Origin of the sequence: Burkholderia sp. WSM2232, from assembly GCF_000472545.1 — a bacterium.
Taxonomy (GTDB): Bacteria; Pseudomonadota; Gammaproteobacteria; order Burkholderiales; family Burkholderiaceae; genus Paraburkholderia.
The window spans coordinates 284,863-342,533 of the sequence record NZ_AWZV01000004.1 but is presented as its reverse complement, the minus strand read 5'-3'; the positions used below and the strand labels follow the sequence as shown (position 1 = coordinate 342,533).

Sequence of the window (57,671 nt, the reverse complement as noted above, 5' to 3'; positions counted from 1 at the left end):
TCGTGACGCTGCTCGAAAATCAGCTAACTAGCAATTCGCAGGAAGAAGGCCGCGTTATTTCTTGTCCAGCGGGAGGGAGAGCACCAAAGCACAAGAACGGAAAGCGCCGCGCACGCCTATCAGCGCCTACTGCCTGAAGCCTTACGCTTGAACGGCGTATGTGCCTCGAGCTCGTCAATGTGCTCGTCCATCGCCGCGGTCTCCTGGTCCAGGAACTCGCTGATGGCATGTGCAAACCTGCGGTCAGCAATCCAATGCGCCGACCACGTCGGCGTCGGCATCAGCCCACGCGACATCTTGTGGACGCCCTGCGCCCCACCCTCGAAGCTGTGGATTCCGCGCGCGATGCAGTACTCGATGCCCTGCATGTAGCAGGTTTCAAAGTGGAGACCTGATACAAACTCCTTGGTGCCCCAGTAGCGGCCATACATTGTATCGCCCTGGACAACATTCAGCGCCACCGCTAGCCTCTTCGCATCCGCCTCAGCGACGACGAGCATTAGCGCATCAGGCATCGTCCGGTGGACTTGGCCGAAAAACTTGCGGTTCAGGTACGGCGGGTTCCAATGCTCTCGGTACGTGTTCTCGTAGCACTCGTAGAAGAAGTCGAGGTCGTCCTGGCCAATCTCCTGCCCGCGGAGCCACCGGAACGTAACGCCGGCGTCGTGGACCCGTCTACGGTCCTGTTTAACCTTCTTCCGCTTGTCGTGCGACATCTTCGAGAGGAACTCGTCGAAGGTCTTGTACCCAAAATTTTCCCAATGGAACTGCACCCCCTCCCGAAGCATGAAGCCAGCGTCGGTCAGGGCTTCAAGGTCGTCTTCATGTGAGAACAAGACGTGGATTGACGACACGTCCAACTGCTTAGCGAATTCGATGGCGCCTCTCGCTAGGAGCACTCTGTCGGCATGCGTCGGCGCCAGCAGGCGTGGGCCTGTAACGGGCGTGAACGGAACTGCGGACAGGAGTTTCGGGTAATACTGGATGCCATGCCGGGCGAAGGCATCAGCCCAGACCTGGTCGAACACGTATTCGCCGCGGCTATGTGATTTCAGGTAGAGCGGCACGGCACCGGCAAGCTGCGCGCCGCGCCGCATCAGCAGATAGGTTGGCTGCCACCCCGTCGACTTGGACGCACAATTCGTGTTGTGCATCGCCGACAGGTATTCGTGGGCTACGAACGGATTGCCTGCAGCGAGCGCGTTCCACTCATCTGCAGGCACCTCTGAAAGCGAATCGACAACCAGAATCTCGACCTTGCTGCTCACCCTGCCCCCGGTGGTTTTCCAAGCGCGGCTCCGTGCCGCAAGCAGCATTGTCGCGCATACTGGAAAAGTCGTCAGGCAGTTGCATTCGGGCCGTCAGACCTTGAGCCGGCTGCTATCGGTCGTTCAACTGCTCGCGTAACGCGCTGAGATGAGCAGCCAAGGCATCTACACGACCAAACTCTTCATGGACGCGGCTAAAGGGCGACAACGGGCCTGCCCCGTCTCGCGCCCCTCCGGCTGCCCGAGCATTTTCGACGGCCGTGTGAAAGGCGCACAGCTCGGCTAGGTCGACCGCATTGCCTGCCTCGCTTTCAACACGCTTACTCGACCTTAGGTAACGCTCCGTGAGCCCCACATGGTGGTGGCCCAACTGACTTTTCAGAGCGAGCACTTCGCCGATTCGCCGCCCCGTCATCAGGGACATTTGAATCGCAAGCGCCGCTTGAAATCTTTTGACCCGATTCTCTGTCAAGCCAGATGTAAGCCAGGAATCGTCTGGGTTGCCGTATTCACTCATCATTGCCATCTCCGTTGCCGTGTCGTGAATGGGACCGCCGTTCGCCGCCCATCGCTCAAACCAGCATAGAAGATAGCGAGCCAAGCTGAAAGGTTGACCTTTCCACCAGCAATGTACTCGTTCAATGCAGTGCCAATTGCGCCCGACAGGCCAAGCATAGTTTTGTAACCCAAGGCTACAGAACCGTTAAGCAGTTCCTGACAAATCCCCAAAGATGTTCAGATAGCGCGTCGAATTACAGGCGCAGCTAAGACGACGCAGCAGTCATCTAGTCCTTCCCACGGACGCGGCGAGTTATCACAGAAGTGGGCCGTTCGGGTCACGGCCTGGCGCGCTGAGGCAATCGTAGAGCCATTGCAATACGTCCGCGTCCAGAAGACCAGTCACAAACACCGAGTTCCAGTTGTTTCGGCCGCCGTGTGCTCTATCTGTCAGGTCGCGCTCGTGCTCAAGCAATGTGCGAAGCGCATCGACACTTTCGGGGACAACGGAAAGCGCCCGGACAGCCAACTCCGGCAACTGGCACAGATGCGCCCAACGGTCCGAAACGTACTTGAGAATCGCAGAGTTTGAGACAATTTCCCTGACATGAAATACGATTGCGCTGTAGTGACGATGTGCCGGGTCCGTCAAGACGCGCAGAGTGATGTGAGGGACCTTCCCAAGTTCCTCAAAGCGGGCAGCAATCAATCGCTCAGCGAGGCATTCGTCAAAATACGGGTGGAGTATTCGCTCACCCGCTCCCTCTCCAGTAACCGTTTTCCCGCGCTTAATATTGCACTTGCATGCCGGTATTAGGTTCTGCGAGAATACCGAGAATACCGCGTAGTCTTCCTTCGGCAGAAGGTGGTCCAGAGTCCCGCGGTGCATTGACCCGCACATCGGACAAACGCGTTGTTCAGCCTCTAGGCGGAGTGCCGTGATGTGCGATAGAGCAGTTGGCGGGCTCGCGTAATGCGCTCTCAGATATCCCTCAACCTCTTCACTCAAAACGACTTGATTTACGCGAAGAGCATCCCCTTCTACTGCAAGATACTGGTCGTATCCCGCCGTAATGGTTTCGAGCGCGTCGCGCAGATGCGGAAAGCTCTTCGCACGGCGAGTGTTTGCGAGCCGCTCAATCGCGGCGAAGTCATTAACCACCGGCCGAGATAGCTTATTCATCGCGCCCTCGAGAATCGAAAGCAAGTCTCAGCGAACCAAGCATTTCCAGCGATAATTCGTCTTTGTACGCGGCATATAACTGATTCCAGGTTTGATAGCGCGAAAGCAATCGCTCCTCGACCTCTGCTGCGAGCTTGGACGGCTCATCTTCGCCGAACACAAAGTATGAAATGGAGCCGACATCGGCACCGAATGTCTGTAATCTCAACGGCTCAGACCGCACAATCCCGTCTTCATCGGAGCGCAGCACTGTCACCTGCTCCCGGAACACCTCCCGGACGAAGTACGCCGAGTGTGTCGCGATGACAGCAGCAGACCCAGTTTGTGCCAGAAGGTTGTTTAGAAGCGAGACAAAGTGGCTAATAAAGTTGGGATGAAGATGTGTCTCGGGTTCGTCCAACAGTAACAGCGAGCCGTTCTCTACAAACAGGCTCGCTTGCGAAGCAAATCGAAGGAACGATATTTCCCCGCTGCTCAACGGATAGGAATCTCCTTCAACTACCCGAACGGGGTCCTTCCTCTCATCTATCGAATTAAACTGCTCCAACAACTCATCCTCGCCAGCCGCTTGCTTGAGCGAAACAATGGGCAGAGGTGATTTCGTCTTGTCCTTCCTGATAAGGCAAATCTGTTCCCAGTCGGCAATAGCTTCAATTGCCGTCAGGAAAATCCGCCATCTTGATACGTCGCCAACGTACGCTTTCGAACGGGCGACCTGTACCACCAAATCGGCAACACCTGGCCCGCGACGCCCTCCACCACCGCGATTGAGCGCAAATCGTCTGTACCAGACCTTTGCCTTTTTACGTCGGTCCGACGGAAATACAGATGCCGACTCGTTTGTCGGAGCAAAAGCCAACAATCGATTGACGAGTACTCGCTGGCGCGAATCTGCCTCGCTCAATGAGTTGCTGTCAGCTGCGAGTAAGGCTCGGACAATCTGACTGAGCGCTTGGCTCTTCCCAACTCCGTTCTTTCCGATAACTACGGATACTCGCTTTGGCAGGTCCGCTTTATGGTCAAAACGAAACACCAACTGATGTGCGTTTCTTTTGCCAGCCAATTGGAACCGCACTCGAATGCTCTGAGACATCCTGCCGAACTCTTCCGACTCCGCTCCTCTCAGTATTGGCCCCGCATTTTTGAACGCGAAATACGATTCAGCCGTGCGGACGAACGACTTCTGAAAGACCTGTGTGTTAGCCGCCGCGGCCGGGATGTTCGATGTTGAACGCAGTTCTCGGAGCGCGACAAGGTCATTTAGAGCTAACAGCAACTTCGCCGCCACTTCTTGGCCCAAATCCCTGACGAGCGCCCGGTAGTCTTGCAATGTCGGCAGCATCGTAAAGAATGGATGACTCTCACGCGCGGTCACGGTCAGCTCACTGGTAGTACCGTTCATGAGCTCAACAATCCATCGGGAATCACTTGGAGTATCTGAGACAGAGTTCACAACCCCAAAATAGCCGTCCAGACCGACTTTCCCACGAGGCTCTTCCAGCCTCAAGTGAATAGAAACACGAGTTCTGAAGCCGAAATCATCAACCTTGTCATCACTAGGGACGATGAGAGCTGTGAACGGCGGGACTTCAACGTTCGCCGCGTTTCTCGAACCAAAAATTACAGTGAATTCCCGTTCGAGCTTGCCGTTATTATTTGCCGATACCATACCGTACGTCTGGGCGAGAAAGTTCCAATGCGGACGACCATAAGGGTACTGGCCCCCGCGCTTCTACTGAGACCTACCCTGTCCAGCGGGTGTCAAACAATTCCTTCCACCAATGCCCGTTGGACCGTGCGTCCTTAACGTTTCCGCTTCTTCGTGAACTTCGCCCCTTCCGTCGTAAACTCGGCGTCGTAATCTTTAAACAACGCAATCATCGTTGTCACGCCGATTGTTGCAATGAAAAGAATGGTTGCAATCTCCATTCCGGTCAGGCCTGCTGCCACGGGAGCCGCGCCCAGCACCGAAGCCCCTCCGGTGGGGATTGCGGTCACGGCGATGGCTGCGATAGCTGCTACGGCAATGGCGCTAAGCGTCTTTACCTTTTGAGCTTTTTTCAACTTGCCTGCAAGCTCGCCAGTGACAAGGATTTCCGCAGTCTTCGCACTTAACGCTTCCTTCAACTCTTCCATTGTGGTCACAGTTACGGATGACAAGTCGGGCCTCGGATTTGTTTGTTGACTTTTCTGCAGTGAGACAACGGAAAACACCAAGAGGACCATTATTCTCAAGCGCAGGCGTATCCCATGTCATCGGCTCGCCACAAGAAAACTTTAGGTTGCGGAACGAAATCTCGTCGATACTCCCTTTGAATGCTTCACTATCTAACAGTCACACCTCCGTAGCCCAACCCGACTCGTCGGAGGCGGCTGGTAACACGCTAACCAAACATGCGATTGACTTGCGGACGCGGAACAAAATGCCGACACGCCAGTTATCCTGCGTCCCGGCGTATTGCTTGCGGCGATAAGTGTCGACTCGTGAGCGCGCTTCATCGCATCACGACATCCCCGAGATTGCTCCACAAGCGCCAGTCCATCGAATTATGCAAATGCACCCTTTCCGCCTCTTATCCGACCATCAAACGGCGTATCGCCGAGTGCGTTCCCGGCAGGTCATTCGCCAAAGAACGGTCGGTAATGTAATAGGTTCCGACAGTTCCTTCTGGCATTGTAAAATCGCAGGTTTCGAGTAGAACCGGATAGGCTCCAACCGACAACGATTTTCCATTCACCTCCACCAAGAGCGGCGCAATATTGCCTGAAAACTCGACAGCATGTCCGCACGTGAACCCGTCAAGTTCCAAACTCGAAACTAGCTTGCGTAGAAGCGTTCTTTGCGAAGCGGCATTCATACTTTGCGGCACTACGCCGTAAAGTGCGTACCGCAATAGAGCCGCTCCCAACTTCCTATCCAATTTCGCCTTATTATGCTGGTTGTGAAAGTGGTCAAGGCAGTCTGTGCAAGAAGTGTCACAGTCACAGCCATCCAGCAGCTTAAGCGTGTCTTCAACTATGTCTTTAAAATACTTCGCAGCGAGCTCTGCATATCCCGCTCCGCCCGAGAGCGTATCGTATAAGTAAATGTCGACTGCGATTTCGCTCTCTATTTTCGGAGGCAAGAGGCGATAGCCCGACCCAAACTCCATTGGGTCTAAGTCGAGTTGCTTGTGACGACTTGCGGAAAGCCTTAGCGCTTCGGAAATGCTCAGCGATGCACTCTCCAAAGTGCGCACAACGGTGCGCGAACTTAAATCTCGAATCAGCGGGGCAGCAAGCTTTATACGAACAAGCAACAGGTCAGAATTGAAGTCGTACCCCAGATACGTACGTTCAAATTCTCCCATACAGTCCGAACCCGCCTCCCAGCTCCTCGTGTGATAAGGGCGTTTGTGTTTTCCCGACTTCGGCATTACAGCGTTGAACACCTCGGCGCAGCCGCACTTCGTACAAACAGAAAAGCCAAGTGCATCGCCATCCTTCGTTTGACCTTTGTTGAGTGTAAAGAGACGCCGGTCAATCGCATGTGCATGCTGGAGGTACGGGCCCTCATCCGTGAAAACAAATGACTCCCCTCCCGCTGGTTGCGGATACTGAGCCATCGTCGCATACGTGATATCCTGGTCCCGGTCTTCTTCCCTGAGAGCAACGGCGTTCTCGGGACCAAAGACCTCCGGTTGAATCATCATTTCCTTCGCAAGGCTTCCACCACATACGGGACAGTCGTCATATGCGACCCCTTTCTGGCTGGGGTCTTGGACAAACGAACATTCATTGCACATCACCAGTTGCATTGCCTCAGCGAAGAGCGACTCTGCCCGGTCCACCACTGCAGGGTCAGTGCTAGCAAAAACCCCTGCCGAACGATACGTTTTCTTGTTCACGACCACCAGCCGCCCCGGCGCATATTCGCTTAAGGCCTGTGCTGTGGAGAGTTGAGGCCGTTGCTCGAGACGTACCTCGGTACGTTTTTCCAGTTTGACTCGCTTTTCAATGAGGAAACTACACAAGCTTGTAGGAAACGCGTATGTCGGAAGTAGTTGCTTTGCGAAGAGAAACTCAAGTAGGTCCTCATGCTCCAGTGTTTCCTCATCACTAACCTCCCCGTCGCTCGACTCGTCCACCTCGCGGTCGACTTCAACCACCAACTGGTCTTCCGGTACTGACGACGCAATCGTGTTGAGAGTATTCAAAAATTGGTTGACTGTTGTGTGTACCCACTCATCCAACCGCTGCGCCCCGACTGATAGACATGACGGCAACCAGTCCGCTATGGCGCGAATCAAAGGAAACGGTTCTGTCAACGCCCGGGACGTTAGCCATTCCTCGAAGTCGCGAAGATTGGGGACCGTGTCAGGACCGTGAAAAAATCCACGCGTGGGCCCAAGCGCTTTCATCAGTACGGCTGAGCGGGAAGCCCCTCCCAATCGGCTATGTGCGTCATGAAAATAGGTTTGTAGCAAAAAAGCGTGCACGTGTCGCTTCGCAATCTTTTCGTTATCGATTTTCAGCTCCGGAGACCGGGGCGGTCCCGCAACTATCGCGTGCGGATGCGAAAAATAGAAGCTGTCATGAGGACCATTCTGAGAAAACGTCACCACAGATGACAGCGAGGAGCCCCGCCGTCCCGCCCGTCCAGCTCGCTGTTGGTAGTTCTCGCGCTGGGGCGGCACATTTCGTAGCGCCACAGCCACAAGCGAGCCTATATCGATGCCTACTTCCATGGTGGTCGTGCAACTCAAGACATCTATAGGCAAGTCGCCATCTTCTAACAATAGGTCCTGGAAGCGAAGCTCATGAAGTTCCGTCGTTGAGTTGACGGCCTTATGGTCGCGATTTGAGAGCTGGGCCGTGTGTTCCTCAACATACAGATTGTTCAATCTGGAGCCTTCCCGCAGAGCCCGCTCGACCGGTTCTCTCCAGAAACGCTTTCTTGCCCTGAGGTAGGGGCTGTTTTCAGGGTTCACAACCCGAATCTTGTCGCTTCCACAGCAAAGGCATGCGTTGCGAAATGCCAAAGGCATCAAACCCGTGCAGTCATCACATTGAGTCCAGTCGATGGAAAGGTCGATTGTGAGCTTGACGGAATTTGGGTTTAGAAAGTATCCCCGCTCGACTTCGACGGCCAAGGCAGTACACATTCCTTTTTCGATGCCCTCTACCTGCGCTATGGTAAATCCGAGACGCGACGTGAGTGCCGTCCTAAAGGGACGTTCGAATTGCCCATCACTTCCCCAACTCAACCGAGAAAATCCAGCCGCCTTCTCCCGCAGTGTGGGCGAGTAGTCGGCATCAAATGCAAATTCCGAAAGGAGTCCCTGTATCCAGGCTACCGCCAGCGCCTTGATATCCGCCTGTTCAAATGACATGCCCAGCTTTACTAGCGCAGCAGCAAGCACCTTCATCGGTCGAGATGCTGCTTCGACGAATCCAACGGTTGTTCCTGATAGCGAGTAATAGCTGCTACACAACAGTTTCAGCAATGCGATTCGATAGCGCCATGGTGTCTCTCCGAGCGGATAGCTGTCGCGCAACGCCTCCGCCAGGTTACCTTCATAGTCGTTTTCGAACGTCGCAAGATGGGCGGCAATCCGGGGGCCATCGACATCGAACATCGAAAGGTGTTTCTCCTTCAAGGTCGCGATAAACGCTAGATATAGCACCAAACCCGTGGGCTTCGCCTCGAAACTGCCTGGCAACAGGCGGGTAGCAACGGCCACTGCCTGACGGAACAAATCCAGCTCCATGTCTCTGGGCATGTCTCTGGCTAGTCGCGCGGCTTTCTGCCGACCATCCGAGAATACCAGGACCTTTCTACCTTCGTTCGGATGACTACGGTCCCATTTTCGGCTCGCTGGTTGATGAAGCATCTGCGAACGAACAAGAGTCGCGAAGGGCGCTTCACCTTTCGTGACATGGTCCATAATTTTTGATGGTTCATTCCTCGCGCTGCGGGTCTTTTTGACACAAACCGGACAAACGTCAAACCTAACTTCGCCGTCCACCCTTGCTGATTTGTCGGGTACTCGGATAAACAGAAAGTCACCTTCATTCTTCGTGGGACGTTTATCAAGCAATCGCCCGGTGGCGATATGAAGCCATCTTTCCCGCACTTGGCTCGTCGGGTGAATTGTCGGCTCGACCAGACATTCGATTGGAACAAGCTTCCTGCTTCCGTCATGCAACGATGCCGCGTCCGGCTCGTGCCACATGAAGTCCATCTTGTCATCGACCCACCCGACGAGAAACGCGGCTCCGCAATCACGATGGGTGAAGAAATCAAAAACACGAGCACCGCTTGCGCAAGAGCATGCGAGAAGGGGCTTCGTATGGAATCGCCCTAAAACGGCGTCGTCCTTTCCCCCCGAGAGCCGCTCGGTACATGATTTGTCGACGCAAGCATACAGGCCCGGGAGGCCCCGATAAAAGAGATGCAAACGCGTCGGAACGAGAACACGTCCGTCTTTCTTCTGCTTTGCATGGGAACAAATGGCCAACAGGGCGTCGACTGCGCGTCGCGCGACTGCCGGTTCAGCATCAGGAAAGAGCTCGGAAGTCAGTTGCTCGAGCCGCGTCGCGCGTCCGCTCACCAGTTCTATAAGCAGTTCGGCAGGACCGAATCCAGTCAGCTGTTCATAAAGATAATCGGCAATATCACCGTTGGCGGGCGGCATCGGCCAATTAAATTGTGCTGCCAGTTGCGCCATATCATCCGCAGTTCCAGCGGTCGTGACGGATGCCTTCGCTAACGAATCCACGTCTAACATTGCGAGCGCTTCCGCCTCGCTCAAGGTGCCAACACGCCCCGCAGCTCTCTTTTCTTTCCTCCCGCCAATCACCGAAAAACACCGACCGGTTGAAGGCTCCAAGCCAGTCAGGTCGTTAGCGAACTCCTGAACAGCAAGACGCTCCTGCTCTCCTTCGCCCAGACTTGCACTTGTCAATATAGCCCTGACTCGGTCCCGAGCAATCCCCAATCGCGCCACAAGACGCCGGATTAAAAGTGCGACCTCAGCACCGCCAGCCCCACGATACATATGGGCTTCGTCGAGGACAAGAATAAGTTCGTTACATGGGTCAGACGCTAGCCACCTCGCCGTCTGGTCAAACAATGGGCTTTCAATTGGCCGCATCAGCATGTAGCTGAGCATCGAATAGTTTGTCACCAAGACATCGGGACATGTCCTCTGCATCTCGTCCCGAATCATGAGTTCCCGGTCGACATCCTGCGTCTTGAGGCGCTCACCCCAATGTCTTATCTTACGGTCCTTCCCAATGTTTTTGCCGCTTTTCTGCTTTTTTGTTTCGACAAGGTGACCGCTATAAAAGGCCTGTAGGTCCTTGCTAGGCCAGCGACCTAGGTCCTCGAGTTGCTTCTTTATTTCGGGGCGTCCTTCAAGCTTGTTGTAATATTCTTCAAAGAGCGGTTCGATATGCGAAGTGTCCTTTCCCGCACTACGAGGGCCTGGATAAGGGGTTCGCCCCGTGTAGCTTCCGAACCGAACTGGACGGTTACGGCCATCGCTAACTAAGGCATTTACAGTCGAATTGCCGAGCAAACGCCGAATCCGCGCGACCTGGTCGTTAACTAGCGCGTTCATTGGATATAGAAGAAGTGCTCGGCATCCGTGCAAATCGCGGCCAGCGCGCTTTTCGGCGCCTTCCTGTGCCAAGGCGCCCAAAATCGGCATGAGAAAGCTCTCTGTCTTACCCGAGCCAGTCCCTGTTGCTATTACCAAATCTGATGGCTCGCCACCGAAGAATTTCTCTAAAGCTACCGCCTGGTGATGATACGGTATTGCATACAGCCCTGTGTTCCCCTGCAGTTCTGCAATATCCGTCAAGACCCGCGAAACTACCGGAGGAAGCTTCAAGTCTTTGTACGGATTTCCGAGAGCATAGACCGGGGTCGCCTCTACAAACGCATCTTGAGCGATGACTTCGTGTTGCTCCAGCAGAGCCTTGCGCTCCGCGATGAGACTGGGATTTTTTACGTGGTACTGCGCCTCGATGTATGTGGCAAGACTTGCCTTCAGACCATTAACCGTCGAATGTGCGCTATATTGATTCGGCTCGTTGGTGTTACTCATGGCCCCCCCCGGAGGAATGTCTCTTGACTAATCCAATTTCCAATAAACTCAGTACCTGCTCTACAATCGGGCGCAACTTTGCATGGAAGTAAAATCGCTTTGGGTAGCGACGTGTACTTTCTTCATCCTGCTCGAAGCGGCCTAGTGATAGAATTTTTCTTTCTGGCCACGGCAGGGGTCGAGTCAGGTGTAGCACAAATGAGTTTCCGATTTCTTGATATCCGAACTGTTCAGCTTTAACGTTTGGTGGTCGTAGAGACGATTGCAGACGCAGCGCGTCGTCATTGTCTATCTCGACTTCAGCGAAAATTGATGCCTCCCCGTCAATGGCGCACCTAACGTCCGAAAGTCTGAAGAGATACACCCAACGGTTCGGCATCAAAACCCGGCGCCTGCTCAGATAAACCCCGTCAGTAAAGAATTTGCTGCTCAGATTTCGCCACGTTCCGTTGAAGTGAATCTGTGCATCATCAATGCCCTCGACTCTCTGCATCGTACGGCTGCGCGCGTCCCTGAATTCAGTCGCCCATTTCCGAACATTCCCGTATGGTAGGTTCAACCAGTCTGTGAGACGCTGTCGGATTACCGATAGTTGCACAGCCCCGTTCGTCTCAGCAATGGACAGTAGACGCGCTCGGCCAACAGTAAAAAGGGGACGTTGAATAGCCAACGGAAGTAAGGAGACTGGGCTGCTGGACAACAGCAAACTCACACTGTCATCAATAGCAATGCACCGGGGCGGTGTTGGCAACCATTGACCGCCTTCGCCTTTGTAGACATCCCCTAGGTCAGCGAGATGCGCTAGCTCGGCTCGAACGAAGTCTTTAGGTTCCGAGCCATCCGTGCCGCTGCGGTCGGCGGGAGTAAGCCACAGTCCCGCGATACGCTGAGACACCAATCGCGTGATTGTCGCACTCGCAATTGACTGATGAGTCGATTGGTCGTCAATGGCGAGCGGCTCCGAAATAATCGCACGGATGTGTTCCGACGTTAGCGCTGACATCAACGCTTTCTCTTCTCCCGAGAATCGAAGCTCCCGTCGAATGTGCTCGAGCGCGTAACGGCGATTTAAAGACTCAACTTTCACTTCTCCACTTCCCAGCTTCTTTCGTCTAGCGCCGTGACAACTGACGGAGAATCGATGTGTTCAATTGAAAATGACCTGATGGCCTTCTCCACCAGAGGGCGACTACATCCTTGCGCTTTTGCCCACGGCAGTATCCAACCCAGCAGCGCCAACTCAAAATCACGGTCAAAATCTGGGTCTGATAAGCCGAACAGGATATTCGAAAAACGATTGAAAGCACGCCGCCAAAGTGCATTGCCCCCAATTCCGAGCGCGTCAACAAGCGATGTGACATCGCGAGTCGACTCGCTACCAACTGATGCTATGTTGTGAATCTCTCCGGGGGTAAAAAACACACGCCCTCTTTTTTGCCGTTCCGCTCCACTGGTCAACTTCCATTGAAGACCGTCCACATTCGCTATCGGACCTAGCTCCAGTAGCGGAGGACCACCGGGAATTACCGCTGGCCCCTCTGCCCAAGTGGCAACCATAATAGGCCCGTGCTCTTCCGTGGAATCAGCCGCAAACAGTCTACTAACGACGTTGTCTTTTATCGGGCCGCCGTATATCTCGAACGCCGACCGGTTTGCCCCTCGCACTAGGAGACATGTTCCCTTTGAGGCCACTGGGCGGAGCGTGGACATCGCTGAAAGCGCTGCCGACTCGTCATACAGCCCCATACTGACGTGCCATCCCAGAAGACCCTCTCCGCCAAGAGAGCTCGCAATCGTAGCCGCAACGATGTTTGCTACCGAGCCTCTATATTGAGGCATCAGGCCAGCGCCTATGGCTGCTGCCGACAACCGCGCCAATCCAGCCGCAAACGACGGTAGCAAGCCGATGGCACACAGATTGTCCTGAATCAACTTGAATGCCTCAGCGAGACCCCGTAGTTCTGTCACACCGCTGGTTGCAGCCTCAGGGACAAGCCAGCGCATATTCGGGTCAAGCGCTTGTTCGGTTCTTAACGTACCGGGGTGTTGCTGGACGACGCTCGCGATATCTTCGTGGGCTCTTGGCGCAGCCAACGACTTCTCGACCCGTTGTTCGACTTGGACAAACTTTAGGCCAATATCTTTCTGTCGACTTTCGACTTCGCCTACGGACTTGTCAAGTTTGGCGATTTGGGTCTTTTCGCGTGCCAGTGATTTTCGAATGTCTTCAAGCTGCGCCGCGAACTGCGCTTGCGCGCTTTCGAAACGGTCGATTGCGTCATCGAAAATTTCGTTACCGGCTGCCCCACCTTTGGAAGAGAGTTTTTCGACCGCCTCTGCCACCCGCGACGTGACCCTGGTCGCTTCCTCCGAATTCTTCGCGACTTGCCTGGTTTCGCTTCTTGCTGCCTCAATGTCAAGTTGCTGGCGCGAAATGGACCGTCTAATCTCAGCTAACTCGGATGTCACCTTCGATATATCGTCCGGCAAGCTGAAAATCTTTTTCTGACGGTCAAATTCCGCTCTAACAGGCGCGGAGGCAATAACCTCTAAAACCCCTTCGCTCATTCTCATACCACTGAACGTCACCAGCGTGTGGAGGTCCTCCCTGCAGCACGGCGGGAAGTCATTGACAAGAACGAAGGTCCTCAGAAATAAGACACAGGTTCCGGCATCTGCGTCAGCGAAGTCAAACGGCGGTTTCGGAAATCTCTCTCCGACTACTTTCTGTGCCCAAACTGCCCATGCGGCACCGAACACAAACCAATCCAATTCAACAGCTCGGGCTTTCGGTTCTGTCGAGTGCGAAATGGCAGTTATGAGCTTCTTCGCTTTCGCTTGGATATGGCTCGGAGTGTTCTTTTTCTTCTGGAACCCGTCAACATCCGGCAATCTTGCGTATATTTTCTGCCTTTGCGCGAGAGGCACCTCGTCCAAGAAAGCCGAAATCCGGCTAACACCTTGTTCGGCTATTCGCCGCTTCGCTTCTTCTGAGAAAGTAAACGACATGTTATTCAATCCAAGTCATTGACTGACGTTTTTCGACTACGCGCTATGTCTTTCACAAGTACGCGATGAACCGCTTCGTTTTGGCGCGATGGTGAATGTCTTGATACGGCCTGCACAAGCTCCTCGTCCGATACCGGTAGTCGCAACTCGTTAGTCGACGTGTCATGCTTCATTTGGAAAATGTACGCATGCAGACGGTGCCGGAGACCCTTTGACAGCTTCGGTTGCTGCCCCCGCTTCTGCCCGTCTCTGGGCAACCAGACCCGGCCAAATGGACCGAAGTCTATCCAGACTTCTTGCGACTTTTCGCGAAGAATCGATGATAGTTTCTCTATTGACGAACAACGTGGTAGCCCAGACTTGGAGTCCCTGCTGACAAAACGCTTGCCCGGCGGGAAGTGCAGGACTTCTTTCCACTCGCTTGCCTCGCGTACCAAAACACGACCGCGAACTCCATTGGGTATTTCTATTGCGTTGAGCACAAGTGTGGAGTCTCGTATATCTTGAAACCACACCGATGCCTTCTCATCGAGCATGTCGACTTTCGTATTCTGCCCATCAGAGAACACACCGTTAAATACGACTGATGTCGGACACAGCGCAGCGGGTCGTCGCCCTTCGACGATTAACTTCGCGCTCCGGTCCTCCTTGTAAGTCAGTTGAAGCGCGCCCTTCCAATCTGAACTCACTTGAAAGAACGGCTCATCCAAATTCGATACTCCGGCGGCTCGTCGTTCACCACCGTAGTCAACATAGAGTGCAGGTGAGCCGGTTGCGTCGGCCGCTGGGGGGCGACGCACGAAGCATAGAATCGAGTGTCCGGCAGTCGCCATGGCATAACCACCGGTGATGCTTCGAGCACTAGCTGGCCAAATCAAATCAATTTGATATTTGGGAACGGATATCGGCAGTGCCGTCTGCTGGGTCACCCAATGTTCAATGAATGAATTCGGAAATTGCGGCATGTACAAGACTGCCGCCAGCCATTCCTCATTCGGCTGCAAGAACTCGGGGTCAAACTCCTCGGGCACCTGCATCGATAGGGAGGAATGCCAGACAAAGACGTAGGCATGCCCCCAGGATAATGATAGGCAACGGGGAAGCGGACGGTCATTTAAGATTTCTGAGGCCTCGAACGCAGTGGCGTGAGTTGTGCTCAGAGCGCGACATGTACGCTCCAGCGTCAGACCAAGCTTGTCAGCCTCGGGACTTATAGAAAGAACGGAATAGTCATCACTTGCTGGTTCAGCAGATAACCGTCCGACCCCGCCACGGGTCGCTCCGCAGTTAAGCAAACCCTCGCGCCCACCTACGTCGATTCTGACGTGACCAGTGTCACAGTCGCCGAGCGGGATGCCAAGCTCCAGCTCCCAAGCAAACGGTCGTCCAGACGACGACAGACGGAGGCTCAGGGTAATTTCACCTGGTCGTGCAGGTCCAGCGCGGAGAAGACCCCCAGTTGGCGAGCCTCCATAAAGACCGTCGACTGCACGGGAACACCCTCCGCCTGTTCCCACGGCATGCGCAAAATACGCAGCCCTCCAGCCGCCGGCACGCCTGTAATCGACGGATGACGCGCACTCGGGACAGGAGTAAAGCCCGAAACGAGTGGCGTGCGCCGCATCGACGTGCCTCCCGCTTATTCGGTCCAAAGCCTCTCTCACGGCTAATGCCCCCGGAAAATCTGCCAAGCCTCTAGTGGGCCAAATCAGATGTCTATACTGCGATAGTGCCTTTCTCGATGCCTGGTTGCATTCCGACGTTATACTTGATTAAACGCGGTATCAGGTCTTTATGCCAATCTTGGTATTCCGGTCGTCGCTCTGCACGGCCAATCAGCCATCGATTGACCGCAAGCACACCGATTTCGGGAACACTGAGAAGGCCGTTCAACTTTGCTCGGCCGCTTCCCGTTTGAAGGATTGTAAGCGCATTGCTTGCATATTGGGAGATAAAAACTTCGCGCTGAATCCCGTGTTTCAAAACATCCCCTTTGAATCCCAGTGCCGTCATTGCTGAACGAATCGCACGGATACGCCAGTTTGGTCCGTCCCCAAATTTGTGCTGGTCGGCGTTGTAGTGCCCGTTATCTCTTAGGTAGTCACGCAGGTCCACGAACAGTTTGTCGGGAATGTGGAAATGCCCCCAACCGCCGCTGTAGCCGAGGCTCTGGAAGTATTCGACACCGTCAATTTTCAGTCTGTTATAGACGGACGACCTGCCCATCGATGACGAGGTTGTGACTGCAAGCAACTGTGGGTGCTTCTTCTGCTTCGAAATGATACCTTTGGCATCACCATATTCCCGTCGAAACTCGTCATAAACATCCATGCTCCGCACAATACAGGCGACAAGCTTCCCGCCTAGCAACAAGTTATATGGCGGCACTGCGCCCAAGACGTACGCATCCATTACATTCACTAACCGCTGTGCTCGGTCGTTGGCTGTCCACTCAATAAAATTGTCTCTGACAGCAAGGTTGAAGACAGGGTCGCCGATAGCGAAAATACCTATCAGCTTTCCGTTGTGGTCATCCCAGACCAGAAATCGCAGCCGCCGACCAAATCCGCTCGAGACAGGAACAGACCAAGTGAGCGAGGCGACACGGAAAAGGTCCGCCTGCCACGTACCACTGAATACCCGCTCAATCCGGGGGGCTATATTGCCGACGTCTATGTCGCTTCCCGACGCGAAAAAATCTTGGACCCGAGGTATGGCTCCGGCGATGAACTCCGCCTGCGAGCGAACAATCTCCCGACGCTGCGCTCGATGCAACTGACGGATGACGTCTTTGGTCGTTCCTGGGGCGGAGAGCTCTCCCGCCTCGTTTCGGGTGTAACCTAGGGACGCGAGATGACGACGAAGCCTGCGCTTCAACAGGGCCTCTCGAGTGTTGATTCGGATAATCGAACCTTTCGATTCTGCGGCCATTCCATTCTTCTCAGATGAATTGCAAACAAATTTCCCCAGCATTATATTCGTTCGGTGCACGCGCTCCGGCCCGAGAAGCACCGCTTGGCATTGGTGCCTGAAACGTGCGCGACTCGTGCGCATAATGAGGTCTCTCGTGCGGTCCGCTGCCTTGTCGCCCTCCATTCCTGTTTGCTTATAGGTGTGCTGTGAAGCCACGCCAGTTGAACGCAAAGCTGTTGGAGAGCAGATGTCGCCGTTCGCGCGAGCTATCAGTGAACCGTCAGATGCGTCCGACTCGACGGTGCTGGGATATCGCTTATAGCAAAGTCGGGAAGCGAAGGACGGTTTTTTGACAAAAAAGGAGTAATACCTGCATCTCGTTTATCTCTTTATTTTTCGGACTGTTGCCGGCGCCAGTCTATGCAATCGAAAACTTCGACCGGTCTTTGGCACCTGCCAACCACGCCGGAGCCCGCCCACGCCCGCTCCAAGTTGCGCCAGTCTTAGGGTCACAATAGAGCGCCGGCTGCGGGCCTCTGACATAGTTTCCAGCCTTCGCGGTCTTCTTGACAGCAGAAGCCGCCACTGCGGCGTTGTCCGCAGTTAGGTACTTACTGCGGTCCTTCACGTTGGCAATCCAGCCTGGCGCGCGACCATGGCCCGACCATGTGGCGCCCGTCTTCGGGTCACGATACTTTGCGACCGAGGCCGACGACTTGGCAGCAGCCCCGATGTCCGGCTTGGGCCCACGTTTCTTGCCAGCATGCGCATCAATGTCAGCAGTCGTGAGGCCGTGTTCTGCCATCAAGTTCCTAATCTTCTCGATAACAGCGCTCGACTTCTTCGCGGCAAGCGCTTCAGCTTGCGCCCGCAGTTTCTCGATTTTTGCTTGCAAGGATTCCAATGTCGGCATTCGCAGCTCCGCAGTTGAGATGCCGCACTATGACATGCCGTCACTCCGGCGCCAACTCGAACATCCCGGTGTTCGTCATAGTATGTCGCTGATTGCGCCTTGCGGCCGAATAATGCATCGAAACATCCTTGTTGTACGTTTGCGCCAATGCTATCGACCCTGTAGAGGTCCCAGCGACCACGTCTCGAACACCATGTATGTACCGTAGCGCCCGAGCAGTTCCTCTCGCTCGCCTTCCTTCCACAGGCGAGACGCCATTTGCTAACTAGATATCGGCATAATTGCGGTTCGACATTCACTTTGCGCTCGGAGTCGTTGCATGTTCGGTGCGCGGCATGCCGCTCAATAGCAAAGCGTTCCCAAGAATAAGTTCACCGCCGCTCGACCAGACTATGCGACCACCGCCGACCCTTCTCACGGATGAACCATCCCCGCATGACGAACTGGGTGGCGCTCACGCAAAAATCGCCGACACGATTGTCACCCTGGTTCGGACCTCCCCGGGAGGTCAAACGGTTCGCCTTGATGGCACCTGGGGTTCTGGGAAGTCGTCCGTCGTCAAGATGATTGCTCAGCGCTTGGAACCGTTCGAGCCAAACACTACTGCGAATGGATTGCCCGCCTCGTTAGACGTTTCGGTCTTTCAGTACGATGCTTGGGTTCATTCCGGAGACCCCCTGCGCCGCGCATTCCTCGCTGCGCTTGTCGGCAAGTTGCAGGGCAGAGGTTGGCTAGAGAAAACCGGCGGAGCGGGGAGCCGCGAATTTTGGACCACCCGGTTGGCCGAATTGAGTCGTCGGCTGAAAGTGACAACGAAGAAGACGAAGCCAGTATTCTCGCCATCGGCTAAGACCATCCTTGCCGGTCTTGCCGCCATTGGCATTGCAGCTCCGATGTTGGCGGACTTTGAGAGGAAGTTGCTCGACGGTGCCGGCTTGATGAAAACTGCCGTTTTCGGATTAGTGACCGCGGCCGTTGCCTTCAGGCTCCTTCGGTCGCTCACCGATGAAACGGTCGGGTTCATCATTCGGCGCACCTCCGATGAGGAGACTATCGAGACCCGCGAAGAGCCGGACCCCACTTCGGTCGAGTTCCAAGAAGCGTTTGGTCAGTTGATGGAAGCCGTTCTTTCGGACGAATCTCGCCGCCTACTTGTAGTCGTCGACAACCTCGACCGCATCAACGAGTCAGAAACGCAGGCTGTTTGGGCACTACTACGCTCCTTCCTTGATAATCCAGACTTCACGGAGCGTCAATGGTTTCGTCGCTTGTGGGTCATCGTTCCTGTTGCGGACAAAAAGCGGGTGCTCGCCTCTTCGGTATCAAATCTGATGAACAGACCGGTAGATAACGACTCTCATCTGTCGTTTTTCGAAAAGGTGTTTCAACTCCAGTTTTCTGTGCCACCGCCGATGCTGCATTCGTGGAAAAATTACCTTAACTCGAAACTTGTGAAAACGTTCGGTGAAGACCTCACGGGGGATTACGACGAGATTCTGCGCCTTTACGAAGAGCTTCGTCCTCAAGGGACACTTACCCCGAGAGGCATCATATCGTTCGTCAACGAACTGGTGATTCTGAAGCTTGAATGGGCCGACGATGTCTCTCTGTCATGCTTGGCGGCCTATCTATTGTCAAGAGACTCGCTATCGGACTTGAACTGCAGTCCTCCAGCCGGCGTAACCAACGTCCTTCGAGAGCCGGGCCTAGGCGACACATTCGCGATGCTGTATCACCGTGCGACCAGCCGCGGCGAAGCGTCATACCTGTCCGTTCGGCCAAGACTTGAGCAAGCACTTGATAACGCTGACGCAGACGAGCTCATGCGCCTGTACAGCGAGAGCCCTGCGTTTGAGCACGTGCTTGACCGCTATATTCGGCAAGACCTTTCGGGGCTCGATTCTCAGCAGGAGCGGCTCTTGCAGGCTGTCCGGGCATTGGCGCCGCTTGCCGGTCCAGACTCGACAATCAAGCTTCCCGCTGGCCGCATCGCGCATCTAAGGCACGTGGTGTTCACCACGTTCGTTGCCGGGAAGACCTTGCGCCTCTTGAACCTGAACCTCGCTTCAGGGCTCACCGCACTGTTTGCACTTGTGCAAGATAGGACCGCACTCGCCTCGGCAGTCATTGAGATGCTTCGCAATATAAACCGAGCAAATCAGTCTGCTGACACAGGATTGAGCAAGCAGATTGCGGCGGAGTGGGATGCTTGGACGTCAATATTGGTAGCAGTTCTCTCATTGACAGACTTGCGTGGGGTCGCCGAGGCTGATGGCTTCGAACCTATCGCGCTGCCAATCGAACCGAAGGCATGGGCGCAGCTTTGTCTACAACTCGCTGATAGTGACGACGAATGGATTCTTCGTTGCTGCACGTCGAACGGCGGCACGGAGTTGCAACTTGCCTGGCTATCGAATGAAATTTCGTCGCACCCGCCGATGCCCCTGGAAAGCGCGCTTCTGATGCATCGAATGAAGATGGGCGACGAACAGTATTTCGGTACCGCTGCCGATGCCTTTGTTCGTCGCTGTTCGGACAAGAGTTTGAGCGCATTTAATGCAGATGACGTGGAGTATCTGGTCCAAACTGGTTCTGCGCTACTCCGCATCGGCAGAGCGAGGATGCGGTCTCCCCTGCGGCAGTTAATGTCGAAGAACGTACTGTTGCATGTGTACGCCAAAGCGGGCAGCATAGCTCGCAACGACATGGTGCTTGCCACGCTGTATTACTTTATCGCGTACGCCTCGGATGCCCAGCCCGTTGTTACTGCTGCGGGCCGTACTGACATGGGAGATGCAGCCACGGGTCTGGACCGATTCAACAAGTCTGCTCAAGGAGGGCTTGGTTTGAATTCTGAGCAAGGCGTGCTATATGCAGACGTCCTTGTGGACCTTGGTCTCTATGACGTTCTTAAGCTCCTTGGCGAGCGGTACGGGCACAGAGGGATTGTGGCGTCAGTCGTAGCAGGACTCGCGGACAGCGAAAAGTTCATCGGATACCTCAACGAACAGGTAAGTCCTCGAGAGGCGGTAGAGGCGTTTGCTGAGATGTATATTTTCGACGCACTGCGCGGTCAGTTTGTCAGCAGACTTCTTAATCGCTTGGAGCACGCGCGCGCAACGAGCCCCGAAGTTGTGCATCCATAGGCCGAGGGGAAACTTTCACGTCGATACTGTTACGTCGCCTCTGCTGTTTGGTCGTTCCTCAACGACAAGATGGGACGGTCTCCTGCCCAGATGGCCACAGCGCTGCATTGCCTGTCGCACTGAGGCACGAAAAGGGGTGCCGGGACACGACAGATAGAGCGCAGAACCTCGTGCCGACATCAGTACATCCCGGCTTCCTGCCAAATAGGCACAAACTCTCGTGAGGCGCGCTTGCCGCATGCCCGGCGCTTTTCGCAATAGCGCTCGGCCGTTGCTCGCAATACGTAGCGCTTGCGTCGCAGGATACGTACTGGTCGCAGTTCCTGTGTACGAAGTCACTTACTCATGTGGCGTCGGCTAACATTCAGCCTATGCGCCAACTCGCCAACAGACATCCAATTTCCTTGCGTTAGTTATCCTTGTTATATGAGGCGCACAGCGCCCGCGTTATAGACGGCTCGTAAGGGGGTCGACTAGGCAAAGTGCTGAATCGTTCGCAGGACCACGTCTCTCGCCAGCACGCACGCGTGCTCAATATCAACAAGCGGCATGAAAGGCGAATAGCTGGACGCCCACCTAGTCAGCTCTCTGAGCGTCAGCCTCTCTTCGTTGTTTAACTCGAGCATAGTCGCGGTCACGTTTGCGACGGACGAGCTCGGGTGCTCGGCCGTCTCCAAGAACCCCGATGCCTCGGACACTTCACAGCAGCAAAGGTAAACGCTTTCAAAAGCACACAGCATCCGTGGAAGGGACGACAGTTCTTGGTTGAATGCAGCACTGAGAAATTCCGCAGCGCTTGCTATCCGCGGCTGTCTCTGTTCGACGTCTGTTAGACGCTCGGTGGTCACGTCTCGCAGGAGAGACAAATCGACGCCTGCCGCAATCAAACGTGTTGGAAGTGACATCGCATCTACCTTTCCGCCGAAACAGGCATGTGTTTTTGCAGCCACATGAGATGTGGCGTGTCGCTGAGTGTGACCGCGTGACCGGGGTGGCCAGACTTCTCAAAATTGATGAGAAGTCTTGAGAACTTCTTGCTATCGCCTGCCGAGCATGAAGTTATCGGAGTCTCTTGCATACCCACCTTGGCAGCGCGTCGAAAAGCGGTGCTCTTGTGGCCCAAGCCGCGCGTTCGATGACGCGCGCCGCGCGCCTCGCAGTAGACTTGGGGACACCAACCTCTCATTAAACGTGTCCGTGAGCCGGCAACGGCGATTGATGGAATCGAGCGCAGCGCCGACTGCGCTGTTGCATCACCGACCTAGTGTCCATATCCCACAGCAGGTCCTTCGTATTGCGCACACTGTGTTCGGTCAGCCCTTTTGGTACATCCTGAAGAGTTTTGCTTTTAGGTTAGCAAGCACCGAAGGTTCGCTTATTCCAAGTAGCGGGTCCGTGCGCACAAGCCGGTCACGGCACCAGGTGGGCCAGTGGAGATAATCATCGTCCAATGCCAGCCAGTCCGTTGGCTTTCGACGCAGAACGTCCGCCCAAATTTGCATGCCCCGCGGTGCAGCCGCGAATTCCTCGGCGACCATCGCGCTGTGATAAGTCGCCCCTACAACTCTTGCTTGCAACCCTGGCGTCAGTTTGCGCGACACGCGACGGACGCTTCCCCGGTAGCGGCGCACCCAACTTGTGGATAAAACTATGCGCAGGTCAGCGTACGGAAGTAGTACCTCTTCGAGCAGGCCACAGTGTTCGAAAAGGACATGACCGGGTGCGTCCATGAGCGTCGGACCACGTCTGTGCAACAGGTGTACCGACTCAGGATGTAGAACGCCGTCAAAATCGAGCATCAACACGCGCCCACCGGTGCGTCGTGGAGGTGGCACGTAAACGCTAGGCTCCGGAACTCCTGTCAGCATGTTTCCTTCTACGCGGTCTGGACCGCAATGATGAGCTGTGATTTGGTGGCTCGGCGGGACCGTTTCCTTCAACAGCGTCAAGGCCATGACGTGGTCTCGAACAGGCGCCGCGCAGTAGTGACCACATCGTCGCCAATCACATACGGGATTGGCGGCAGGTCCGCGCTGGACGGTGCGTCTCGAACGCTGGCGTATGCCAACCCGCCCACGCATCGAACGTCAACTCGATAGGTAACCACTGCGCTAGGGCGCGTGCCTCCATAGTCGGATGTCTCATGAATGAAAACCGTGAATTGCGCCGACACCGGGTAGGGGCCACGTGGTGTCGGATAGGCGAGCGCCCGTAAAGCGCGCTGCCACCTCGAGCCATGCGGTTCGATTGAGCTACCGTCGCACACCACGGACAAGGAATCGCCGCTGCAGTCACCTAGGTACACAGACACATCTGTCTGCAGGAAGGGGATGTCTGGCGACACTTCGGGAGCTTCGCTCATCGCCCGCCCTCTCGTGTGTAGGTTCCCGTCACGGCGTGTCCTTCTTAGTGCGCTCATACATAACTCTTTTGGTGCCCACCTGAATCCGCCGGTTAATACGTCGTCGACCGGTTGTCACCACTGCCACCATCGGTATCTGCGTAGAACGCCCGGCGTTGTAATCTCTGGCAACGGTTCCGGGACCGACAGCAATGCCGAGCTTGCGGAAAGCTTCGGCAGCTATCGATTCAAACGTTGCTGCCGGAGCGGGACGACCTGTAAATCGGTTGATGCGAGTTTTGGCGTATATGCCGCGGCCTACTCGCACTAGGCGCCCGCTCGCGACCAACTTGGCTAGGACGCGAGTCAACTGCGACTGGCTCCCCAGTCCCGACAGCTCGGAACGGAGAACGACAACGCTTCTACGCCTGCGGATGGCGCGCACGACACGAGTTTCCAGTTTCATCTTGTCCTCAGCGGCCGGCGCGCGCGGCTGTTGCCAAGCAAGTCTCGCCATTGCTGCGTCGACCTGCATTCCGCAGAACGACCAGCGTCAAACGAGCGACGCTTCAACGCGGGTCTACGCGCCGCATACGGCGCATGATATCTGCGACTGCGGGTTGATAGTCGCGACTAGCTAGATGGAGCAGCACGGCAAGACCGATTTCCGCAGCAGAATGCGATGGGTCCACGCGCATGCGCGCGATTTTGACAGTTGGCTGGCCAGTCGCGACCGCTTGTCCGCGTACCCTCCCTACGGAGTCAACAGACACAGTAAAGCGTGCCGCCGCATCTTGCACACTTGCTCGCTCTCGCTCGACGAAGCAAGTGACATGCGCTACACGGTCTCGCTTTGTCGATGGTGCGAGCCTAACTTCTGCTTCCGGACCGCCATCTGATAAGAGGTGAGCGCTTTCATATCGGTATAGAGCGTGATATGCGTCCACCCAGATGTCTGGTGCACCACCGTGCTGTATGCAACGCGTGTACAGCTCTTGCGCCCACCGCAGGGTGGACCCGAACCGACCCACGCACACGCCAATAGCGATGTCCTCGCCCTGCCGAAACGTTGCGTGGTCTACTGCATAAACGGACATTCCTGCTCCTCCTGCATCGCGACCAATCGGCCACAGCTTCCCTCAGTACCGCCAGCGTGCTTATTCCGGTGACGTCATGGTTTTGGGTTTCCGTCGGCGTTCGCCTCCGAGTTCGGTGACGAAGCGCGGTCTCCGGCTAACGTCTTCGAAATCCATTTGTCAGTGACGTCCCCCCAGCTTTCCACCCCATTCTTGGCAGACCACTTCGGCCCCAGAACCTGCACGGCCAATGAAAACCAGCCGGGTCCCCTCAAGGACCGTCCAAGACTTTCCTTGGTCGTTTTTTGAAGAAGTTGACGTGAGCTGCAGTCCGGCGCCGGAGCACCAAGCCGTCGTGGAGCGCCGATGTAACGCAGTTTAGCCAGGCACAGATGAGATGTAAACACAGTAGATGGTAAAACAGTAGATTTCTACTCTGTAGATTAGTAGTCTGTAATCGGCGATGCTTCGTCCAACATGGACAAGCTCGAAAAAGCACAAAAAGCTGCTCGCAAACGCCTCTCGGACAACCTAAAGTCGTTCCGGGCCGAGCACCGCATTTCTCAGGAAGAACTCAGCGAACGAGCGGGATTTCATCGCACCTATGTGAGTCAACTCGAGCGACAAACAATCAATCCAACGCTCGATACCGTGGTGGCGATAGCTGTTGCTCTCGAGGTCGAGTTGACTGACTTGCTTTCCGAGCGCGATGGGCCGCCGATGACCCTAAAATTGGGGCGGCGACCCTCTAGAAAGTCGACCTAAAACGCCTTGAGCTTTTCCCCGCGACGAAGACCTCGGCGTGCTGCCACCAACCGAAAAGCCGCAACCGGTGAAAAGAGATGGAAATTCCAGAGTCAACCGTCGACCACATTGAGGATGCAATTCGGCAACTGTCCATCGGCACGTCGGAACAATTGACGGTTCCGAGCGCAAGTCGGTTCATGTCGCTGTTCGCGGAAGCCGCGCTGCTGCAGTTTGTCGTCTCGTGGGCGCGCAGGTTCGCCGCCACGAGCTCAGCGGCATTCGCCGACCTCGAAATTGACAAGGACAATTTCAACGACCAACTTGCGAAGCTGCTAGGGAAGCCGTATGGCGTAGCAGCATGGGTTCTGTCCAAGAAGCTGACCGACTCCAACGGTGCACACCTTCTCCGTTCGTCTGGCCACGTGTACAGCCGCTACCTCGATGCGATGGACGAGTTCGATTTCCGGGGAACCAACGCGTTGCGGGAAGCGCAGGTCAATCTGCTCTGCATCCAAGGCTCAAACCGCGAGTACATAAGGCCCTTGTACGAAGGGCAGAATGCGACTCCGAAGCTGCGACAGTTTGGCGAAATTCGGGTGGTGGTACAGGACGCCCTAGCGCAACTCGCTTCTCACTGGACCGCAAAACAACTTCTGGAAGTTTCCGAGCCCGTAACGCAGCTCGTGCGCGAGCTTGTCGAAAACTCTGACTGGTGGGCGCGGACCGACGAAAAAGGCAATGTGTACGCTAAAGGTGTTCGGGCCGTGATGTTTCGGTTACTGGACATCGACGACAACGACACCCAGAAATTCGCCGGGCGCAACACGCACCTCCAGACTTACCTTATGCAAAGTCTGACGGAAGGAAATGCGCGTAGGCCGGGGCTCGACAGTGACCGCGGAAACGACTTGAAGGTGCTTTCCTTTGCGGAATTGAGCATCGTTGATTCGGGCCCCGGTCTTGCGCGACGGTGGCTCGCAAGCGGAGCAGCTCAACGGCGTGCAGTGGAGTCGGTGACTGAACTATCTCTAGAGGAAGAAGAGGCGGCAGTCGTTGCCTGTTTCATGAAATGGGCCACATCGTCTGGAAACGCCAATCGCGGAATTGGGCTGTTCGATGTGGCGAGGCTGTTGCGGCGGAAGAACGGGTTCCTTCGCCTACGCACAGGCCGGTTGGCATTTCTATTTGGAACCCGTTCCGCAATCACCGACATTGCCGACCGGCTAGCGCGGGAAAACCGCGACGCGTCGGCGCAATATGTACATCTGCGGGACGGGACACACGTCTTCCTGGAGGGCGGGAAGATGCTGTTTTTCCTCCGTCCATGGTCCAGCGACGCGCTTGGCGAGGTCGAAGGCACCTCGTTTTCAATGCTTCTCCCTCTGTAACTGTCTCGACTTATGCTCTTCCTTCAATTTTCAGGCAGCGCGGTCGGCGGAGAGTTTCGGCGCACCTTGCTTATCTTCCTTGGTCACGACACCCCAAGCTGGACAGAACTCAGCTCCCGGTTTGCCGACTGGACCAAATCGAACGTCGTTCCGCCGCGAATCTTCCTGGTGGCAAATGCTGCCCATGCGACGCATCTCGTGAAAGAGGCTGGCGAAGCATCTGCCGACCAGCTCGATGTATTCGAGAAGCAGAGCCGGCTTGTCATCGCGGGCGTCGACTGTAGCGGTAAAGTGACAGAGCAGGATATGGCCGGGGGAGCCTCCGGACGTGACCTTACGCAACTATTCGAAGTGGCAGCAATCGCGTTTGTTTCGCAGGCCTGCGAACGCGGCGATGTCGTAGTTGCAGCCCCCCCGGGCTTCTATTTCGCCAAGCAGTCGGACCGGCATTCCACTCATTTCATGCGCGCTGAGTCGCTACTGAGCGGAACTCAGGAAATCGCTTTGCTGGCTTTAGCGTTGTTGCCAAAGTTTCATGCGTTCTGCGAAACTCAAAGCACCGGCCCCACCGTTCGAATCTTCCTCGATTCGATGGCCGTGTGGCCAATCGCCCAGATGCTCGTGCAAGCGCACCGCGTCAACAATGCCACATCGCGCCGATACGAAATTCAAAGTTTCCGGGGGTATGACGGCCTCGCAACGTGGGACTCAGTGCCGGGCGCGGCATTTGTAATCATTTCGGCATCAACCTCCGGCGGATTGGAGGCAAAGGTCCGGAAGATGCTTGGGCCAAAGAACGTGGTCGTCACAACCATTCTTGCTCTTGAGGCCGCGCACGGAACCGACGAGCGCGTTCACCCGGATGGCCATGTCCTCTTCAGGTTGCCGCGAAAGCTTAAAGGCGAACCGGCACTCGAAGGCCTCCGAGACGAATTTCTGCCTGATGTGAAGGTTTTGCCGCCCGGCGCAGAGAGCGTCCGAGTTATTGGAGAACGGTTTCTCAGTCACAACAATCGCCCGAAGCTGGTACGGCTAGCAGCCAAAGAACTGAGTTCAAGCGAGAAGTCGACTTTGGCCGAACTCACGAGGGAGAACCTCGCGGTCGTCGCGCGCAGACGGGCAATCGATAACGGATGGTGGTCGCTGTCCCTTGATGTCGAGCGAATGATAACGAAGTACGCTCGCTCCGCCGATGGAAAACTGTCCTTGGTTGAGTCTTGGGTCCGCAACTTCGCGGCGCCCGGGCCGGTTGCGGTCGTCTATCCGAAAGATGCTCGTGTCCACGACACCTCCAACAGCGACCTAGCGCATCTGGTCCGCGACATGGTGGGTCACATGGCTCCTGACGCACCCGTGCGAGTTATGGACCACACCGCACTGGAAGTGCTCGACAAGGAGCAGCGAGCCTTCCTTAAGGCCGCTGGCGTTATCGTCGTGACGCCGATACTTTCGAATGGCTTCATCTTCAAGCAAATAAGCGCAAGTCTGCGAATCGCCCAACCTGAAGGCCCTCGCCTCTACATCGCATTGGCCGTGCTACCCGAGACACCCCGCCGGCTTGGCGAAATATCGATGGACCTGGGCACGAACGCGGTCGAGAGCCCGTATCGATTCAAGCGTGCGTTCGCATTCCCTGTGGGTCGAATGGACCAGACCATGCGATGGGACCAGGAGTCTCAAATTCTCTCCAATGTCGTCGAAGCTTGCGACGAGAAGCAGTTTGCTGTCCCCGAACTTCTCACGCGCCGACTTGATGGCTTAAGAACGCAGGAGGGCTTAAAGGGTGAACTCACGTTTTTGCCGACCTTCAACGGTAAGCCACAACCTCTCTCAGCCGGCTTTAGGCTATGGGAGACTCAAGAGCCGATTTCGGGAGCCAAACATGGAAGCGGCGTTCTGCTGACGGTGGCCGTGTTTCTGGAAGCATGTCGGAACGCGCGTTCCGGCGACGTAGAAACGGCGCTTCGCAGCGGCGTGTTTCAACACACGCTGATTGAGCCGGCGAGCTTCACCCGGTTCAACGACGGCTCGATTCAGGCTGCCATGTTGCGAGCGGCGTACCCGGCGGAGCTGAACTATGCTGTCGACCGGGACGCCAGCAAGGACATGGGCAGGCTCATCGAAAAATTCATCGACCTCTATAACGAGCCGGCGGGTAGCGCTGTCGCCGAGTTCTTGCTCGCGCTAGCGTTGGGACGCCTGAGCCTACATCGTGACGAATTGGGCTCAGTCAGGAACGCCGCTAAGGCGCTTCCGGAGTGGTTGGGCATTCTGTCTGAGCACCTGCCCAACTAACCGCTAACGCCCGCGAATATCCTATTGGACGTGCAGCAAGCGTGCGACGGCGCTGTACGCGTGTACGCGAAGCCGCGTTAGTGCTTGAACGGACCGCCCGATGCGACGCCAATCGCTGTCACGCACACAGCCACTGCAACACGACGTCTTGCCGCCAACGCAGTAAATCTCGGTCCAGCAATTGAGCGCGCGGGGGCAGCAGCCAGGGGCGGTGTTTTGCTCGCAGGATGATTGCCTGGACTGACAGGCCGAGAATTTCGGCAAGTTCAAAAGCGTCCAGATACGTGGAAATCTGGGAGTGAATGGCTTTCATGCGCTTTGTAGCACAATCGTTTTAGTCACCAGCGAACTGCCAAGACCCAAGAGCTTCCGGCCCGCAGAACCTGCATAGGTGATTGCTGCGTCGTTCGGGTCGGCCGACCAACGTTACCTGACCGTTATCAGGCAGTGCAGACTGCCCGCATTGGCTTCTGCTACATTAGAAGCGCCAAAACACCACACCGAGTTGCAAGGCATACGCTAGGGGATAGCCGTGCACATCGTAGCGCTTCGGGTCTACAACTTTCGAGGAATCCGCGAACTGTGTTGGTTTCCCAGTCAGGGGGTCAACTGTCTGGTTGGCCCGGGAGATAGCTGCAAAACGACGATTCTCGATGCGACGGAGACATGGGGTCGTCGCAGCACAGCGTGAAGCTAACAGCTCGTCCAGGGGTCAAGGTTCGCCTCTTACACTTGCCAGGACTGCGGGATGAGCGCCTCCCCGGCACGGAATTCAGGGAGGATATGCACGTACGCCATGTCGCTGAAGGTTTCTCGTGGCACGTGCTCGAAGACAATCATCTGGAACTCAGTCTTGTAGTCCCGATTCATCCGCGCGATGAAATTGTTGAGCAGATTGAAGGCAATCGATACCTTCTCGGTGTCGCTGTTTTTCAGCTTCACATTGTCGTCGGCCTTGTTGTCCGGATAGTAAGGGCGGCTGGGCTGGTCGATAATGAGGAAGCTCGGAATGAACATCGACTTATGATTGATAGCGACCTCGTGCAACGCGAGGAAATGTAGCAGATGCAGGAACATGTGGTTCGAGCTGCTGCCAACGTTCTCAATCAGCTTCGACCGAGGCTTCCGTAGACGTAAGCGCTTTTCCTTGTAGGCAAAGTCAGTTTGATAGGATGCGTAGTTCGCGAGCGCGTCTCCAGTTTCTTTGAGAAGGCCAAGCGCAATCTCGTTAATCATAGAGACGACGGCCTCGCGAGTCTCTTCCACGTCCCGCACCTCGATGGCGTCCATCTGCCCGCGCAAGTCAGCTTCGTCGGAGGTCGTAGTCTGCAGAGAAGCGGGAGCACGCGCTCCCTCATACGCCTTGAATCGCCCCATCGCCTCGCCCACGAACATCCATTTCTCGCGCTGAGAAGCGAAGGACTTGGGTTCTTGCGGAAGCCCGGATAGGTCCCGCTGCAGCGCATCGCGTTCACCCTCCAGCGATTTGACCATCGCGCCAATCTGGCCGTCCACTGGTTGCTTGCCGGTGATTGATTTTTTGACAGCCGACAGGTCCGATTTGAGGCTGCTGATGAGGTCATCGAAAATCTCCGACTTGACCAAGCTCGGTGCCTGCTTCATCAACTGCTCGATTGGTCGGAGACTGTCTTCAGAGTTCTTGAAGGTGTCTTTGTAGGACCGATATTCAGAAGAGAACTGCCTGAGTTTTCGAAGGCGGCGCTCCACAACGAACAGCTTGGCACTGGTCTCGACGTACCTGTTCAGGGCGTGCCCGGTCTCCGGCGACGCGGCGTCGCTGATAGCACGCCGGACGTGGTCCATGGACAGGCTCGCAGGGTCACTATCTATGAGCCCGTATTCGGCTGCCTTGACGGCAATATCGCGCACTTCCTCATCAAAGGTCTCTCTCCCTTGGCCAAGATGTGCCTCCTTGCGCTGGAGCCTTGCAATCTCCTTCCTCAGAGCTTCTTTTTTCTCCCGTGCAGCGATGTTAGAAAGGTCATCTATGCCGAGAGCCATGTCAAAGATGCGCGGCAAAGCTTCCTGGTATCGCTCCTCAGACTGCTTGTCGAAGAACACTTTGCTGTTGGTAATGATGTCTTCGGAGATAGTGTTGAACAGGAAGAAGTATCGGAATGAGACCTTCGAACCAGACTTCAGCGCGCGCCCACCGTAAGCGACCGTAACCTTATCGGTGATATGAAACTCTGCTTCGAGTATCGTTCTGATGTCGTCTTCTTTCGTATTCGACTCGGGCATGTCCGGCACCACCCCGGTACTCGAAAAATAGTACTCGCTTGAGACCTCGTTGTCCCTTGGGCTCCTACGTGCAATCGTGTAAGTTTTGTCGTTCACGTAGAATGTGAGCCCATACCAGCCGACGTTCTCGTTGATGATGCTGTCCGGGAGCTTGTGGGAACTTGCCAGAAAGCAATAATCGATGATATCGAGCAACGCGCTTTTGCCGGTATGACTTTCGCCGGTAATCACGTTCAGGCGGTTGCGCTTGAACTGGAGCCCGCGACGCTCGCCTGTGCGTGACCAAAGTGTGATGGAATCAAAGCCGAAATTCAAAGCTGCACCCTGAAGTTTAAATACAGCTCCTCGACCGGACCAGTGAGAAGCGAAGCGATGTGACCTGAGGCTTTTGCGATTTTTTGCGCCCGCTTACCAAACGCAGGGTCTACCTCTAGCGGCTTTAACAACATCAAACCGCCATCGAAGAGAACAAACTCCACTTCGGCGAGAAGCTGTATCGCGTTTATTGTCATAGCGAGACTGTCGTCATACCGTGTCGCGAAATTGGCAAACAAATCGGGGCGCTGTGCAACCAGCGCCGCGGCCTCTCGTCGCCCAACTCGTGAATCGCCCAGATAACGTACAGTCGCATCGTGCATGACCAGAGGCATCACGAGGAGCGCTTTGGGGAGCGTCAAGCTCTTTGAGTGTTCAAGGACGCTCATCAACGCGATTGAACATATCCCAACGTTGTTATATCCAGACCATCTACTGCTCATTGGCACTCCAGTCTTTATGCCAGCCAATCTGACCGGCGTCCGACAGGTAATAGAGTTCGCCGTTGCTAAGCGTCGTTGATAACTCGGTATCGCCCAACTTGAATTTGTCACGCCGAAGCGTAATCAGCAAGTACATCGCAGCGTCGATAATCTGATGTGGAGTACTGCAACCCCGAAACGCCACCCGGAACTCGTTTCGCCAGCGCACGAACACCTCCTCGTGGAAGGCGTCAATTTCCTCGCTGACGAGGTCGCCTTCCTGCAGCCATTGCTGCAGATATCGCGAAATTCGCAACTTATAGGTGGTGTAATCGATAGCGAGCTCTTCGTCAGATTCGGAGATGTCGCCAATCTCTAATAAACGCCTGATAAATCTCTGAGCAAATATATCGTCCGGAAGCTCCGGCGTGTATCGTGGAAAAACCAACTTCTTCGTGCGCCCATCATCGAATATTCGGCGATACCGCTTCATGAAATCATCGAAGCCGATAAGTATCGATTCACCTCGCTTTACGGCAATGAAGTTATCCGTTCGGATGCTTGAGTCCAGACGAGCGAATACTGTCTCAATCTTATCCTCATCGATAATCTTCTCGAGAAGTGAACGCTTTACGCGACCGATAATGTCGTCAAGCTCAAGCTCTACGTAAATGCGACGGAAGAACTCTTCCAAAACCTTGACCCGAAGTTTGCGCACCGCTGCTATGTATTCCTTGATGCTCTCGTCAGTGGTCTTTTCTTGGAGATATTTCAGGCGATTAGAGAGTGTGTTGAAATCAACTTCGCCGGCTTTGAATCGGTCTAGAGTCTGCAGAAACTCATTCCGCCTGGATTCAGATTTATTTGAGACAAGATGAAACTCGGTCTTTTCTATAAACTGAAGTTGCTGAGGCGGAAGCTTTCGCCCTTCTGCCTCGTCGCTAATAACCTGTGACCAGTTATAGAACGTCTTCCACAGGTCCGAATCAAGCTCAGTTAGTGCAACGGGCTCGCCCTTCGAATTGTTCCGGACCGTATGCTTGAGCTGGACCAAAATATTAAAGTCAGCGTTAAGCGTCGTATGAACGTCATCCTTGACTTCGAGTCCGACGGTTTGACCTGACTTCAAATTCAAGAGGCGGTCTAGGAAATAATAATATTGGTACTCAAAGCCGATACTCTTATCGTCCGCGCTGGTCTTGTCGGTAAAACTTTTTTCGTTTGCCACGTGCCACGCCCAGTTCTTCTGCTGACTACGCACACTCTTGACACCAAGGTCGGCAGTGAACTGAATCTTGGTGGCATCCCCGGAATCGAAAGCAGACAGACTTACGAAAGCTTTCTGAAGACAAATGATACTGCGTCTGAACGAAGATTTGTTAGTTGCGCCGCTCGTGTGGCGCGGGTGCCGCAACGGCTCGGGCGGTCAAGAATTTCTTGATTTCGAACAGGTGTCGGCGGCCTTCCGACCGTGGCGTGATAACGACCGCTTCTGGTATGGTGACGCCCAGGATTCTGGCAATGTTGGAAACATAGGGCCGTGTTCGTCCAGGAAGCGCTTGGCGGGCCTGGGCGACTGGTTGTAGTCCACAGGTGTCGACGAGATACGCGAGGGAACGGCGGTCCCTCTCGTTCGCCACGATGACGTCAAGGCTGCCAGGTATGGTTGCTTCCATGGTCGGCTCCGTTTTGGCGGTTGCGCACAAAGAGGAATCTAGCCGAGAAAGTGAGAAAAACAACTTATTTTTCAGATACTTGGCTCTGTTTTTTCGCGCCCCTCCCCCGGACCCCCTCCCGGTTTCGGGCATGCTTGCCCTCAACTAAAGACAGCTCGGTTCCCCGCTGAACCTTCGAAAAGCTTCAAAATAATGCAGGTAAACCCGACGTGTGCACGAAATGGCTCGCGACTGGATGCGACATATGTGTTCGACTGGGCTTGGGCCGACGCGTACAAGCGCAACGGCTTGCCCTATTACCCGAAGCTGCTGTGCGCGGTGCCGTTCACGCCGGTGCAGGGCAACCGTCTGCTCGCCACCGACCCGCACGCGTTGCGGCACCTCGCGGCCACCTTGATGGCGTTCGCCGAGCAGGCGGACGTGTCGTCGCTGCATGTGCTTTTTCCCACCGAACTCGAAGCCGGCGCTCTCACCGAGATGGGCATGATGCAGCGCGAAGGCGTGCAGTTTCACTGGTTGAACGACGGCTATCGCGACTTCGACGACTTTCTCTCGACCCTCGAGCAGAAGAAGCGCAAGAACATTCGCGCGGAGCGCCGCAAGGTGCGCGACGCCGGCATCACGATGCGCCGCATCCGCGGCGAAGACATTCAGGACGCGGACTGGCGCTTCTTCAGCAAATGCTATCGGCAGACTTACCGCGAGCACTTTTCGACTCCGTATCTGAACCTGGATTTTTTCCGCATGATCGGCGCGTCGATGCCGGAAAACCTGTTGCTCGTGATTGCGGAGCATGAAGGCAAGCCCATCGCGAGCTCGCTCGTCGTCTATCAACGCGACGCGAAGACCGGCGGCACGCTGTATGGCCGCTACTGGGGCGCGCTCGAACACGTGCCCTGCCTGCACTTCGAGACCGCGTACTATCAGCCGCTCGAATTCTGTATCGAAGAAAAACTGGGGGCGTTCGAAGGCGGCGCGCAAGGCGAACACAAGATGGCGCGCGGCTTCCTGCCGACGGTCACACGCTCGGCGCACTGGCTCGCGCATCCTGCTTTCGCCGACGCGGTCGGCCACTTTCTCGACAACGAGAAGAACAGCATCCACGCGTATGTGGACGAGCTGCGCGAACACAACCCGTTCAAAAGCTGACGCGCGCTCATGGCATGGTTTCTCTATCTGCTCGAATGCTCGGACGGCAGCGTCTACACGGGCATTGCCACCGACGTCGCGGCGCGTTTCGAAAAGCACGCGAGCGGCGCTGGGGCGCGCTATACGCGTTCGCGCAAGCCGGTGTGCGTGCTGGCGTCGTTCGAACTGGCGAACCGTTCGAGCGCCTCGCGCGCCGAATATTGGGTGAAGCGGCTGAGCGCGGACCAGAAGCGCGCGCTGGCTGCGGGCGCACGGACGCTTGAATCGGTGATGCCGTTGCCCGAGCCGCAATTGGCCATCGATGTCGAAGACGTGGCGGGGAAGACAGCGGTGTGAGCGCGTGAATGGAAGCACCCTTGCGGGGAGAGTGTATTACCCGCGCGCTTCGCGCATGCGCTCGGTGAGCAGGCGCTGCATCAGCGCCAGTTCGCCCACTGCGTCCGCCTCGAGCGGCGTCAGACATTCGCGTGCCGGAAGCTCGTGCCGCAGCGGCACAATCGTGCGGTTCAGCGCGGCCTCGATGTCCGCGCTCACCGCCTCCACCCACCCGCGTAGCTCGGCGTGCGTATGGTGCATATCGTCCACATCGTACGCCTCGCGCCGGTTCCCGCTCAGGCGAAGCTGCGTCGCCGTTCCCGCCATCTTGCGCAGCACGCTCAGCACCGTGAGCGCGACCGTGTCGACCATCGAGTCTTCGAGCTTTTCGAGGCGAATCCGCGCGATGGCTTCTTCGGCATTGTTGCTGCCCAGACCCGCGGCCCGGCGCAGGCGCTCCATCTCCTTCTCGCCTTGACCCGGCGACTCGAGCGCGGCAAGCAGATAGGCCAGATTAGCACGCACCGCGTCGCTGAGATACGCGCGGTAATCGGTCTTCTCGCGCGTGGGCCACAGGTAGAACGTGGCGAAGAGTGCGAGCACGCAACCCAACACGTTGTTGCCAAGGCGCGTGAGCGCATACGCGATGCCGCTCGCGCCCGGCGCCGCGAAGTCGGCCACCAGCACGAAGGTCGGCGTGAGGAACAGCACGAAGAGGCTGTAGCTCACCGGACGCAGCGCCATTGTCGCCATCACGAGCGGAAAGACCGCGAGTGAAATGCCAAGCGGCGAATGAATCGCATAGCCGATTCCCGCCGCCAGCACGCCGCCGACAATGCTGCCCGCCGCGCGTTCGATGCTGCGCGGCCACGTGGCCGCAATCGAAGGCTGCAAGATCAGCAGGGTCGCCATGGTCGCCCAATAGCCGAATGGCAGGCCGAGCGCGCGGATCACGAGAAAGCCGGCGGTCGTCGTCACACCCACGCGCGCCGCGTGGCGCAAACCCACGGACTTAAGCGACAGATTCGCCTTGAGCGTCGTCCAGGCTCGCGCAAGCATGAGCGCAGCGCGCTGCGCGAAACCCGGCGGCACTTCTTGCACAGGCGTGAAGTCGACCAGCTCGAAGTCGGATTTCAGCTTCACCGGTTCCTGCAACGCACTTTCGAGTCGCCGCGCGAGCCGGCGCACACGCAACTGCAGTTGCGAAACGCGCGTCCAGCGCGCTTCGTTCGCATCGCCGCCGATGTTGCGCAACCGCTCGCCCATGCCCGCGAGCAAACGCGCAGCGCGCGTGACCTGGCGAGCGTGCTGCCCGTCGCCCGGCATTTTTTCGCACGCGCCCGAGACGGCGATCAGATACGCGAACAATGCCTCGCCCTCGGTCAAGAGGCCAAGCAGTGCGTAGTAAGTCTCGCGCCCACCGGCTCGCGCAGCCGGCACGCCGGCCAGCGCCTCACGCGCGCGCTCCAGCGCCGCCCGTGCGTCGGCGCGAAACTGCGCGGCGTGCGTCGCCCACTCGCGCGGCGTGCTGCGCTGTTGCAGCAGACGCGCGCTGTCGAATGCGATGTCCGCGAGCCGTGAATACACCGTGCGCAACGACGCGCGGCTTGCGCCGAAAGGATGGATGCGCCAGACGGTCAGGCTCAGCGCGACCGCGAACAGGCAGCCGGTCAGATAGACACCGAGGAACGCGAGCCCTTCGCGAACGTCGCGCATGGGGCGGTCCACCATCACGACGCAGGCGGTGGCGGCGAGAATCGTCACTTGCGAGGTGGCCGCGCCCCAGATGCGGCCGAAGCCGCCGAGGCTCGTGAACGCAAAGAGCGCGAGCGCGGCCGCCGCCGTGCCGCTCGCCGACGCCAAAGCGGTGAGCCCGCCGCACAGCGTGGAAAGCAGCGTGAAGCCCATCATCGACGCAAAGCGGGCGCGGTTCGAGCCGGCCGCATCGGCGAGACAGGTCCAGAAGGCGCCGATAGCTGCCCACGCAAACACCGGATCGTGCAACAGGTTGCCGAGCGCGAGCATTGCCGTCGATGCGCACGCTGCGCGCAAGCCTTCGGAGAGACTCGCCTCGCTGGTCGAAAACGACACCATCCACACCGGCCGCTTGCGATAGATCGCCGTTGCGATCGCATACAGCCGATTCGACCAGCGTGGCATAGAAGACGGCGTGTTGGGCTTGCGGTTCGACATCCGGACGGTGTGCTCCTGAAGCGGGCGTGTGGCTGACAATGCCGTAGGCGAAGGCGGCGGACTGCACGCCATGCCGGGACAGGCCGCGCTATGCATGCCCATTGGGCCACGCGGCCCCGGGCCGGGCAATCCGCCGCAGGCCACAAATCATAAGGGTTTACACCGAGTTATAAAAATGGCTTTGCTTCATCCGCGCGATGCACTTCGGCTATGCCGCCGCAACAGCAACAGCAACAGCCAGCGGGGTCGGCCGCGAACTTTCACGCATCCCGATGCACATGCAACAAAAAACCGCGCGGCCCTGGCGGGCTCGCGCGGTTTCTGGCGTGATGCGTGGTGATCGGCGAACCGCGGGTTCTGCCGAGCGGTGCATCAGGCAGATTACTTCTTGTAGTTTGCCACGCCGTCGCTGATTTCCTTGTGCGCGGCTTCCATGTCGGCCCAGCCTTCGACCTTCACCCACTTGCCCTTTTCCAGCGCCTTGTATTGCTCGAAGAAGTGCTTGATCTGGTCCTTCAGGTACGCCGGCACGTCGTCAATCGACTTCAGGCTCGCGGTCATCGGGCAGATCTTGTCGTGCGGAACGGCGATCAGCTTCGCGTCCACGCCCGATTCGTCGGTCATTTGCAGCATGCCGAGCGCACGTGCGCGCACCACTGAGCCCGCCAGCAGCGGGAACGGCGTGATCACCAGCACGTCGACGGGGTCGCCGTCGCCCGACAGCGTTTGCGGAATGAAGCCGTAGTTGGCCGGATAGCGCATGCCGGTGCTGATGAAACGGTCGACGACGAGCAGGCCCAGGTCCTTGTCGGCTTCATACTTCACCGGGTCGCTTTGCGCCGGGATTTCGATGATGACGTTGAAATCTTGCGGAAGGTCTTTCCCTGCGGGGACGTTATTGAAGCTCATGAGCGCTCTCTGGTCAGATGGAATTCGGAGCACGGCAAGCGGCGCGGGAGCCCGAGGCGATGCGTGTTGAATCTCGCCTCGAATGCGAGCGCTGCGGCCGGACAGTCAGGAATGCGCCATTATAGCCAATCGGCAGATGGCACCCCTTGCCGGATCGGCGCGATAATCGTCTGGTGCGTCGCGCCCGGGTCACTCGCTGTTGTTTCCGCCCGTATCGGGGCCTGTGTTTCTGCCTGTGTCTGTGCTTGTGTCTCGGCTTGTGTCTCACGCTGTGTGCCCCGAGCATGCTTCGGTTTTGTGAACACCGTGTAACGGCGCCCGTTTTGCGTATCCGCTCGAGCGTGCGCCTGCTGCGCCACCTCTCAAGGAGTCTGCATGGAAGAAGCCCGGCATTTCATTGGCGGCGAGTGGGCCGCTGCTTCCGGCGGCGAGACGATCGCCGTGCTCGATCCCTCGGACGGCCAGCCGTTCACGCAGCTTGCGCGCGGAACCGCGGCGGATGTCGACGCCGCCGTGCAAGCGGCCCGCCGCGCGTTCGAAGGCGCTTGGGGCGCGGCCAGCGCGGCCGAACGCGGACGCGCGCTGTATCGTCTGTCGATGCTCGTCGCCGCGCGCCAGGAGGAACTGGCGCAGCTCGAAGCGCGCGACACCGGCAAGCCGCTCAAGCAGGCGCGCGCCGATTCGGCGGCGCTCGTGCGCTACTTCGAGTTCTACGCGGGCGCGGCAGACAAACTGCACGGCCAGACGCTGCCCTATCAGGCGGGCTACACGGTCATGACGATCCGCGAGCCGCATGGCGTGACCGGCCACATCGTGCCGTGGAACTATCCGATGCAGATTTTCGGGCGCAGCGTGGGTGCGGCGCTGGCGGCCGGCAATGCGTGCGTCGTCAAACCCGCCGAGGACGCCTGCCTTTCCGTGCTGCGCGTCGCCGAACTGGCGGCCGAGGCCGGCCTGCCCGCCGGCGCGCTGAACGTGGTCACCGGCTACGGACACGACGCCGGAGCGGCGCTCGCGCGTCATCCGGGCATCGATCACATTTCGTTCACCGGCTCGCCGGAGACTGGCAAGCTCGTCACGCAAATGGCCGCCGAAAACCATGTGCCGGTCACGCTGGAGCTGGGCGGCAAGTCCCCGCAGATCGTCTTCGCGGACGCGGACCTCGACGCCGCGCTGCCCGTACTCGTTTCGGCCATCGTGCAGAACGCGGGGCAAACCTGCTCGGCAGGCAGCCGGGTACTGATCGAGCGCGCCATTTACGAGCCCCTGCTCGACCGGCTGAGCGGCGCGTTCAACGCGTTGCGCGTGGGGCCTTCGCAAGCAGACCTGGATTGCGGGCCGCTCATCAACGCAAAGCAACAGCGACGCGTGTGGGACTTTCTCTCCGACGCCCAGCACGACGGCATTGCAATGGCCGCGCACGGCGAAGTGATTCCCGAAGCGCCGGAAAGCGGCTTCTATCAGGCGCCCACCTTGCTGCGCGACGTGCCCGCGAGCCACCGTCTCGCGCGCGACGAAGTGTTCGGCCCAGTGCTCGCCGCCATGTCCTTCGGCGACGAAGACGAGGCGCTCGCGCTTGCCAACGGCACCCAATATGGTCTCGTGGCCGGCATCTGGACGCGTGACGGCGCGCGGCAAATACGACTTGCGCGGCGTCTGCGCTCGGGCCAGGTGTTCATCAACAACTACGGCGCGGGCGGCGGTGTGGAGTTGCCGTTTGGCGGCGTGAAGCATTCGGGCCACGGACGCGAGAAGGGCTTCGAAGCGCTGTACGGCTTCACCGTGCTGAAAACCATTGCGATCCGGCACGGCTAGTTCTTCGGGCGCGAATGCTGGCCTGGCGGGTCGCAACGTCACAACCTCACAACATACACAGTGGAGACATCATGCGGTTGACAGGTAAAACGGCCATTGTCACAGGCGCCGGCTCGGGTTTCGGCGAGGGGATCGCGAAGACTTACGCGCGCGAAGGCGCAAACGTCGTGGTCAACGATCTGAACGGTCCGGCGGCCGAGCGCGTCGCGAGCGAAATTGCGCTGGCGGGCGGCAAAGCGATTGCGGTCGCGGGCAACGTCGCGCAACGCGAGGACTGGCAAAAGCTGCGCGAAGCGGCGCTCGAAGACTTCGGCAGCGTGCAGATCGTCGTCAACAACGCGGGGACCACGCATCGCAACAAACCTGTGCTCGAAGTCACCGAAGCGGAATTCGACCGCGTGTACGCGGTGAACGTGAAGAGCATCTACTGGAGCGTGCAGGAGTTCGTGCCGTATTTTCGTGAGCAAGGCGGCGGCAGCTTCATCAATATTGCGTCGACAGCGGGCGTGCGGCCGCGGCCTGGCCTCGTCTGGTACAACGGCAGCAAGGGCGCGGTGATCATCGCAAGCAAGTCGCTCGCCGTGGAGCTTGGGCCGGACCGCATCCGGGTGAACTGCGTGAATCCGGTGATCGGCGAAACGGCCCTGCTCTCGGAGTTCATGGGCGTCGAGGACACGCCTGAAAACCGCAAGCGTTTTCTCGCCGGCATTCCGCTGGGGCGGTTCTCGACGCCGCAGGATATTGCCAACGCCGCGCTCTATCTGGCTTCGGACGAAGCGGAGTTTATTACCGGCGTGTGCCTGGAAGTGGACGGCGGACGCTGCGTGTAGCAGACGTACCCGAGCAAGCGCCGTTCACGCGCGGCGCTTGCCGGGCTCAGTGTTTTCCCCCGGTATCTAAATGACATGCGAGCCGCGCCGCGCGGCTAGAATCGATCGACGCGGCACTTCAATTCGACAAGAAGAGAGGAGACACCATGGCTAGTCCCGCAGATCCGCTCCACCATCCCGGCGCGGGCGCGCCGCCTTCCACTTTTGAAGAGGCGACCTACCGCAAGGTCAACTGGCGGCTCGCGCCGCTGCTCATGCTCTGTTACGTGGTCGCCTATCTGGATCGCGTGAACGTGGGCTTCGCGAAGCTGCAAATGACCAGCGATCTGGGTCTGAGCGACGCGGTGTACGGCTTCGGCGCCGGCATTTTCTTCGTCGGTTACTTTTTCTTCGAAATCCCAAGCAATGTGATCCTGCACAAGGTCGGCGCGCGCGTGTGGATCGCGCGGATCATGGTGTCTTGGGGCGTGATCTCCATGCTGACCATGTTCGTCACCACGCCCACCATGTTCTACGTGATGCGCTTTCTGCTCGGCGTTGCCGAAGCCGGCTTCTTTCCGGGCATCATCCTGTATCTCACGTACTGGTATCCGGCGCATCGCCGCGGGCGCATGACGACGTGGTTCATGACCGCGATTGCGCTTTCGGGCGTAATCGGCGGGCCGGTGTCGGGCTATATCCTCAAGACGTTCAATGGCATGAACGGCTGGCATGGCTGGCAGTGGCTGTTTCTGCTGGAAGGGCTGCCTTCGGTGCTGGTGGGCATACTCGTGTTCTTCGCGCTCGACGATCGTATCGCCAAAGCGAAGTGGCTCACCAAAGAAGAACAGCAACTGCTGGAGCGTCACGTCAGCGCCGAGGAAGCGACCAAACACGACATGCCGATCCGCCAGGTGCTGACGAGCGGCCGCGTGTTGATGCTCAGTTTCACCTACTTCTCGTTCGTAATGGGCCTCTACGGCGTGAGCTTCTGGCTGCCGACCATCATCAAGGCGACCGGCGTGACCGATGCATTGGTGATCGGCCTGCTCTCCGCGATTCCCTTCGCGGCTGCGGTGGTGGCGATGGTGCTGGTCGCGCGCAGTGCCGACCGTAGCCGCGAGCGGCGGTGGCATATTGCATTGCCCGCCTTTGCGGGGGCGATCGGGCTCGTGCTGTCCGTGGTATGGGCGCAGAACACATTGCTTGCGATGGCTTCTCTCACGCTCGCGACCATGGGCATTCTCACTACGCTGCCGCTGTTCTGGAGCTTGCCGACCGCGATTCTTGCAGGAACGGGCGCGGCCGCCGGCATCGCGATGATCAATTCGATCGGGAATCTAGCCGGATTCCTGAGTCCGTATGCCGTGGGATGGTTGAAGCAGGCGACCGCGGCGAATGATTCGGGAATGTATATGCTGGCAGCGTTCATGGTGCTGGGTGGATTGCTCGCGATCAGCGTGCCGGCGAAGATGGTTAATCGGTGAGGTCAGGCGAAAATGAAATGAGGCGGGTTGCTGATGCTGAAGCCCTGGCGGCACTTTGCCCCCAGGGCTTTTTGTTTCTCCGGACTGCGCCGTCACGTACGCTGCTGCGCTGCAGATCGCGCAGCAAGCTGTCGTCAAAACTGCGGTATGTGTTGTTCCGTCAGGGAAACCGCAGCGCCGGAGCAGAGCCGAAAATGCGCCCCCGTCTCACATGACCGGCAACGCTCACTGAGCGTAACGCGCTTCGTCTAGATCGGCGATGAGCGTCCGCCCGGTTGGATGCCAGCCCAGGCGTGACTGCGTCAGGGCGCTGGAGGCCGGCATATCCAGAGCCGTAAACATCGCAAGCCAGCCAAAATGGGCTGCCGCTTCGTGTGGGGGAATCGAAACGACCGGCAAGTTCAGACCTCGACCGAGCGCCTCGGCTATTTCCCGGCTGCTGACTCCTTCTTCGCCAACCGCGTGATAACGCGCCCCCGGCTCGCGCTTCTCCACGGCGAGCCGGTACAGACGGACCACATCGGTAACGTGGCCCGCCGGCCAACGGTTGCGGCCTTCGCCGACATAGGCGGATACGCCTTTCTCGCGGGCGATGGCGATGAGCGGCGTAATGAGGCCCTGCCTGAACGCGTCGTGGACCTGCGGCAATCGCACCACCGACACGTTGACGCCCTCTGCGAGCAGGGCATTGCCCGCCAGTTCGGAGGCAATGCGCGGATTGGGATGGCTCGCGTTGAAGACATCTTCGCTCGCCGGTTCGCCATGCGCCCCGCTGCCCACACCGGTTCCTGAAGTGATGACAAGCGGACGATCCGACCCAGCGAGTGCGGAACCCAGCGCTGCGATCGCGCGCTTGTCCTTTTCGCAATTTTCGACGAAGCGGGAGAAATCATGGTCGAAGGCCGTGTGAATGACCCCCTCCGCCTTCATCGCGCCGTCGCGCAAACTCTCGGGGTCTTCCAGCGTGCCGCGATGCACCTGCGCGCCCGCCGCGATAAGTGCTTGCGCTCCCGCGTCGGAACGGGTCATGCCGATCACCTCGTGACCGGCGTTGATGAGTTCGGGAACGAGAGCCGAGCCGATGAAGCCGGTCGCCCCGGTCAGAAAAATACGCATAGTGAGCTCCTTGGTTGTCACCCCGCTCACTATCCGGGCTTCGCGTATCCCGTTAAAGTAGTGATCTCATCATAGTAAAGCGACTAACAGGGTCATCATGCCAGTGAACACAGCGAGGTCACTCGGAGATTTCCTCAAAAGCCGCCGCATCCGCCTCGATCCAGCCAGCTTCGGATTTTCCGGACGCAGACGAACCCCAGGGCTGCGCCGCGAAGAGGTCGCTCAGCGCGCGAATATCAGCCCGACCTGGTACACGTGGCTCGAACAGGGGCGCGGTGGCGCGCCCTCGGCGCAAGTGCTGGACCGGGTCGCCAGCGCCTTGCTGCTCACAGATGCAGAGCGCGAGCATCTCTTCATGCTTGGTCTCGGGCGGCCGCCCGAGGTCCGCTATAAGTCCGTGAAAAGCGTGAGCCCCCGGTTGCAGCGGCTGCTCGATCTGCTCGACGCGAGCCCGGCGCTGATCAGAACCGCCACCTGGGACATCGTTGCCTGGAATCGCGCTGCTGCTGTCGTGCTGACCGACTACGGCGCGCTGCCACTCAGTCAGCGCAACATCCTGTACTTTCTGTTTCGCGATCCGGCGGCCCGTGCGAAGCAGCACGACTGGGAAAGCGTCGCCCGCTTCGTCGTGGGCGGGTTCAGAGCGGACGTGGCTCGCGCGGGCCTTGCATCCGAAGTGGGCGAACTCGTGGACGAACTGTGCCGCGTAAGCCCCGAGTTCGAAGCGCTGTGGCGAGACAACGAGGTGGTTGGGCACGGCGACGGAGACAACGTCAAGCGCCTGCGGCATCCCGAGCTGGGGGCTATCGAGCTCGAATACTCGGCATTTTCCGTCGATGGCCGACCGGACCTGAGCATGATCGTCTACAACCCGCTCGACGACGAAATAGCCGAGCGGATCAGAACGCTCGCCGCGCCTCGTGAGCCTCGCGAATGACGCCGGCCCGGCGAACTTCGGAACATGCACACGTCATGATGAGGTGTGCGCGAGTAGCGACTCGAAGAATGCAGTTCGCCAGTCTGCCGCTCGTTCTACTCGTCAGCGCATCGTCAAAACAAAATGGCCGCAACACTCGCTGCGGCCATCCGTCATCACATCCGAAATCGCGTGCGCTTCAGCAAACGCGCATCAGGCAAAAACCAGCCTCACACGATGTTCATCGCCAACGCACTCTCGCGATAATGCAGGCTCGCCTTCTCGGTATCGCCTAACTGCTCGTGCAGACGAGCCAACGCGCGATGCGAGCGGATCTTCAACGTCTCGTTGTCGGCCAGCTTCAACGCGCGTTCGAGGAACGACTGCGCCTTGCCCCACAACTGCTGGTGCAGGCAAAGCCGCCCCAACGCAAACAACAGGTCTGCATCGTCCGGACGATCCTTCTGCCATGCCTCGGCCTTCTGGATCAGCGGCAACGCGTCGCCGCCCGCGGTGTCCGGATAACGGCGCAGCAAACGCGCGTCCCAGTTCTGCGCGAGCGCGTCCTCGACAATCTTGCGCGCCTCGTGGGGACGATTGAGCGCGACCAGCAGTTCCGCAGCCAGATCGGCGAGACGCGGCGAATGGCGCTCCGTGGGCGTCAACGAGTTCCATAGTTCGAGCAGCGCATCGGCGTTATGCCGACGATCGCGCAACAGGTTCTCCGCAGCCAGTTGACGCAAACGCACAGCGACAGCCGGATGAATCGCCTCACGCTTTTCCAGCGTCTTGACGAGCTTGAGCACTTCGCCCCAGTTCTTCAATTGCTGTTGCGCGCGCAACATGATTTGTTGCGCGTGAATACGCCGGCCGCCCTGCGATTGCATTTCCTTGAGCGCGGTCAGCGCGCCGTCCGCGTCGCGGCCGTCGGCGCGCATGTCGGCGGTGGCCATCAGGCGTGCGTCCTGCCAGTCGGCTTCGTCGATCTGAGCGAGCCATTCGTCGCGCCGCCCATATTCATGCATGCGATGCGCCGCCGTTGCAGCGATCAACCCAGCCGCGCCCTTGTTGTCGCCGTTCGCAAGCGCATCTTTGGCGGCCTTTTCCGCACGGGAAAAGCGCCCGGCGTACAGGTTGCCGATCGCATCACGCAGCGCCGCATGCGCCTTGGCCACCCGCGCACGGGCGCGGTACGCAGCCACGCGCTGCGGCATCCTCCAGATATTGCGCACGATGCGCAAGAGCGCGTAGAGCAGAATGAACAGCACCACCAGCCCGACCACGAACAGATTCAACGACATGTCGACGCGGTACGGCGGATACACCAGCAGCACCTGTCCCATGTCGAAGCGCCCCACCACCGCGAGCACCACCGCGATGGCAAAGAGCAACGCGAGCCATAGAAGTCCCCGGATCGCCATGATTAACCTCGGCTCCGGTATTGATTGACCGCTTGCAGACTGGTGTTCAGATTCGGCAACTCCACTGCGGCTGAACCGGCTTCGACCTGCTTGACGAGATCGACCACGTTCTGCGTTTTCTTCGACGATGCATCGAAATAACGCGTCAGCGCGTTCTGCGCTGCCTGCAGGTCGGATTTAAGCGTGGTCTCGTTGCGCGACAGCAGCGCGAGCCGCGCGGACAACAGACGCAGCTTCACGTTCTCACGCACGAAATAGCCCTGGTCGGGCGCGACCATCATCGCGTCGGCGTGGTCGATGCGGCGCACCTGCACGAGGCTCGTCAACTGCTGGCCAATGCCGCTCGTCACTTCGCGCCACCACACTTTCCAGCGCGGCTCGCCGGTGGCCGCCGCGACCTTCGCCGTGTCGGCCCAGGTGGCCGCACGCGGCGTGGCATGCGCAATGGGCGCTTCGCCCGAAAGCGGCAGGCTGTCCACCTGATCGACCGCGTTGTCGAGCTTGATGGCGAGGCCGGTGAGGTCGGTGGAAGGCGCCGCCTTCAGCTTGTCGATGTCCTGCGCGATGGCCTTGCGCACCGCGACCGCCTGCGTGCTGTCGGACGCCGCGAGCCGCGTGTCGGCGCTTTGCAGCGCGAAGAGCGCAAGCTGTGTGTTGCCGGTCAATTGCAATTGCTGGCTCGCGGCCGAAAGCATCTGCCCGACCTCGGCGAGTGTCCAGTCGTCGCGATTGCGCGCGAGATCGGCATATTGCTGTTGCAGCGCCTGCTGCGCGGCCTGTGCATCGGCGAGCTTGCCCTCCAGTTGCGCGACCTGCGAGTCGGACTGACGCACCGTGGCGAGTGCCTGCTCGGTCTTGATGCGCAACTCGTTGGTTTGCGTGTCGTTCGCCTGCTGGCGCTGCGCAATCTGCTGTTCGGTGCGCTCGAGTTTGCGATTGAGCGCATAGCCGCCCACACCCGCGGCGCAAGCCAGAACCACGACGACAAACCACAGCAGCGGTCCGCTCGCGCTGCGGCGCTTCTGCGCTTCGTAGGGCGTGAAGGGTTGGTTCGGCGGCAAGCTGGCGGTCGCGGCCGGCTGGGGTGAAGCGTTCGTGGATGCGTTCGTTTCAGTCATGCGTGATTGAGCCGGTGAATGAGCCGGATTGGACGATACCGGTTGAACTACGGTCGGCAGGGCGGCGAGCAGGGCTTGGGCGATGCGCTCGTCGCCCGCGCCGGACACCGTAATGCTATCAAAACCCAATGCCCGCGCGGTCTGCGCGATACGGGGATGCGGCGTGACGAGCAGCGCGCGCTTGAGCTGCGCGATTTCGTCGGCGGTGAGATGTTCCTGCGCGAGTTCGTGCAGATTGCGCACACCCTCGGAACTGGTGAGCAGCCATGCATGCGCCTCGCCCGCCAGCAGTTGATGAACGCGCGCCCAGGCCGCGATAGACGGTTCGGGCACGAGGCGCCGGTAAGCGGCGACCGTCTCGACCTGCGCCCCCGCTTCGCGCAGACGATCCGCAAGCCACTCGCGACCGCCGTCGCCGCGCACGATCAGCACACGCTTGCCTTCCAGGCCCGTCTCGCCGAGCGCGGCCTCGATCGCGGCGTACAGGCCCTCGGAATCGAAGCGGCCGTTCTCGTCATCCACGCCCGCTGCCGGGCTGATGACCTGGTGCCCCGGCGCACTCACGCCATGACGCGCGAGCGCACGCACACTGCCCGGCCCGACCACGCCGAGCGGCAACGCATGCGGCCAGATCGCGCCGCTTTTCGCGAACGCGTGGTCTATCGCGTTGGGCGATACGAATACGACGAGCGCATAACGCTCCAGCGAACCGAGCGCGGCGCGCAGCGGCGCGTCGTCCGCAACCGGGGCTATGTCGATGAGCGGAAAATCGAGTGTGGCGACGCCGGCTGCGGCAAGCCGTGCGATCAACTCACTCGACTGACCGGCCGGTCGCGTAATGACGACCGTGAACGCCGCCTGACCGGCGCTCGACGATGAGGCGTTGCGTGGAGTGTCGGCCGCCATCAGTCGCCGGACACCGGGCGGTTGGCCGGGCCGTTGTCGGCGCTGTTGTCCGGGCCCTGGGCTGCGCCTTTGCCTGCGCCCTGGTTCGTGCCTTCACCCGCGCCTTGGTCCGCGCCCTTGCCTGCGCCTTGATCCGCGCCCTTCTCGAAGTCCGTACCGGCGCCCTCCTGCACGCGCGCCGCCGGCCCGCTTGCCGTACTCAGCGCGCGGACAATCTCCATCGCGCCTTGCTGTTCGAGCGCGCTCGCCACTTCGCGGCCCAACGCCACGGCGCGCTCCACGGTCGGTGCGGGCGCCGAGGCCTGCGCGCTCAGCACGCGCCGGCCATCGGGCGTGGCCACGACGCCGCGCAGGTGCAACGCGCCGTCATGCCACTCTGCATACGCAGCGAGCGGCACTTCGCAACTGCCGCCGAGCGCGCGCGACACCATGCGCTCCGCCTCGACGGCTGCCGCCGTATGCTCGTGATGCAGCGGCGCGAGCCACGCCGCGAGATCGGCCCGATCGGCGCGAATTTCAATGCCGAGCGCGCCCTGCCCTGCAGCGGGCAAGCTGTCTTGCGGATCGAGCAGCGCGCGAATCCTGTCGCCAAGACCTAGGCGCTTCAAACCTGCTGCCGCGAGAATGATCGCGGCGTAATCGCCGCGGTCGAGCTTGGCGAGGCGCGTGTCCAGATTGCCGCGCAGCGGACGCACTTCGAGATGCGGATAGCGCATGCACAGCATCGCTTCGCGGCGCAGGCTCGAGGTGCCCACCACCGCGCCCGCCGGCAGCGCGGCGAGCGACTCGTAATCGTTCGATACCAGCGCGTCGCGCGGGTCTTCGCGCTCCATGATGGTGGACAGCGCGAAGCCCGCGGGCAATTCCATCGGCACGTCCTTGAGCGAATGCACGGCCAGATCGGCGCGGCCGTCGGCGAGCGCGGCTTCCAGTTCCTTGACGAAGAGACCCTTGCCCCCCACCTTCGACAGCGTACGGTCGAGAATCTGATCGCCGCGTGTCGTCATTCCGAGGATTTTTACGTCGCAAGATGGATATAATTTGTGCAGCGCACATTGCACATGCTCCGCCTGCCACATGGCAAGGCGGCTCTCTCGCGAAGCAATCACAAGCGTGTGGGGTGGCGCGGCAAACGTCTCGGTGTTCATTAGCTTGTCGATTGAATGACGGGATCAAATAACAAGGAATGTTAGCACGCGCCCTTGCGTTCTCCCCTCGGTTCGCCCCCTGCCGCCCCTTGCGGAGCAAGGCTCGAATCGCGGTGCAGCGGGGCACCGTGCCGACGCGGTAACGACGGAGGAGACGGGCTTCGCGCCATGCGCGGCCGTCCCACGAGGTCTCGCGGCTGTCTTGCCGCAGCCTCTTCGCGCACGATCGTTCGCGCATCGCGCCGCTGCATGCGCGATGATTCAATGCGGCGCACCATGCGCCGTATGCAGAGTTCGTGCGAGCGCGGCCCTCCTCTCCGACGTATCGTCATCGGTGCATACCGCTTCATGCAGTTCACGTGGCAGTTCAGTGCAGTTTCGAGTTCCGCAGTAGCAGTTCATCACTTAACAGACCCTGGCTTCCCTGAGGAAACCCATCGTGACGTCTTCTGGATCGGCGCGCTCCGCCCGCCGCAACACTGCATCGCCCAACGCTTCCACTGCCGACGCCGGCGAGCTCCCGGCTTCCGCAACGATCACCGCCGACGCCGCCCCGGCGGCCAAGTCCAAACGCGCGATGTCGAACGCGAAGGCCGCCACAGCCGCGAAGGCCACCACGGCCGCGAAAGCCGCCAAGACCGAAAAAGCCAGCAACGCCGCTACTGCCACCAAGGCCCTGAAAGCCGGCAAGGCCGGCAAAACCTCCGTGGCCGTCAAAGCGGGTAAAGCTGACAAAGCCGATAAAGCAGGAAAAGCGCTCAAAGCGGATAAAGCGGACAAAGCCGTGAAGATGCCGAAGCCGGGCAAGTCCGGCGAGGCCGTCCCTTCCGCCAGGAAGACGAAAGGCGAGGCCGCCCGGCCCACGCCGGCCCTGCAAGCCGTATCCGCCGACACGCCGGTGGCCGCGCCGAAAACCAACGGCCGCACGCGCGACGACAAGGACCATCCGCTCTTCCAGGACATCCGCTATCTTGGACGGCTGCTTGGCGACGTGCTGCGCGAACAGGAAGGCGACGAAGTGTTCGACGTCGTCGAAACGATCCGGCAGACAGCCGTGCGCTTTCGCCGCGAGGACGACAACGCCGCCGCGCAGACGCTCGACAAAAAGCTGCGCTCGCTGAGCCCCGAACAAACGGTGAGCGTGGTGCGCGCGTTCAGCTACTTCTCGCATCTCGCCAATATCGCGGAAGACCGTCACCGCAATCGCCGTCACCGCATTCACGCGCTGGCAGGCTCGGCCGCGCAGCCGGGCAGCATTGCCTATGCGCTGGAGAGACTGGTCGAAGCGGGCGCCGCCGCGACGCCGGTGCTGCAACAGTTCTTCAACGACGCGCTGATCGTGCCCGTGCTGACGGCACACCCCACCGAAGTGCAGCGCAAGAGCATTCTCGACGCCGAGCACGACGTCGCGCGCCTGCTCGCCGAGCGCGACCAGCAGTTGACCGAGCGCGAACGTACGCACAACGAAACCATGTTGCGCGCACGCGTCACATCGCTCTGGCAAACGCGCATGCTGCGCGATTCGCGCCTGACCGTGGCCGACGAAATCGAGAACGCACTGTCGTACTACCGCGCAACTTTCCTCGAGGAAATCCCCGCGCTCTACGCCGATATCGAAGAAGCGCTGAAAGAGCACGGCCTCGAAGCACGCCTGCCGCCCTTCTTCCAGATGGGCAGCTGGATCGGCGGCGACCGCGACGGCAATCCGAACGTCACCGCCGAAACGCTCGAGCACGCCATTGCGCGCCAGGCCGAGGTGATCTTCGAGCACTATCTGGAGCAGGTGCACAAGCTGGGCGCAGAGTTGTCCGTGTCGAATCTGCTCGCGGGCGCAAGCGACGAACTGAAAGCGCTCGCCGACATTTCGCCGGACCGCTCGCCGCATCGCACGGACGAGCCGTACCGGCGCGCGCTCATCGGCATGTACACGCGGCTCGCGGCAAGCGCGCGCGTGCGCCTCGGCGAAGGCAGCGTGCCGCTGCGCAGCGCCGGCCGCGGCGCAGCGCCGATCCGCGCAACGCCCTATGACGACGCCTCGGAGTTCGTGCGTGACCTGCACGTGCTGATCGATTCGCTCGCCGCGCACCACGGTGCGCCGCTTGCCGCGCCGCGTCTCGCACCGCTCGCGCGCGCAGCCGAAGTGTTCGGCTTCCATCTGGCGAGCATCGACTTGCGCCAGAGTTCGGACATTCACGAAGCGGTGATCGCGGAACTGCTCGAGCGCGCGGGCGTGCACGACGACTACGCGGCGCTCGCCGAAAGCGGGAAGCTCGCGGTGCTGCTCGCGGAACTCGCACAGCCGCGCCCGTTGCGTCTGCCCTATGCCGAGTACTCGGATCTCGTGAAAAGCGAGCTTGGCGTGCTCGAGCAGGCTCGCGTCACGCGCGAGAAATTCGGCGCGCGCGCGGTGCGCAACTACATCATTTCGCACACGGAAACGGTCAGCGATCTGGTGGAAGTGATGCTGCTGCAAAAAGAGACCGGGCTGCTGCAAGGACAACTCGGCAATCCGGACGATCCGGCCAAGGCGGCGCTGATGGTGATTCCGCTCTTCGAGACGATCCCTGATCTGCGCAACGCGCCGCACATCATGCGCGATCTGCTTGCGCTGCCGGGCGCCGATTCGATTATCGAGCATCAGGGCAACGAGCAGGAAGTGATGCTCGGCTATTCGGACAGCAACAAGGACGGTGGCTTCCTTACGTCGAACTGGGAGCTGTATCGCGCCGAACTCGCGCTCGTCTCGCTCTTCAACGAGCGCGGCATTACGCTGCGCCTATTCCACGGACGCGGCGGCACCGTCGGCCGTGGCGGCGGCCCGACCTATCAGGCGATTCTGTCGCAGCCGCCTGGCACCGTCGACGGCCAGATCCGCCTCACCGAGCAAGGCGAGGTGATCGCAAGCAAGTTCGGCAATCCGGACATCGGCCGGCGCAATCTGGAAACGGTGGTGGCGGCGACGCTCGAAGCGTCGCTGCTGCCGCATGGCAATGCGCCCGCCGAGCTGCCCGCATTCGAAGAAACAATGCAGCAGTTGTCCGACGCGGCGATGGCCTCGTACCGCGCGCTCGTGTACGAAACACCCGGTTTCAAAGAGTATTTCTTCGAGTCGACGCCGATCTCGGAGATCGCGGAGCTCAACATTGGCAGCCGTCCGGCGTCACGCAAATTGCAGGACCCGAAGCAGCGCAAGATAGAAGACCTGCGAGCGATTCCCTGGGGCTTCTCGTGGGGCCAGTGCCGCCTGCTGCTGACCGGATGGTACGGCTTCGGCAGCGCGGTCGGCGCGTATCTCGACGGCGCGCCTGGCGACGCCGAACGCGCACGCCGCCTTGCACTGCTCAGGAAGATGCACAAGAGCTGGCCGTTCTTTTCGACGCTGCTCTCGAACATGGACATGGTGCTCGCGAAAACCGACCTTGCGGTGGCCTCGCGCTATGCGGCACTCGTCTCCGACAAGAAGCTGCGCAAGCATGTGTTCGAGCGGATCGTCGCGGAATGGGAGCGCACTTCGAAGGTGTTGTCGGAGATCAGCGGCAAGAGCGAGCGGCTCGCGGAAAATCCGCTGCTCGCGCGTTCCATCAAGAACCGTTTTCCGTATCTCGACCCGCTCAATCACCTGCAAGTGGAACTGCTCAAACGTCACCGCGCGGGCGATACCAACGCGCGCGTGCGGCGCGGGATTCATTTGACCATCAACGGGATTGCGGCGGGCTTGCGCAATACGGGCTAACGCCTGCGAAACCGGCGGCGGCGTATCTTGCGGGCGCCGCTGCGCTCTGAATCAATGAAGCCGGACGTGGACACGTTGCCACGGCCGGCTTTTGTTTTTGTCGCGTGCGGTTGCATTGCGAGCGATGCTGGCAATCGACGCAGCAATTGCATTCGCAGCGCACGTCGCTCAGCTCTGCGCTCGCCTCATATCGCTCGCCTCATATCGCTCGCCTCATGTCGCCCAACTCCTGTCGCCCAACTCATGTCGCTCAACTAGCAGCGCTCAACTCGCGTCGATCATCAACGCATCCAGCTTGAACGAGCCATCTTCCTGCACGTCGAAATACTGCCGCACTTCATCCGGCGCGCCGCGCCACAGCGATTGGATCGCGACCACGCGCGGCTCGGGCGTGCGCATGCGAGCGACCCACGAGCCGAACTCGATGTCGATACGCCAACGCTCGCGAATCGACGCCTTGAAGCCCGCGGCTTCGAACATCGCGAGCCATTCGTCGGCACGGTAATCGCGAATGTGCGAGCCGTCGCGCAACAGCTCGACGGCCTGAATATGCGTGTCGAGCAGCGGATGGTCGATGCCCGCAATGTCGATGAACAACACTCTGCCGCGCGGCTTCAGCACGCGCCGCACTTCGGCCAGCGCGGGCGCGACGTCGTGCCAGTGGTGCGCGCTCATGCGGCTGATCACCCAGTCGAAGGTGTGATCGTCGAACGGGAGGCTTTCAGCGGCGCCCTGCTGGGTGCGAATGTTGGCGAGGGCGCGCTCCTTGGCCGCCCCTTCGACAGTGGCAAGCATCGGTGCAGCGATGTCGTACGCGACCACCTCTTTTGCGTGCGGCGCCACGGCGAAGCTCGCGTGGCCCGCGCCGCAGCCCATGTCCAGCACCGTTGCGCCCGGCGTCGCGGCAACCGCTTCGGCCAGCGTGCGCAGATCGGCGCCGCTTGCATGGGTTGGACTCGTCAAATAGGCGGCGGCGGTCGAGCCAAAGGCGTCGGCGACCTGATCGTGATGCTTCATGAGTAACTCCGGTTTTCTGCGTGGGGACAAGTATCGTGTGGGTCCGCGTGTAACGCCTGGCAGCGCGGCCTGCCGTTCATGCCGCTACGCCGCTACAATAGAGCCCGCTTGGTACCAGTACAAGTTAAGCAATTATTCTGGTATCTAAACCACCCTCTTCACCACTCTCTTCACGCGCTGCAAGAATCGAATGACCCCGCGAACCAGCTCGCCCGCTTCCGCCGATCACCCGCCGCCGCTCGAGGCCACTCCGGCCCGCGCGCTCGGCGACTTTATCCGCGCGCATCGCGAACGGCTGTCGCCGCAAGCGCTCGGCCTGCCGCCGGGCCCGCGCCGCCGCACGCCCGGCCTGCGCCGCGAGGAAGTCGCTCAGCTGTGCGGGGTAAGTCCGACGTGGTACACGTGGATCGAGCAAGGGCGCCCGGTTTCCGCTTCCGCGGACGCGCTCGCGCGCATTGCCGTCGCGTTGCAGCTGTCGCGCGCCGAACGCGCGTATCTGTTCGAGCTGGCGGCGCAGCGCGATCCGGCCGAACCCGACCCGGCCGCCGCCGACGCCCCCGCCACGCTGCTCGAAACGGTGCAGCTCGTGAACACGCCGGCCTACGTGCTCGACCGTCAATGGAACGCGCTCGCGTGGAACGAGCGCGCGGCCGGGCTGTTCGTCGGCTGGCTGGACGGCACGCACGACCGCAATCTGCTGCGCTATACGTTCACGGAGCCGGCGGCGCGCGAGCTGATCGTCGACTGGGAAACGCGCGCGCGGCGGCTTGCCGCCGAGTTCCGTGCGGATTCCATCCGTCATTTGAACGACGCGCCCACGCGTGCGCTGATCGATTCCTTGAGCGCGGCGAGCGACGCGTTCGCGCGCTTCTGGGCTTCGCAGGACGTGGGCGGCCGCGAAGGCGGACGGCGCGAGTTCAACCATCCGCGCGATGGCCGGCTCGTCTACGATCAGATCACCTTCAAGCCCGCGCATCGCGAAGATCTGAAACTCGTCGTGCTGGTGCGCGAATAGGCGCCCGGGTGCGGGCTTTCCGCTGTCGACCGGCGCGAGCCCCCACCGACTGCCGGCGACTCAGCAACCGGCGCCCGCCAAGCCAGCGCGCTCGGCTGCTCCGGTTCGCACCACTCACGCGGCGTCGCGCGCGCCGAGCCTCTCAGTCGCCGGGGCGGCCTTTCGCCGGTGTTAAAATCGCGTTCTTTCTCGCTTGCGCGGCGTAGGCAGCCGTGTCGTTGCCTTCGCGCCGTCAGCCGCTTCACCGCCCGCTCCACTGCCCTTTAACCGCTGCTCAATTGCCCAACACCATGACGTCCCAACTGCACAAAAAAGGCGAAGCCTGGTCGGCTCGCTTCTCGGAGCCGATGTCGGAGCTCGTCAAACGCTATACGTCGTCGGTTTTCTTCGACAAGCGTCTGGCACTCGTCGACATTGAAGGGTCGCTCGCGCACGCCTCGATGCTGGCCGCACAGAAGATCATCGCCGCCGACGACCTCGCCGCGATCCAACGCGGCATGGCGCAGATCAAGGGCGAAATCGAGCGCGGCGAATTCGAGTGGCAACTCGATCTGGAAGACGTGCACCTGAACATCGAGGCGCGCCTGACCGCGCTGATCGGCGACGCGGGCAAGCGTCTGCACACGGGCCGCTCGCGTAACGATCAGGTCGCGACCGATATCCGCTTGTGGCTGCGCGGCGAGATCGACCGTATCGGCGGATTGCTGAAGCAATTGCGCACCGCCCTGCTCGACATGGCGGAGAAGAACGCGTCGACCATCATGCCGGGCTTCACGCATCTGCAGGTCGCGCAGCCGGTCACGTTCGGCCATCACCTGCTCGCCTACGTCGAAATGTTTTCGCGCGACGCCGAGCGCATGGCGGATTGCCGCAAGCGCGTGAACCGCCTGCCGCTCGGCGCCGCTGCGCTCGCCGGCACGAGCTATCCGATCGACCGGCATGCCGTGGCGAAGACGCTCGGCTTCGACGGCATCTGCGCCAATTCGCTGGACGCCGTTTCCGACCGCGACTTCGCGATCGAATTCACGGCCGCGTCCGCATTGGTCATGACGCACATCTCGCGCTTCTCCGAAGAACTCGTGCTGTGGATGAGCCCGCGCGTCGGCTTTATCGATCTCGCCGACCGCTTCTGCACGGGCTCGTCGATCATGCCGCAGAAGAAGAACCCGGACGTGCCCGAACTCGCGCGCGGCAAGACCGGCCGCGTAAACGGGCACCTGATGGCGCTGCTCACGCTGATGAAGGGTCAACCGCTCGCGTACAACAAGGACAATCAGGAAGACAAGGAGCCGCTGTTCGACACGGTCGATACCGTGGCCGATACGCTGCGCATCTTCGCTGAAATGGTGGCGGGCATTTCGGTGAAGCCGCAAGCCATGCGCGACGCCGCATTGCAGGGCTTTTCCACGGCGACCGATCTGGCCGACTATCTGGTCAAGCGCGGCCTGCCGTTTCGCGACGCGCACGAAGCAGTCGCGCTCGCCGTGCGCATCTGCGCGGATCGCGGTTGCGATCTCGCCGATCTCACCCTCGACGAAATGCGCGCCGAGTTGCCGAACGTCGCGCATCTGATCGGCGAAGACGTGTTCTCGTATCTGACGCTCGAAGGCTCGGTGGCAAGCCGCAATCATCCGGGCGGCACCGCGCCCGAGCAGGTACTCGCAGCGGTCAAGGCCGCACGGCAAGCGTTGAACTGACCTGCGGGCGCGCCGTCGCCACGGCGCTGAAGCATGGCAAATCACGAAGGCGAACTCGTTGACGGGTTCGCCTTTTTTGTTGGGCGCATGCCCGCTGATACAGGGGCGAACGCGGATTGAAACCGCGCGGTTTTTGACTACCATCAAGACAGGTTCCGCCCTTTTTCGTGGTTCATCATGCTTACCCGCACGCGCTCTCTTCCTGCTCTGACCCAATCCAGCGCGCGCCGCGGCTGCGCATGGTCAGCCTTGTTGCGCGGCACGGCATTGACCGTCTTGCTCGCGCTCACCGTCGCCGGCTGCACGATCACGCCGCCGCCACGCGCGACGGTGGCCACGCCGCCTGCGGCGGTCAACAGCGTCACGCTGGATCAATACCGTGAAGCCGTTGCGCGGCGCATCGTCGAGCGCAGTCCGTCTTATGTGCTGCGCGGCACGCCGCAGGCGATGCTGCGCTCGCTCGTCGTGGTGTCCTTCACCGTGGATCGCAACGGGCACGTGGTGCAGTCGTCGGTGTATCGCACGAATGGCGACGACGAAGCGGAAGGCACCGCGCTCGCCAGCCTGCGACGGGCGTCGCCGTTGCCCTTGCCGCCCGGCAAGTTGCTGAACGGCCGCGGCCAGCTCGAACTCTTCGAAGACTGGCTGTTCAACGACGACGGCAAGTTCCAGTTGCGCGAACTTGCGTCGCCGCAAGCGCTGACTATTGACTAGACGGGGCGCGTCGGCCGAACCGGCTGCGTGAGTGGGTCAGGCCGAGGGGGGCACACTGAGTGCGTCAGGCTGAGTCGGGCAAACTGAGTGGGCAACTGGGCCGGTCAACTATGATGGTTAGCTGCCGGGGTCAACCGCGCCGGCCAGGTGAGCGGGCCAACGGAGCCGTTCAACGGGCCGACTGAACCTATCAGCTGCAAGCGGCGCGGCCAAACACCCCGCTCCTCGGCCGCGCGCCTTGCTGCGCGAGCGTCACGCTCGCTATAATTTTCCGATTCCCCGCCGGAGCCTTCCGGCACCGCTCAGGCAGCCTGCTCATCCGCAGGCGTGCCCGCAGCAGCCTGTCACGGCACCGCGTCATCCGTGCGTGCCGCGCAAGCGCCCTTGTGCAATGCGTTGTATGGTTGTGCGTTGCGAGTTCTGGCTCGGCGCAACCTCGGCGCGTGGTCCGCACAAGCGCGCGAACCTCAACAAAGATGCCGATTCAGCTCGCCGCCTCGCGCGCCGCCCGACTGACCGCACTGCGGACAAGAAGGCTGCCGCCGGGCGAGCGCGGCCATCGCAGGTATTGGCGACGGCCAACCGGCGTCACAACACATATGGAGACCCTGCATGTCCACATCGCCGATTTCCGCGGCCGGGCCCAAT

Annotated in this window: 37 protein-coding genes and 2 pseudogenes (2 of these 39 only partly in view); 16 read left to right on the top strand and 23 right to left on the bottom strand. The window is 59.3% G+C overall.

All coding sequences use genetic code 11. The features are described 5' to 3' along the window. Positions 1-137: the 3' end of a hypothetical protein gene (locus F757_RS35645; protein ID WP_232221342.1), read on the top strand. The gene continues 1,279 nt to the left of window position 1, outside the view; 137 of the gene's 1,416 nt are visible here — the last part of the coding sequence; its start codon lies beyond the left edge, outside the window; the stop codon is at positions 135-137. Here the strand turns inward: F757_RS35645 and F757_RS0103765 are convergent. The 9 genes and pseudogenes from F757_RS0103765 to F757_RS32920 form a co-directional block, all read right to left on the bottom strand. After that, positions 120-1,268: a GNAT family N-acetyltransferase gene (locus F757_RS0103765; RefSeq protein ID WP_027210232.1), complete on the bottom strand. Its 1,149-nt coding sequence runs from the start codon at positions 1,266-1,268 to the stop codon at positions 120-122. The two genes, F757_RS35645 and F757_RS0103765, sit on opposite strands and share 18 nt — an antisense overlap. Before the next feature lie 814 nt (positions 1,269-2,082). Next, positions 2,083-2,949 (bottom strand): hypothetical protein, encoded by an 867-nt coding sequence (locus F757_RS0103755; RefSeq protein WP_027210230.1) that lies wholly within the window; start codon positions 2,947-2,949, stop codon positions 2,083-2,085. Next, positions 2,942-4,618, bottom strand: coding sequence for an AAA family ATPase (locus F757_RS32930; protein WP_051376657.1), 1,677 nt, complete (start codon positions 4,616-4,618; stop codon positions 2,942-2,944). Before F757_RS32930 ends, F757_RS0103755 begins: the two co-directional genes overlap by 8 nt. Positions 4,619-4,752: 134 nt before the next feature. Then, the gene (locus tag F757_RS0103745) at positions 4,753-5,085 is read right to left on the bottom strand and encodes a hypothetical protein (protein WP_035466227.1); all 333 of its coding nucleotides are present in this window, start codon (positions 5,083-5,085) and stop codon (positions 4,753-4,755) included. 437 nt (positions 5,086-5,522) lie between these two features. Then, positions 5,523-11,042: a DEAD/DEAH box helicase gene (locus F757_RS0103740; RefSeq protein WP_027210228.1), complete on the bottom strand. Its 5,520-nt coding sequence runs from the start codon at positions 11,040-11,042 to the stop codon at positions 5,523-5,525. A gap of 1,083 nt (positions 11,043-12,125) precedes the next feature. Then, positions 12,126-14,051, bottom strand: coding sequence for a hypothetical protein (locus F757_RS0103735; protein ID WP_035466170.1), 1,926 nt, complete (start codon positions 14,049-14,051; stop codon positions 12,126-12,128). Positions 14,052-14,056: 5 nt separating this feature from the next. Further along, positions 14,057-15,088 (bottom strand): hypothetical protein, encoded by a 1,032-nt coding sequence (locus F757_RS0103730; protein WP_027210226.1) that lies wholly within the window; start codon positions 15,086-15,088, stop codon positions 14,057-14,059. A gap of 679 nt (positions 15,089-15,767) precedes the next feature. Beyond that, positions 15,768-16,982, bottom strand: coding sequence for a Druantia anti-phage system protein DruA (locus F757_RS32925; protein ID WP_051376661.1), 1,215 nt, complete (start codon positions 16,980-16,982; stop codon positions 15,768-15,770). A 406-nt stretch (positions 16,983-17,388) separates the two neighbouring features. Beyond that, positions 17,389-17,877 (bottom strand): annotated as a pseudogene (locus F757_RS32920) (H-NS family nucleoid-associated regulatory protein); the annotation flags it as partial. A 335-nt stretch (positions 17,878-18,212) separates the two neighbouring features. Between F757_RS32920 and F757_RS34525 the strand changes: the two are divergent. Further along, entirely contained in the window at positions 18,213-21,023 is a 2,811-nt protein-coding gene (locus F757_RS34525; RefSeq protein ID WP_084530704.1) for a KAP family P-loop NTPase fold protein, read from the top strand. A gap of 1,313 nt (positions 21,024-22,336) precedes the next feature. Here F757_RS34525 and F757_RS36050 read toward each other — a convergent pair. After that, the gene (locus F757_RS36050; RefSeq protein ID WP_232221346.1) at positions 22,337-22,822 is read right to left on the bottom strand and encodes an HAD domain-containing protein; all 486 of its coding nucleotides are present in this window, start codon (positions 22,820-22,822) and stop codon (positions 22,337-22,339) included. Between the two features lie 591 nt (positions 22,823-23,413). Continuing rightward, positions 23,414-23,830: a DUF6088 family protein gene (locus F757_RS36440; protein WP_027210224.1), complete on the bottom strand. Its 417-nt coding sequence runs from the start codon at positions 23,828-23,830 to the stop codon at positions 23,414-23,416. A gap of 1,087 nt (positions 23,831-24,917) precedes the next feature. Between F757_RS36440 and F757_RS32905 the strand changes: the two genes are divergently transcribed. The 3 genes from F757_RS32905 (at position 24,918) to F757_RS0103685 (ending at position 28,870) form a co-directional block, all read left to right on the top strand. After that, on the top strand, positions 24,918-25,205 hold the full coding sequence (locus tag F757_RS32905; protein ID WP_035466164.1) for a helix-turn-helix domain-containing protein: 288 nt from the start codon (positions 24,918-24,920) through the stop codon (positions 25,203-25,205). Positions 25,206-25,282: 77 nt separating this feature from the next. Then, positions 25,283-26,575, top strand: a complete 1,293-nt coding sequence (locus F757_RS0103690; RefSeq protein WP_027210223.1) for a hypothetical protein — start codon at positions 25,283-25,285, stop codon at positions 26,573-26,575. Positions 26,576-26,587: 12 nt separating this feature from the next. Next, positions 26,588-28,870, top strand: a complete 2,283-nt coding sequence (locus F757_RS0103685; protein ID WP_027210222.1) for a hypothetical protein — start codon at positions 26,588-26,590, stop codon at positions 28,868-28,870. A gap of 118 nt (positions 28,871-28,988) precedes the next feature. Here F757_RS0103685 and F757_RS0103680 read toward each other — a convergent pair whose 3' ends face one another. The 5 genes from F757_RS0103680 to F757_RS35640 all read right to left on the bottom strand — a co-directional run bounded on the left by F757_RS0103680 (position 28,989) and on the right by F757_RS35640 (position 33,545). Continuing rightward, positions 28,989-29,183 carry a hypothetical protein gene (locus tag F757_RS0103680; RefSeq protein WP_027210221.1) on the bottom strand — a complete coding sequence of 65 codons (195 nt, stop codon included), beginning with the start codon at positions 29,181-29,183 and terminating at the stop codon, positions 28,989-28,991. Between the two features lie 413 nt (positions 29,184-29,596). Further along, complete coding sequence (locus F757_RS0103675; RefSeq protein WP_027210220.1) at positions 29,597-31,447, bottom strand: DUF3732 domain-containing protein; 1,851 nt, start codon at positions 31,445-31,447, stop codon at positions 29,597-29,599. Further along, positions 31,444-31,890 (bottom strand): three component ABC system middle component, encoded by a 447-nt coding sequence (locus F757_RS0103670; RefSeq protein WP_027210219.1) that lies wholly within the window; start codon positions 31,888-31,890, stop codon positions 31,444-31,446. Before F757_RS0103670 ends, F757_RS0103675 begins: the two co-directional genes overlap by 4 nt. Further along, positions 31,880-33,097 (bottom strand): ABC-three component system protein, encoded by a 1,218-nt coding sequence (locus tag F757_RS0103665; protein ID WP_027210218.1) that lies wholly within the window; start codon positions 33,095-33,097, stop codon positions 31,880-31,882. Before F757_RS0103665 ends, F757_RS0103670 begins: the two co-directional genes overlap by 11 nt. A 151-nt stretch (positions 33,098-33,248) precedes the next feature. Beyond that, complete coding sequence (locus tag F757_RS35640; protein WP_156923504.1) at positions 33,249-33,545, bottom strand: cryptic plasmid protein A; 297 nt, start codon at positions 33,543-33,545, stop codon at positions 33,249-33,251. Positions 33,546-33,788: 243 nt separating this feature from the next. Here F757_RS35640 and F757_RS32900 point away from each other — a divergent pair. Further along, positions 33,789-34,694 (top strand): annotated as a pseudogene (locus F757_RS32900) (GNAT family N-acetyltransferase); the annotation flags it as partial. Positions 34,695-34,703: 9 nt separating this feature from the next. After that, a complete protein-coding gene (locus tag F757_RS0103655; protein ID WP_027210217.1) occupies positions 34,704-35,030 on the top strand; it encodes a GIY-YIG nuclease family protein in 327 nt (108 codons plus the stop codon). A gap of 36 nt (positions 35,031-35,066) precedes the next feature. Here F757_RS0103655 and F757_RS0103650 read toward each other — a convergent pair whose 3' ends face one another. Both F757_RS0103650 and ppa read right to left on the bottom strand, forming a co-directional pair. Next, the gene (locus tag F757_RS0103650; protein ID WP_027210216.1) at positions 35,067-37,202 is read right to left on the bottom strand and encodes an FUSC family protein; all 2,136 of its coding nucleotides are present in this window, start codon (positions 37,200-37,202) and stop codon (positions 35,067-35,069) included. Between the two features lie 381 nt (positions 37,203-37,583). Beyond that, the gene (gene ppa, locus F757_RS0103645) at positions 37,584-38,111 is read right to left on the bottom strand and encodes an inorganic diphosphatase (RefSeq protein WP_027210215.1); all 528 of its coding nucleotides are present in this window, start codon (positions 38,109-38,111) and stop codon (positions 37,584-37,586) included. Between the two features lie 375 nt (positions 38,112-38,486). Here ppa and F757_RS0103640 point away from each other — a divergent pair, with 375 nt between their 5' ends. The 3 genes from F757_RS0103640 (at position 38,487) to F757_RS0103630 (ending at position 42,222) form a co-directional block, all read left to right on the top strand. Next, the gene (locus F757_RS0103640; RefSeq protein WP_027210214.1) at positions 38,487-39,926 is read left to right on the top strand and encodes an aldehyde dehydrogenase family protein; all 1,440 of its coding nucleotides are present in this window, start codon (positions 38,487-38,489) and stop codon (positions 39,924-39,926) included. A 71-nt stretch (positions 39,927-39,997) separates the two neighbouring features. Beyond that, a complete protein-coding gene (locus tag F757_RS0103635) occupies positions 39,998-40,756 on the top strand; it encodes an SDR family oxidoreductase (RefSeq protein ID WP_013338533.1) in 759 nt (252 codons plus the stop codon). A gap of 146 nt (positions 40,757-40,902) precedes the next feature. Further along, complete coding sequence (locus F757_RS0103630; protein WP_027210213.1) at positions 40,903-42,222, top strand: MFS transporter; 1,320 nt, start codon at positions 40,903-40,905, stop codon at positions 42,220-42,222. Positions 42,223-42,447: 225 nt separating this feature from the next. On the opposite strand, the gene F757_RS0103625 is transcribed toward F757_RS0103630, so the two are convergent. Further along, a complete protein-coding gene (locus tag F757_RS0103625; protein ID WP_027210212.1) occupies positions 42,448-43,338 on the bottom strand; it encodes an SDR family oxidoreductase in 891 nt (296 codons plus the stop codon). Between the two features lie 97 nt (positions 43,339-43,435). Here F757_RS0103625 and F757_RS0103620 point away from each other — a divergent pair, with 97 nt between their 5' ends. After that, a complete protein-coding gene (locus F757_RS0103620) occupies positions 43,436-44,275 on the top strand; it encodes a helix-turn-helix transcriptional regulator (RefSeq protein WP_027210211.1) in 840 nt (279 codons plus the stop codon). A 209-nt stretch (positions 44,276-44,484) separates the two neighbouring features. Here the strand turns inward: F757_RS0103620 and F757_RS0103615 are convergent, their stop codons facing one another. The 3 genes from F757_RS0103615 to hemC are packed head-to-tail and all read right to left on the bottom strand — an operon-like array spanning position 44,485 to position 48,847. Next, the gene (locus tag F757_RS0103615) at positions 44,485-45,675 is read right to left on the bottom strand and encodes a heme biosynthesis protein HemY (RefSeq protein WP_027210210.1); all 1,191 of its coding nucleotides are present in this window, start codon (positions 45,673-45,675) and stop codon (positions 44,485-44,487) included. Between the two features lie 2 nt (positions 45,676-45,677). Beyond that, a complete protein-coding gene (hemDX, locus tag F757_RS0103610; RefSeq protein WP_027210209.1) occupies positions 45,678-47,699 on the bottom strand; it encodes a fused uroporphyrinogen-III synthase HemD/membrane protein HemX in 2,022 nt (673 codons plus the stop codon). Continuing rightward, positions 47,699-48,847 (bottom strand): hydroxymethylbilane synthase, encoded by a 1,149-nt coding sequence (gene hemC / locus F757_RS0103605; protein WP_027210208.1) that lies wholly within the window; start codon positions 48,845-48,847, stop codon positions 47,699-47,701. Before hemC ends, hemDX begins: the two co-directional genes overlap by 1 nt. Before the next feature lie 439 nt (positions 48,848-49,286). On the opposite strand from hemC, the gene ppc reads away from it, so the two are divergent. Continuing rightward, positions 49,287-52,580 (top strand): phosphoenolpyruvate carboxylase, encoded by a 3,294-nt coding sequence (gene ppc, locus F757_RS0103600; protein ID WP_027210207.1) that lies wholly within the window; start codon positions 49,287-49,289, stop codon positions 52,578-52,580. A 264-nt stretch (positions 52,581-52,844) separates the two neighbouring features. Here ppc and F757_RS0103595 read toward each other — a convergent pair whose 3' ends face one another. Next, a complete protein-coding gene (locus tag F757_RS0103595; protein ID WP_027210206.1) occupies positions 52,845-53,597 on the bottom strand; it encodes a class I SAM-dependent methyltransferase in 753 nt (250 codons plus the stop codon). A gap of 190 nt (positions 53,598-53,787) precedes the next feature. On the opposite strand from F757_RS0103595, the gene F757_RS0103590 reads away from it, so the two are divergent. From F757_RS0103590 to F757_RS0103575, 4 genes are all read left to right on the top strand, one after another. Continuing rightward, on the top strand, positions 53,788-54,612 hold the full coding sequence (locus tag F757_RS0103590; protein WP_027210205.1) for a helix-turn-helix transcriptional regulator: 825 nt from the start codon (positions 53,788-53,790) through the stop codon (positions 54,610-54,612). A gap of 290 nt (positions 54,613-54,902) precedes the next feature. Further along, positions 54,903-56,309 carry an argininosuccinate lyase gene (gene argH / locus F757_RS0103585; RefSeq protein WP_027210204.1) on the top strand — a complete coding sequence of 469 codons (1,407 nt, stop codon included), beginning with the start codon at positions 54,903-54,905 and terminating at the stop codon, positions 56,307-56,309. A 177-nt stretch (positions 56,310-56,486) separates the two neighbouring features. Beyond that, the gene (locus F757_RS0103580; protein WP_027210203.1) at positions 56,487-57,023 is read left to right on the top strand and encodes a TonB family protein; all 537 of its coding nucleotides are present in this window, start codon (positions 56,487-56,489) and stop codon (positions 57,021-57,023) included. Between the two features lie 612 nt (positions 57,024-57,635). Then, a protein-coding gene (locus F757_RS0103575) for an MFS transporter (protein WP_027210202.1) crosses the window boundary here: on the top strand, positions 57,636-57,671 show its beginning. Its footprint extends 1,272 nt past the window's final position; the window shows 36 of its 1,308 coding nt (coding positions 1-36); its start codon is at positions 57,636-57,638; its stop codon lies beyond the right edge, outside the window.

Bases quoted from the DNA above. Each gene is read 5' to 3' on its own strand.
- F757_RS0103755 (WP_027210230.1), bottom strand. From the start codon at position 2,949: ATGAATAAGCTATCTCGGCCGGTGGTTAATGACTTCGCCGCGATTGAG.
- F757_RS32930 (WP_051376657.1), bottom strand. From the start codon at position 4,618: ATGGTATCGGCAAATAATAACGGCAAGCTCGAACGGGAATTCACTGTA.
- F757_RS0103745 (WP_035466227.1), bottom strand. From the start codon at position 5,085: ATGGAAGAGTTGAAGGAAGCGTTAAGTGCGAAGACTGCGGAAATCCTT.
- F757_RS0103740 (WP_027210228.1), bottom strand. From the start codon at position 11,042: ATGAGTAACACCAACGAGCCGAATCAATATAGCGCACATTCGACGGTT.
- F757_RS0103735 (WP_035466170.1), bottom strand. From the start codon at position 14,051: ATGTCGTTTACTTTCTCAGAAGAAGCGAAGCGGCGAATAGCCGAACAA.
- F757_RS0103730 (WP_027210226.1), bottom strand. From the start codon at position 15,088: ATGCAGGTGCCCGAGGAGTTTGACCCCGAGTTCTTGCAGCCGAATGAG.
- F757_RS32925 (WP_051376661.1), bottom strand. From the start codon at position 16,982: ATGGCCGCAGAATCGAAAGGTTCGATTATCCGAATCAACACTCGAGAG.
- F757_RS34525 (WP_084530704.1), top strand. From the start codon at position 18,213: ATGCCGCTCAATAGCAAAGCGTTCCCAAGAATAAGTTCACCGCCGCTC.
- F757_RS36050 (WP_232221346.1), bottom strand. From the start codon at position 22,822: ATGCTCGATTTTGACGGCGTTCTACATCCTGAGTCGGTACACCTGTTG.
- F757_RS36440 (WP_027210224.1), bottom strand. From the start codon at position 23,830: ATGAAACTGGAAACTCGTGTCGTGCGCGCCATCCGCAGGCGTAGAAGC.
- F757_RS32905 (WP_035466164.1), top strand. From the start codon at position 24,918: ATGGACAAGCTCGAAAAAGCACAAAAAGCTGCTCGCAAACGCCTCTCG.
- F757_RS0103690 (WP_027210223.1), top strand. From the start codon at position 25,283: ATGGAAATTCCAGAGTCAACCGTCGACCACATTGAGGATGCAATTCGG.
- F757_RS0103685 (WP_027210222.1), top strand. From the start codon at position 26,588: ATGCTCTTCCTTCAATTTTCAGGCAGCGCGGTCGGCGGAGAGTTTCGG.
- F757_RS0103680 (WP_027210221.1), bottom strand. From the start codon at position 29,183: ATGAAAGCCATTCACTCCCAGATTTCCACGTATCTGGACGCTTTTGAA.
- F757_RS0103670 (WP_027210219.1), bottom strand. From the start codon at position 31,890: ATGAGCAGTAGATGGTCTGGATATAACAACGTTGGGATATGTTCAATC.
- F757_RS35640 (WP_156923504.1), bottom strand. From the start codon at position 33,545: ATGGAAGCAACCATACCTGGCAGCCTTGACGTCATCGTGGCGAACGAG.
- F757_RS0103655 (WP_027210217.1), top strand. From the start codon at position 34,704: ATGGCATGGTTTCTCTATCTGCTCGAATGCTCGGACGGCAGCGTCTAC.
- F757_RS0103650 (WP_027210216.1), bottom strand. From the start codon at position 37,202: ATGTCGAACCGCAAGCCCAACACGCCGTCTTCTATGCCACGCTGGTCG.
- ppa (WP_027210215.1), bottom strand. From the start codon at position 38,111: ATGAGCTTCAATAACGTCCCCGCAGGGAAAGACCTTCCGCAAGATTTC.
- F757_RS0103640 (WP_027210214.1), top strand. From the start codon at position 38,487: ATGGAAGAAGCCCGGCATTTCATTGGCGGCGAGTGGGCCGCTGCTTCC.
- F757_RS0103635 (WP_013338533.1), top strand. From the start codon at position 39,998: ATGCGGTTGACAGGTAAAACGGCCATTGTCACAGGCGCCGGCTCGGGT.
- F757_RS0103630 (WP_027210213.1), top strand. From the start codon at position 40,903: ATGGCTAGTCCCGCAGATCCGCTCCACCATCCCGGCGCGGGCGCGCCG.
- F757_RS0103625 (WP_027210212.1), bottom strand. From the start codon at position 43,338: ATGCGTATTTTTCTGACCGGGGCGACCGGCTTCATCGGCTCGGCTCTC.
- F757_RS0103620 (WP_027210211.1), top strand. From the start codon at position 43,436: ATGCCAGTGAACACAGCGAGGTCACTCGGAGATTTCCTCAAAAGCCGC.
- F757_RS0103615 (WP_027210210.1), bottom strand. From the start codon at position 45,675: ATGGCGATCCGGGGACTTCTATGGCTCGCGTTGCTCTTTGCCATCGCG.
- hemDX (WP_027210209.1), bottom strand. From the start codon at position 47,699: ATGGCGGCCGACACTCCACGCAACGCCTCATCGTCGAGCGCCGGTCAG.
- hemC (WP_027210208.1), bottom strand. From the start codon at position 48,847: ATGAACACCGAGACGTTTGCCGCGCCACCCCACACGCTTGTGATTGCT.
- F757_RS0103595 (WP_027210206.1), bottom strand. From the start codon at position 53,597: ATGAAGCATCACGATCAGGTCGCCGACGCCTTTGGCTCGACCGCCGCC.
- F757_RS0103590 (WP_027210205.1), top strand. From the start codon at position 53,788: ATGACCCCGCGAACCAGCTCGCCCGCTTCCGCCGATCACCCGCCGCCG.
- argH (WP_027210204.1), top strand. From the start codon at position 54,903: ATGACGTCCCAACTGCACAAAAAAGGCGAAGCCTGGTCGGCTCGCTTC.
- F757_RS0103580 (WP_027210203.1), top strand. From the start codon at position 56,487: ATGCTTACCCGCACGCGCTCTCTTCCTGCTCTGACCCAATCCAGCGCG.